This is a genomic window from Nocardioides asiaticus, assembly GCF_040049175.1.
Lineage (GTDB): Bacteria > Actinomycetota > Actinomycetes > Propionibacteriales > Nocardioidaceae > Nocardioides > Nocardioides cheoyonin.
In genome coordinates, this window is record NZ_JBDZDM010000003.1 from 731,752 (window position 1) to 787,072 (window position 55,321).

The 55,321-nt window shown below is 72.0% G+C and carries 52 protein-coding genes and 4 tRNA genes (1 of these 56 cut by a window edge); 28 read left to right on the forward strand and 28 right to left on the reverse strand.

Annotated features, from left to right (window positions below; all coding sequences use genetic code 11):
* The 5 genes in view from phnE to dxs are tightly spaced (at most 48 nt apart) and all read left to right on the forward strand, a layout consistent with a single transcriptional unit that may run on beyond the window.
* On the forward strand, positions 1–226 hold the 3' portion of the coding sequence (gene phnE / locus ABLE53_RS14080; protein ID WP_348859589.1) for a phosphonate ABC transporter, permease protein PhnE. 602 nt of this gene lie to the left of the window's left edge; 226 of the gene's 828 nt are visible here — the last part of the coding sequence; its start codon lies off the left edge, out of view; it ends in the stop codon at positions 224–226.
* Positions 219–1,244, forward strand: a complete 1,026-nt coding sequence (locus ABLE53_RS14085) for a zinc-binding dehydrogenase (RefSeq protein ID WP_348859590.1) — start codon at positions 219–221, stop codon at positions 1,242–1,244. Before phnE ends, ABLE53_RS14085 begins: the two co-directional genes overlap by 8 nt.
* A 31-nt stretch (positions 1,245–1,275) precedes the next feature.
* Positions 1,276–1,644 (forward strand): hypothetical protein, encoded by a 369-nt coding sequence (locus ABLE53_RS14090; RefSeq protein WP_348859591.1) that lies wholly within the window; start codon positions 1,276–1,278, stop codon positions 1,642–1,644.
* Positions 1,645–1,666: 22 nt separating this feature from the next.
* Positions 1,667–2,089, forward strand: a complete 423-nt coding sequence (locus ABLE53_RS14095; protein WP_348859592.1) for an NUDIX domain-containing protein — start codon at positions 1,667–1,669, stop codon at positions 2,087–2,089.
* A 48-nt stretch (positions 2,090–2,137) separates the two neighbouring features.
* Positions 2,138–4,066, forward strand: a complete 1,929-nt coding sequence (gene dxs / locus ABLE53_RS14100) for a 1-deoxy-D-xylulose-5-phosphate synthase (RefSeq protein ID WP_348859593.1) — start codon at positions 2,138–2,140, stop codon at positions 4,064–4,066.
* A gap of 15 nt (positions 4,067–4,081) precedes the next feature.
* On the opposite strand, the gene ABLE53_RS14105 is transcribed toward dxs, so the two are convergent.
* Positions 4,082–4,792, reverse strand: coding sequence for a L,D-transpeptidase family protein (locus tag ABLE53_RS14105; protein ID WP_348859594.1), 711 nt, complete (start codon positions 4,790–4,792; stop codon positions 4,082–4,084).
* Between the two features lie 192 nt (positions 4,793–4,984).
* Here ABLE53_RS14105 and ABLE53_RS14110 point away from each other — a divergent pair, with 192 nt between their 5' ends.
* Both ABLE53_RS14110 and ABLE53_RS14115 read left to right on the forward strand, forming a co-directional pair.
* The gene (locus ABLE53_RS14110) at positions 4,985–5,929 is read left to right on the forward strand and encodes a PAC2 family protein (protein ID WP_348859595.1); all 945 of its coding nucleotides are present in this window, start codon (positions 4,985–4,987) and stop codon (positions 5,927–5,929) included.
* Positions 5,926–6,864, forward strand: a complete 939-nt coding sequence (locus tag ABLE53_RS14115) for an acyl-CoA thioesterase (protein WP_348859596.1) — start codon at positions 5,926–5,928, stop codon at positions 6,862–6,864. Before ABLE53_RS14110 ends, ABLE53_RS14115 begins: the two co-directional genes overlap by 4 nt.
* 61 nt (positions 6,865–6,925) lie before the next feature.
* Here the strand turns inward: ABLE53_RS14115 and ABLE53_RS14120 are convergent, their stop codons facing one another.
* Both ABLE53_RS14120 and ABLE53_RS14125 read right to left on the reverse strand, forming a co-directional pair.
* The gene (locus ABLE53_RS14120) at positions 6,926–7,813 is read right to left on the reverse strand and encodes a MaoC/PaaZ C-terminal domain-containing protein (RefSeq protein ID WP_348859597.1); all 888 of its coding nucleotides are present in this window, start codon (positions 7,811–7,813) and stop codon (positions 6,926–6,928) included.
* Positions 7,813–9,147 carry a 3-oxoacyl-ACP reductase gene (locus ABLE53_RS14125; protein ID WP_348859598.1) on the reverse strand — a complete coding sequence of 445 codons (1,335 nt, stop codon included), beginning with the start codon at positions 9,145–9,147 and terminating at the stop codon, positions 7,813–7,815. Before ABLE53_RS14125 ends, ABLE53_RS14120 begins: the two co-directional genes overlap by 1 nt.
* 168 nt (positions 9,148–9,315) lie before the next feature.
* Between ABLE53_RS14125 and ABLE53_RS14130 the strand changes: the two genes are divergently transcribed.
* A complete protein-coding gene (locus ABLE53_RS14130) occupies positions 9,316–10,596 on the forward strand; it encodes an acetyl-CoA C-acetyltransferase (protein WP_348859599.1) in 1,281 nt (426 codons plus the stop codon).
* 6 nt (positions 10,597–10,602) lie between these two features.
* Here the strand turns inward: ABLE53_RS14130 and ABLE53_RS14135 are convergent, their stop codons facing one another.
* Entirely contained in the window at positions 10,603–11,283 is a 681-nt protein-coding gene (locus tag ABLE53_RS14135; RefSeq protein WP_348859600.1) for a TetR/AcrR family transcriptional regulator, read from the reverse strand.
* Between the two features lie 46 nt (positions 11,284–11,329).
* Positions 11,330–12,847, reverse strand: coding sequence for an ATP-dependent DNA ligase (locus ABLE53_RS14140; protein WP_348859602.1), 1,518 nt, complete (start codon positions 12,845–12,847; stop codon positions 11,330–11,332).
* A gap of 146 nt (positions 12,848–12,993) precedes the next feature.
* Here ABLE53_RS14140 and ABLE53_RS14145 point away from each other — a divergent pair, with 146 nt between their 5' ends.
* The 4 genes from ABLE53_RS14145 to ABLE53_RS14160 all read left to right on the forward strand — a co-directional run bounded on the left by ABLE53_RS14145 (position 12,994) and on the right by ABLE53_RS14160 (position 19,158).
* Positions 12,994–13,965 carry an ABC transporter ATP-binding protein gene (locus ABLE53_RS14145; protein WP_348859603.1) on the forward strand — a complete coding sequence of 324 codons (972 nt, stop codon included), beginning with the start codon at positions 12,994–12,996 and terminating at the stop codon, positions 13,963–13,965.
* Complete coding sequence (locus tag ABLE53_RS14150) at positions 13,962–15,329, forward strand: ABC transporter permease (protein WP_348859604.1); 1,368 nt, start codon at positions 13,962–13,964, stop codon at positions 15,327–15,329. The genes ABLE53_RS14145 and ABLE53_RS14150 overlap by 4 nt, the downstream gene beginning before the upstream one ends.
* 3 nt (positions 15,330–15,332) lie before the next feature.
* On the forward strand, positions 15,333–18,173 hold the full coding sequence (locus ABLE53_RS14155) for a bifunctional YncE/alkaline phosphatase family protein (RefSeq protein ID WP_348859605.1): 2,841 nt from the start codon (positions 15,333–15,335) through the stop codon (positions 18,171–18,173).
* 76 nt (positions 18,174–18,249) lie between these two features.
* On the forward strand, positions 18,250–19,158 hold the full coding sequence (locus ABLE53_RS14160) for a DNA-3-methyladenine glycosylase family protein (protein WP_348859606.1): 909 nt from the start codon (positions 18,250–18,252) through the stop codon (positions 19,156–19,158).
* Positions 19,159–19,160: 2 nt separating this feature from the next.
* Here the strand turns inward: ABLE53_RS14160 and ABLE53_RS14165 are convergent, their stop codons facing one another.
* Together ABLE53_RS14165 and ABLE53_RS14170 are read right to left on the reverse strand one after the other, a co-directional pair.
* Positions 19,161–20,405: a phospholipase D-like domain-containing protein gene (locus ABLE53_RS14165; RefSeq protein WP_348859607.1), complete on the reverse strand. Its 1,245-nt coding sequence runs from the start codon at positions 20,403–20,405 to the stop codon at positions 19,161–19,163.
* Between the two features lie 25 nt (positions 20,406–20,430).
* Positions 20,431–22,104, reverse strand: coding sequence for a glycosyltransferase family 39 protein (locus ABLE53_RS14170; RefSeq protein ID WP_348859608.1), 1,674 nt, complete (start codon positions 22,102–22,104; stop codon positions 20,431–20,433).
* 80 nt (positions 22,105–22,184) lie between these two features.
* Here ABLE53_RS14170 and uvrB point away from each other — a divergent pair, with 80 nt between their 5' ends.
* The 3 genes from uvrB to ABLE53_RS14185 all read left to right on the forward strand — a co-directional run bounded on the left by uvrB (position 22,185) and on the right by ABLE53_RS14185 (position 27,339).
* Positions 22,185–24,326, forward strand: coding sequence for an excinuclease ABC subunit UvrB (gene uvrB, locus ABLE53_RS14175; RefSeq protein WP_348859609.1), 2,142 nt, complete (start codon positions 22,185–22,187; stop codon positions 24,324–24,326).
* A 95-nt stretch (positions 24,327–24,421) separates the two neighbouring features.
* Positions 24,422–26,032 carry a DUF2142 domain-containing protein gene (locus ABLE53_RS14180; RefSeq protein WP_348859610.1) on the forward strand — a complete coding sequence of 537 codons (1,611 nt, stop codon included), beginning with the start codon at positions 24,422–24,424 and terminating at the stop codon, positions 26,030–26,032.
* Complete coding sequence (locus ABLE53_RS14185) at positions 26,029–27,339, forward strand: MFS transporter (protein ID WP_348859611.1); 1,311 nt, start codon at positions 26,029–26,031, stop codon at positions 27,337–27,339. The genes ABLE53_RS14180 and ABLE53_RS14185 overlap by 4 nt, the downstream gene beginning before the upstream one ends.
* On the opposite strand, the gene ABLE53_RS14190 is transcribed toward ABLE53_RS14185, so the two are convergent.
* Positions 27,323–28,369, reverse strand: a complete 1,047-nt coding sequence (locus ABLE53_RS14190) for an AbrB family transcriptional regulator (protein WP_348859612.1) — start codon at positions 28,367–28,369, stop codon at positions 27,323–27,325. The genes ABLE53_RS14185 and ABLE53_RS14190 overlap by 17 nt on opposite strands.
* A 47-nt stretch (positions 28,370–28,416) precedes the next feature.
* Here ABLE53_RS14190 and ABLE53_RS14195 point away from each other — a divergent pair, with 47 nt between their 5' ends.
* The gene (locus tag ABLE53_RS14195) at positions 28,417–28,800 is read left to right on the forward strand and encodes an MmcQ/YjbR family DNA-binding protein (RefSeq protein ID WP_348859613.1); all 384 of its coding nucleotides are present in this window, start codon (positions 28,417–28,419) and stop codon (positions 28,798–28,800) included.
* Here the strand turns inward: ABLE53_RS14195 and ABLE53_RS14200 are convergent.
* Entirely contained in the window at positions 28,781–29,446 is a 666-nt protein-coding gene (locus ABLE53_RS14200) for an ion channel (RefSeq protein WP_348859614.1), read from the reverse strand. The two genes, ABLE53_RS14195 and ABLE53_RS14200, sit on opposite strands and share 20 nt — an antisense overlap.
* Entirely contained in the window at positions 29,443–30,012 is a 570-nt protein-coding gene (locus ABLE53_RS14205; protein WP_348859615.1) for a DUF1707 SHOCT-like domain-containing protein, read from the reverse strand. The genes ABLE53_RS14200 and ABLE53_RS14205 overlap by 4 nt, the downstream gene beginning before the upstream one ends.
* A 71-nt stretch (positions 30,013–30,083) precedes the next feature.
* On the opposite strand from ABLE53_RS14205, the gene ABLE53_RS14210 reads away from it, so the two are divergent.
* The 4 genes from ABLE53_RS14210 to ABLE53_RS14225 are packed head-to-tail and all read left to right on the forward strand — an operon-like array spanning position 30,084 to position 34,204.
* Positions 30,084–31,106, forward strand: coding sequence for an NAD(P)/FAD-dependent oxidoreductase (locus tag ABLE53_RS14210; protein WP_348859616.1), 1,023 nt, complete (start codon positions 30,084–30,086; stop codon positions 31,104–31,106).
* 53 nt (positions 31,107–31,159) lie between these two features.
* Entirely contained in the window at positions 31,160–32,410 is a 1,251-nt protein-coding gene (locus ABLE53_RS14215) for a glycosyltransferase family 4 protein (protein ID WP_348859617.1), read from the forward strand.
* Positions 32,397–33,110: a class I SAM-dependent methyltransferase gene (locus tag ABLE53_RS14220; protein ID WP_348859618.1), complete on the forward strand. Its 714-nt coding sequence runs from the start codon at positions 32,397–32,399 to the stop codon at positions 33,108–33,110. Before ABLE53_RS14215 ends, ABLE53_RS14220 begins: the two co-directional genes overlap by 14 nt.
* Positions 33,107–34,204 (forward strand): prenyltransferase, encoded by a 1,098-nt coding sequence (locus ABLE53_RS14225; RefSeq protein WP_348859619.1) that lies wholly within the window; start codon positions 33,107–33,109, stop codon positions 34,202–34,204. Before ABLE53_RS14220 ends, ABLE53_RS14225 begins: the two co-directional genes overlap by 4 nt.
* Here the strand turns inward: ABLE53_RS14225 and ABLE53_RS14230 are convergent.
* The 8 genes from ABLE53_RS14230 to ABLE53_RS14265 all read right to left on the reverse strand — a co-directional run bounded on the left by ABLE53_RS14230 (position 34,181) and on the right by ABLE53_RS14265 (position 43,161).
* Positions 34,181–34,873 carry a class I SAM-dependent methyltransferase gene (locus tag ABLE53_RS14230; RefSeq protein WP_348859621.1) on the reverse strand — a complete coding sequence of 231 codons (693 nt, stop codon included), beginning with the start codon at positions 34,871–34,873 and terminating at the stop codon, positions 34,181–34,183. The genes ABLE53_RS14225 and ABLE53_RS14230 overlap by 24 nt on opposite strands.
* Positions 34,874–34,894: 21 nt before the next feature.
* Entirely contained in the window at positions 34,895–36,103 is a 1,209-nt protein-coding gene (locus ABLE53_RS14235; protein ID WP_348859622.1) for an acyl-CoA dehydrogenase family protein, read from the reverse strand.
* Positions 36,104–36,149: 46 nt separating this feature from the next.
* Entirely contained in the window at positions 36,150–37,487 is a 1,338-nt protein-coding gene (locus ABLE53_RS14240) for an LLM class flavin-dependent oxidoreductase (protein WP_348859623.1), read from the reverse strand.
* Entirely contained in the window at positions 37,484–39,232 is a 1,749-nt protein-coding gene (locus tag ABLE53_RS14245; protein ID WP_348859624.1) for a dipeptide ABC transporter ATP-binding protein, read from the reverse strand. Before ABLE53_RS14245 ends, ABLE53_RS14240 begins: the two co-directional genes overlap by 4 nt.
* The gene (locus ABLE53_RS14250; protein ID WP_348859625.1) at positions 39,229–40,122 is read right to left on the reverse strand and encodes an ABC transporter permease; all 894 of its coding nucleotides are present in this window, start codon (positions 40,120–40,122) and stop codon (positions 39,229–39,231) included. The genes ABLE53_RS14245 and ABLE53_RS14250 overlap by 4 nt, the downstream gene beginning before the upstream one ends.
* Positions 40,119–41,066 carry an ABC transporter permease gene (locus tag ABLE53_RS14255; protein ID WP_348859626.1) on the reverse strand — a complete coding sequence of 316 codons (948 nt, stop codon included), beginning with the start codon at positions 41,064–41,066 and terminating at the stop codon, positions 40,119–40,121. Before ABLE53_RS14255 ends, ABLE53_RS14250 begins: the two co-directional genes overlap by 4 nt.
* On the reverse strand, positions 41,063–42,715 hold the full coding sequence (locus tag ABLE53_RS14260) for an ABC transporter substrate-binding protein (RefSeq protein WP_348859628.1): 1,653 nt from the start codon (positions 42,713–42,715) through the stop codon (positions 41,063–41,065). The genes ABLE53_RS14255 and ABLE53_RS14260 overlap by 4 nt, the downstream gene beginning before the upstream one ends.
* Before the next feature lie 128 nt (positions 42,716–42,843).
* Positions 42,844–43,161: a DUF4333 domain-containing protein gene (locus tag ABLE53_RS14265; RefSeq protein WP_348859629.1), complete on the reverse strand. Its 318-nt coding sequence runs from the start codon at positions 43,159–43,161 to the stop codon at positions 42,844–42,846.
* Positions 43,162–43,211: 50 nt separating this feature from the next.
* On the opposite strand from ABLE53_RS14265, the gene ABLE53_RS14270 reads away from it, so the two are divergent.
* Positions 43,212–43,784, forward strand: a complete 573-nt coding sequence (locus ABLE53_RS14270; RefSeq protein WP_348859630.1) for a 2'-5' RNA ligase family protein — start codon at positions 43,212–43,214, stop codon at positions 43,782–43,784.
* A complete protein-coding gene (locus ABLE53_RS14275; RefSeq protein ID WP_348859631.1) occupies positions 43,784–44,302 on the forward strand; it encodes a bifunctional adenosylcobinamide kinase/adenosylcobinamide-phosphate guanylyltransferase in 519 nt (172 codons plus the stop codon). Before ABLE53_RS14270 ends, ABLE53_RS14275 begins: the two co-directional genes overlap by 1 nt.
* A gap of 113 nt (positions 44,303–44,415) precedes the next feature.
* Here ABLE53_RS14275 and ABLE53_RS14280 read toward each other — a convergent pair whose 3' ends face one another.
* The 4 genes from ABLE53_RS14280 to ABLE53_RS14295 all read right to left on the reverse strand — a co-directional run bounded on the left by ABLE53_RS14280 (position 44,416) and on the right by ABLE53_RS14295 (position 47,425).
* Entirely contained in the window at positions 44,416–45,177 is a 762-nt protein-coding gene (locus ABLE53_RS14280; protein ID WP_348859632.1) for an adenosylcobinamide-GDP ribazoletransferase, read from the reverse strand.
* A gap of 13 nt (positions 45,178–45,190) precedes the next feature.
* Positions 45,191–46,231, reverse strand: a complete 1,041-nt coding sequence (cobT, locus tag ABLE53_RS14285; protein WP_348859633.1) for a nicotinate-nucleotide--dimethylbenzimidazole phosphoribosyltransferase — start codon at positions 46,229–46,231, stop codon at positions 45,191–45,193.
* A gap of 82 nt (positions 46,232–46,313) precedes the next feature.
* Positions 46,314–46,390 (reverse strand) — tRNA-Gly (locus ABLE53_RS14290).
* A gap of 84 nt (positions 46,391–46,474) precedes the next feature.
* The gene (locus tag ABLE53_RS14295) at positions 46,475–47,425 is read right to left on the reverse strand and encodes a universal stress protein (protein WP_348859634.1); all 951 of its coding nucleotides are present in this window, start codon (positions 47,423–47,425) and stop codon (positions 46,475–46,477) included.
* A gap of 148 nt (positions 47,426–47,573) precedes the next feature.
* Between ABLE53_RS14295 and ABLE53_RS14300 the strand changes: the two genes are divergently transcribed.
* Both ABLE53_RS14300 and ABLE53_RS14305 read left to right on the forward strand, forming a co-directional pair.
* Positions 47,574–48,131 carry a flavodoxin family protein gene (locus ABLE53_RS14300; RefSeq protein WP_348859635.1) on the forward strand — a complete coding sequence of 186 codons (558 nt, stop codon included), beginning with the start codon at positions 47,574–47,576 and terminating at the stop codon, positions 48,129–48,131.
* A 6-nt stretch (positions 48,132–48,137) separates the two neighbouring features.
* The gene (locus tag ABLE53_RS14305; protein ID WP_348859636.1) at positions 48,138–48,836 is read left to right on the forward strand and encodes a DUF4389 domain-containing protein; all 699 of its coding nucleotides are present in this window, start codon (positions 48,138–48,140) and stop codon (positions 48,834–48,836) included.
* A 663-nt stretch (positions 48,837–49,499) separates the two neighbouring features.
* On the opposite strand, the gene ABLE53_RS14310 is transcribed toward ABLE53_RS14305, so the two are convergent.
* From ABLE53_RS14310 to ABLE53_RS14320, 3 genes are all read right to left on the reverse strand, one after another.
* Positions 49,500–49,574: transfer RNA gene (locus tag ABLE53_RS14310), tRNA-Val, on the reverse strand.
* A 24-nt stretch (positions 49,575–49,598) separates the two neighbouring features.
* A tRNA-Cys gene (locus ABLE53_RS14315) sits at positions 49,599–49,669 on the reverse strand.
* Between the two features lie 30 nt (positions 49,670–49,699).
* A tRNA-Gly gene (locus tag ABLE53_RS14320) sits at positions 49,700–49,772 on the reverse strand.
* A 211-nt stretch (positions 49,773–49,983) separates the two neighbouring features.
* On the opposite strand from ABLE53_RS14320, the gene ABLE53_RS14325 reads away from it, so the two are divergent.
* Both ABLE53_RS14325 and ABLE53_RS14330 read left to right on the forward strand, forming a co-directional pair.
* Positions 49,984–50,190, forward strand: coding sequence for a DUF1918 domain-containing protein (locus ABLE53_RS14325; protein WP_348859637.1), 207 nt, complete (start codon positions 49,984–49,986; stop codon positions 50,188–50,190).
* Positions 50,191–50,227: 37 nt separating this feature from the next.
* Positions 50,228–51,052 (forward strand): aminotransferase class IV, encoded by an 825-nt coding sequence (locus ABLE53_RS14330; protein WP_348859638.1) that lies wholly within the window; start codon positions 50,228–50,230, stop codon positions 51,050–51,052.
* A 19-nt stretch (positions 51,053–51,071) separates the two neighbouring features.
* On the opposite strand, the gene ABLE53_RS14335 is transcribed toward ABLE53_RS14330, so the two are convergent.
* Both ABLE53_RS14335 and ABLE53_RS14340 read right to left on the reverse strand, forming a co-directional pair.
* Positions 51,072–51,521 carry an SsgA family sporulation/cell division regulator gene (locus ABLE53_RS14335; protein ID WP_348859639.1) on the reverse strand — a complete coding sequence of 150 codons (450 nt, stop codon included), beginning with the start codon at positions 51,519–51,521 and terminating at the stop codon, positions 51,072–51,074.
* Positions 51,522–51,634: 113 nt separating this feature from the next.
* Positions 51,635–52,540, reverse strand: coding sequence for a 5'-3' exonuclease (locus ABLE53_RS14340; RefSeq protein WP_348859801.1), 906 nt, complete (start codon positions 52,538–52,540; stop codon positions 51,635–51,637).
* A 140-nt stretch (positions 52,541–52,680) separates the two neighbouring features.
* On the opposite strand from ABLE53_RS14340, the gene ABLE53_RS14345 reads away from it, so the two are divergent.
* Together ABLE53_RS14345 and ABLE53_RS14350 are read left to right on the forward strand one after the other, a co-directional pair.
* Entirely contained in the window at positions 52,681–53,139 is a 459-nt protein-coding gene (locus tag ABLE53_RS14345) for an Lrp/AsnC family transcriptional regulator (protein ID WP_425474876.1), read from the forward strand.
* The gene (locus tag ABLE53_RS14350) at positions 53,136–53,924 is read left to right on the forward strand and encodes a sulfite exporter TauE/SafE family protein (protein WP_348859640.1); all 789 of its coding nucleotides are present in this window, start codon (positions 53,136–53,138) and stop codon (positions 53,922–53,924) included. Before ABLE53_RS14345 ends, ABLE53_RS14350 begins: the two co-directional genes overlap by 4 nt.
* 11 nt (positions 53,925–53,935) lie before the next feature.
* Here ABLE53_RS14350 and ABLE53_RS14355 read toward each other — a convergent pair whose 3' ends face one another.
* Positions 53,936–55,318, reverse strand: coding sequence for a KamA family radical SAM protein (locus ABLE53_RS14355; protein WP_348859641.1), 1,383 nt, complete (start codon positions 55,316–55,318; stop codon positions 53,936–53,938).
* Positions 55,319–55,321: the final 3 nt, after the last annotated feature.

The window sequence follows — 55,321 nt, forward strand, 5'->3', positions numbered from 1 at the left end:
GGTGCCGCAGTTCGTGAGCCTGTTCCTCTACCGGATCGACGTCAACGTCCGCGACTCCGTCATGCTCGGGATCGTCGGTGCCGGCGGGATCGGCTTCTACCTCACGCAGGCGATCCAGGAGTTCAACTTCGACGTGATGATGACCTACATCCTGATGGTGCTCGTCATGGTCATCGCCGTCGACCTTCTCAGCGCGGCGCTCCGGCGGCGGCTGGCGGATGCCTGACCTCGCGCGCGTTGCCGTCTGGCGCGGCGGGAGCGAGGTCTGCGTCGAGGAGGTCGCGCTCCCCGAGCCGACGACAGGCGAGGTGCTCGTCCGGGTCGACCTCGCGACCGTGTGCGGCAGCGACCACCACACCGTGTCCGGGCGCCGACCGGCGCCGTGTCCGAGCGTGCTCGGCCACGAGGGGGTCGGGTCGGTCGTCGCATCCGGGCCGGGCGCCGGCGTACGCCCTGGTCAGCGGGTGGTCTGGTCGGTGACCGTCTCCTGCGGGACGTGCGACCGCTGCCGGCGCGGGCTCACCGCCAAGTGCCGGTCGGTGCGCAAGCTCGGCCACGAGGCGTACGACGGTCCGGGCGGGCGCTGGCCGCTCTCGGGGACCTACGGGACCCACGTGCTGCTGCCCGCCGGGACGGCAGTCGTCCCGGTGCCGGTCGGGCTGCCCGACGAGGTCGCGTCGCCGGCCGGCTGCGCCACCGCCACGGTCATGGCGGCGCTCGAGCGGGCCGGCGACCTGGCCGGCAGGCGGGTGCTCGTCACCGGCGCGGGCATGCTCGGGCTCACGGCCACCGCGGCGGCCGTCGATGCCGGCGCGCCCGAGGTCGTCGTGGTCGACGTGGACCCGGCCCGCCTGGAGCTCGCGCTGGGCTTCGGCGCCACCTCCACGGCGGCGGCCGGCGATCGGCTCCCTGCGGTGGACGTGGCCATGGAGCTCTCCGGTGCCGCGGCCGCGGTCGAGAGCTGCCTCGGCGCGCTGGACGTCGGGGGAGTGCTGGTGCTCGTCGGCTCGGTCACGCCGGGGCCGCCGGTCGCCCTCGACCCCGAGGACGTCGTACGCCGGTGGCTGACGCTGACCGGCGTGCACAACTACGAGCCGCGCCACCTCGAGCGGGCGGTCGCCTTCCTCGCCGGCAGCGACCGGCCGTGGGCGGACCTGGTCGGGGAGCCCGTCGGGCTCGACCGGCTCGCCGACGTGCTCTGCGCTCCGATGGAGCGGCCGCGAGCCGGCGTACGCCCGGATTGAATCGAACATGCGTTCGATCTAGCATCGGCGTGTGAGCACGTACGTCCCGCCCGGCTGGCCCGCCGAGGTCAGGCCGCCCGACGCCCCGGACTGGATCGCCACGGCCACCAGCTGGCTTCTCGACCAGTGCCCGCCGGACTACCGCGGCCATCCCGCGCTGCTGCGCCACCCCGTGGTGCTGGCGCGGTTCGCGGCGGTGTTCGTCGGGGCTGCCAAGGAGGCGGCCCGGCGCGGGCTCTCCTCGGTGCGCGCGGACCTGCGCGACCTGGTGGCCGACACCGCGGTCGAGGCGGCCGTGGAGACCTGGCTCGCCGAGGAGGCCCGGCTGGCCGGCGTACGCCGCTCGGTCGACCTCGTCGAGCAGGCGCTCCGGGGTACGCGCTTCCGACCGCGCTTGTGAGGCGTCGATAGCCTTCCGCACCATGACGGTCGAGATCGCCGCGGTGGTGCTGGTCGACAAGCGGGGCTGGCTGCTGCTCCAGGAGCGCGACGAGCACGCGCCGACCGACCCCGACCGCTGGTCGATGGTCGGCGGCCACCTCGAGCCGGGCGAGGACCACCTCACCGGGGCGGTGCGCGAGCTCGAGGAGGAGACCGAGATCCGCGTCGACCCCGACGACCTCACCTACGTCGGCGCCTTCTCCGAGCCGGTGCAGGACGTCACGTTCGACGTCTACGTGGCCGGGGTCGACCTCACCGACGCGGACGTGGTCTGCCACGAGGGCCGGCAGATCGTCTTCGTCGATCCCGCGACCTTCGACGATCTCGACCTGACCGACTCGGCGCGGATGGTCCTGCCCGGACTGATCGGTTCCGCCCTCTACCGCGAGCTGGTCGGCGCGTGACCCACGGGGATCGGCGACATCGACGACGGGATGCGTAAAGTACCCAGCATGGGTCTTCTCGAACGGATCGCCTCGCCCCGCGACCTGCGCAACCTGAGCGACGACGACCTGGGCGCGCTCGCCACGGAGATCCGTGACCTGCTCGTCTCCACCTGCTCGGTCACCGGCGGCCATCTCGGCCCCAACCTCGGCGTCGTCGAGCTCACCCTCGCGATCCACCGGGTCTTCGACAGCCCGAGCGACCGGGTCGTCTTCGACACCGGCCACCAGGCCTACGTCCACAAGATGCTCACCGGCCGGGCCGGCGAGTTCGCCGGACTGCGGCAGGAGGGCGGCCTTTCGGGCTACCCGAGCCAGGCCGAGTCCGAGCACGACCTTGTCGAGAACTCCCACGCCTCCACCTCGCTCAGCTACGCCGACGGGCTCGCCAAGGCGTACGCCATCCGCGGCGAGGACCGCCACGTCGTCGCCGTCATCGGCGACGGCGCGCTCACTGGCGGCATGGCCTGGGAGGCGCTCAACAACATCGCCACCGGTCCCGACCGCAGCCTCGTCGTCGTCGTCAACGACAACGGCCGCTCCTACATGCCGACCGTCGGCGGCCTGTCCGAGCACCTCATCTCGCTGCGCACCAACCCGCGCTACGAGCAGGCGCTCGACCTGGTCAAGCGCCGGCTCAACGCCGTACCGGGGATCGGCGGGGCGGCCTACGACGTGCTGCACGCGATGAAGAAGGGCCTCAAGGACGCGCTGGCGCCGCAGGGGCTCTTCGAGGACCTCGGGCTGAAGTACGTCGGCCCGATCGACGGCCACGACCGGCCGGCGATGGAGCAGGCCCTCGCCCAGGCCAAGCGCTTCGGCGGCCCGGTCATCGTCCACGCGATCACCCGCAAGGGGTTCGGCTACGACCCGGCCGAGCTCAACGAGGTCGACCAGCTGCACCAGACCGACCCGTTCGACATGGAGACCTCGAAGCCGAAGCCCAAGGGCCGGATCTGGACCGACTTCTTCTCCGAGGAGATCGTCGCGCTCGGCGCCGAGCGGCCGGACCTGGTCGCCATCACCGCCGCCATGCTCTACCCGGTCGGCCTGGACGGCTTCGCGGCGGCCTACCCCGAGCGGACCTTCGACGTCGGCATCGCCGAGCAGCACGCCGTCACGAGCGCGGCCGGCCTCGCGATGGGCGGCATGCACCCGGTCGTGGCGATCTACTCGACGTTCCTCAACCGCGCCTTCGACCAGGTGCTCATGGACGTCGCGCTGCACAAGTGCGGCGTGACCTTCGTGCTCGACAGGGCCGGCGTGACCGGCAGCGACGGCGCGTCCCACAACGGCATGTGGGACATGTCGATCCTGCAGGTCGTGCCGGGTCTGCGGCTCGCCGCGCCCCGCGACGGCGCCCGCGTCCAGGAGCTGCTGCGCGAGGCCGTCGCCGTCGACGACGCGCCCACCGTCCTGCGGATCCCGAAGGGCGCGCCGCCCGCCGACGTCCCGGCGGTCGGCAAGGCCGGCCAGGCCGACGTCCTCGTCCGCGACGGTGCCAAGGACGTGCTCGTCGTCGGCATCGGCGCGATGGCCGGCGTCGCCGTCGGCGTCGCGGAGCGGCTGGTCGCCCAGGGGATCGGCGTGACCGTCGTCGACCCGCGCTGGGTCAAGCCCGTCGACCCCGCGATCGTCGAGCTGGCCGGCGAGCACCGCCTCGTCGTCACGGTCGAGGACAGCGGTGAGATCGGCGGCTGCGGGGCCGTGCTCCTCCAGACCCTGGCCGCGGCGGGCATCACCACCCCGACCCGGATCCACGGCATCCCGCAGCAGTTCCTCGCCCACGCGAAGCGCGAGACGATCCTCGAGCGGATCGGGCTCACGCCGCAGGCGATCGCGCTCGACGCCATCGACCACCTCGGCAACCTGGAGGCGGTCCCGGACCTCAGCGAGCCCGCCGAGGTCGACGTACGCGTCGACTCCGAGCAGTCGTGACCCTCGCGCCGCCCCTCAGCGCACGACGACCGTCGTACGCCGCCGTCCGGCGGTGAAGTCCCAGATCCGCGTCGCCAGCCGGTGGCTGACCCGGTTGCAGCCGTGCGAGCTGCGCTGGTCGGTGCCGAGCAGCCAGTCCGCGTGGATCCGGCGCCCGGTCGACTTGCTCAGCGGGATCTGGTGGAAGCCGATCCCGCACGGGGCGAACCGGACGAAGTACGGCAGCCAGAGTCTCCCGGAGACGTCGGTGTTGCGGCGGATCCGGGCCGCGCGGCCGCAGTAGGAGCCGGTGGCGTACGTCCCCTTGTGGAGCACCTTCGGGTTGTCGGTCATCCCGCCCTGCGCGGCGATGCTGCCGTCCGCGCGGACCAGCCAGACCCAGTCCTGCCACTGGCCGACGACGATGCGCCGGCCGTGGCCGCTGCGCGCCGGCACGGGACGCCACGAGCAGCGCGCCGTGCGTACGCCCAGCGCCCTGCGGGTGCGCGTGTCGAAGTGGCCGTTCTTGGTCAGCCCGAAGCGGGTCTGGAACCGCGTCACCGCCGCGCGCACGTGCGCGTCGATCCGCCCGTCCGGCCGGCCCGCGTCGCAGCCGAGGTGGTTGAGCGTGCGCTGGTACGCCGCCACCTGGCGCTTGCCCAGCGCAGCGGCCGCGTCGCCGGGTGTGGCGAGGGTCAGGAGCAGCGCCGCCAGCAGCGGCAGCAGCACCGGGAGCGCGCGACGCATACGACCACCCTGCCGACATCGGGCGCTCGTCACAACCCGGCGCGGCCTCCGGCGGGCGGCAGCCGCCGGGGGAATATCGTGGAGGTGCGGGACGCTGCGCCCCACGCCATGAGGAACCTGTGGAACGCGTGGAAGAGGCGCGACACCCGCAACAGCCGACCGGAACCGACCCGACCGAGGAGTGAGCTCGCCGTGCCGAAGTCACGACTGGTGCACATCGTCGACGAGGTGCCCGCGCTGGAGGAGGCGCAGGGCGGCCTGACGATGGTCCAGGTGCTCGACGGCTTCCTCGACGCCGGCAACGCCGCGGTCCGAGCGGCCCAGCATCTGCTCGCCTCGACCTCCGCGGACGCCCAGGTCGTGGCCGTCTTCGACGCCGACCAGCTCCACGACTACCGGGCCCGGCGTCCGGCGATCTCGTTCGTGCGCGACCACTACGAGGCCTACGACACCCCGAGGCTCGTCGTACGCCTGCTGCGCGACACCGGTGGTACGCCGTACCTCCTCCTGCATGGTCCCGAGCCGGACACGAAGTGGGAGGGCTACGCCCGGGCGGTCCGTGACGTCGTCGAGCAGCTGGGCGTCACCGACGTGATCAGCCTCGGCTCGGTGCCGATGGCGGTGCCCCACACCCGTCCCCTGACGATCACCCACCACGGCAACGAGCCGGCCCGCGAGGCCGGGCGGGTGACCGCGGAGAGCCCGTGGCAGGGCGAGATCCGGGTGCCGTCGTCGGCCCAGGCCCTCGTCGAGGTGCGGCTGGGGGAGTGGGGCCACGCCGCCCAGGGGTTCGTGGCGCACGTGCCGCACTACCTCGCCCAGCTGGACTACCCCGCCGCCGCGGCCGCCCTCCTCGAGCAGGTCGAGCTCGCCGGCCGGCTCACCATCGACCTCTCCGACCTGCACGCCGAGGCGCAGCACCGCGAGGAGGAGATCGCGACCTACCTCGCCGAGCACGACGAGGTCACCGAGGTGGTCAAGGCGCTCGAGCGGCAGTACGACAGCTTCCAGCGCGCCGAGGACTCCGGCCGCAGCCTGCTCGCACCGGACCAGCCGCTGCCGACCGGTGAGGAGCTGGGCCGCGAGTTCGAGCAGTTCCTCGCCGGCCTCGAAGACGGAGGGGACACCCAGGAATGACGACGACCTCCCCGGAGCCGGGAGCCGAGGAGGCCGCTGACGTGGCGGACGAGCCCACCCACAGCGATCTCACACCGCAGGAGGCCGTCGCCTCGCTCGTACGCCTGCTCGACCTCGAGGAGATCGACCAGGACCTGCACCGCGGCCTGCCCGCGCCCGACAACGACCGCGGCCGTGCCTTCGGCGGCCAGGTGGCCGCGCAAGCCCTCATCGCGGCGATCAGGTCCGCCGGCGACGGCTTCCACGTGCACTCGATGCACTCCTACTTCCTGCTCCCGGGCGACCCGCTCTACCCGATCGTGTACGACGTGGAGAGGATCCGCGACGGCCGCAGCTTCCAGACCCGGCGGGTCGCGGCCCGCCAGCACGGGCGGGACATCTACTACCTCACCGTGAACTTCCAGAAGCACGAGGAGGGCTTCGAGCACCAGGACGCCATGCCCTCGGTCCCGCCGCCGGAGAAGTGCCTCGACTGGATCGACCTGATGGCGAAGAGCAGCGACCAGGATGCGCGGTCGCTCGCCCGGGAGTGGGCGGCGGTCGAGGTACGCGTCGTCGGGAACTCCCTGCTCGGGCTCGACCCCGACCCCGCGCGTCCCTCCCAGCAGCGGGTGTGGCTGCGCATCGCCGACCCCCTGCCCGACGACCCCGACATCCAGGCCGGCGCCTTCACCTGGGCCTCCGACATCTCGCTGCTCGGGGCCTCGCTCGCCGCCCACACGCTCGACACCCGCCGCGTCCAGATGGCCTCGCTGGACCACACCATCTGGTTCCACCGGCCCTTCCGCGCCGACGAGTGGTGGCTCTACGACCAGGAGTCGCCGGCGGCCCAGGGCGGCCGCGGCCTCTCCATCGGCCGGGTCTTCACCGCCGACGGCACCCTCGTCGCCACCGTCGCCCAGGAGGGCATCATCCGGCCCCCGCGCGAGGGTTGAGTCGCCACTTCTGCCCCGTCGAGTCGCCAGTTCTGCCCTGTCGAGTCGGCAGTTCCGGTGGTCAGAGCGCCGTCGTACGCCCCAGGAGATGGAGGGTGTCGCTGCCGCGCTTGTGGAGGGAGAAGGCGTAGCCGCCCTCGACCTTCGTGGAGCCGAACGCCACCGAGCCCGGCAGGAAGACCGGCTTCTTGAACGCAGCGTCCACGCGGCAGGCGTCGGGCAGGCGGTTCTCCAGCGCCGCGATGCACCGGGCCAACGTCTGCATCCCGTGGGCGATGTGGCGCCGGAAGCCGAGCGCCTTCGCGGTGATCGGCGTGAGGTGGATCGGGTTGTAGTCGCCCGACACCGCGGCGTAGCGACGGCCTAGGTCGGCCTTGAGCGGGAACACCGGGCCGCTCGGCGGCACGTCCTGCAGCTCCGAGGGCCAGACGGCGTCGGGGTCACGCCGACCGCGGCGGAGGTACGTCGAGGTCGACTCCCACACGACAGGCTCGTCGACGTCGCCCGAGGTGACCGTCGTGGTGAAGCGGTACGCCGTGCCGGCCGGGTGCGGCAGCGGCGCACCCACCGAGGCGGCCACGCCGAGCGTCTCGCCGATGGCGATCGGGCGGTGGCCGGTGATCGAGTTCTCGATGTGGACCATCCCCATCGCCGGCACCGGGAACCGCCGGTCGCTCATCAGCGCCATGTGGAGCGGGAACCCGAACAGGTGCGGATAGGGGAGCGGGACGGTGTCCTTGAGCGGGAAGCCGCACACGCCGGCGTACGCCTCGACGCGCTCGCGCTCGACCGTGACGGGCTCGCGCACGACCGAGAGCCCCTCGAAGGGCTGCGTCGACTTGCGTACGCCGGGCAGCGCGCTCAGCCCCGGGACGGCCGGCAGCGCGGCGCGCAGCAGCATCCCCGGGCCGCCGTTGCCGGAGACCACCTTCGGCGCAGGTGCCGGCATCAGGCCCCCAGCATCATCTGGCCGCAGACCCGGACCACGTTGCCGTTGACTGCGGTGGAGGCCGAGCTGGCGTACCATGCGATCGCCTCGGCGACGTCGACCGGCAGACCGCCCTGCGCCATCGAGTTGAGCCGCTGGCCGACCTCGCGACTGGCGAGCGGCATCGCCGCGGTCATCTGCGTGATGATGAACCCGGGCGCGACGGCGTTGACGGTGATGCCGTCGGTGAGCTCGTCGGCCAGGCTGTCGACGAACCCGATCACACCGGCCTTCGACGCCGCGTAGTTGGTCTGCCCGACGTTGCCGGCGATGCCGGCCATCGACGAGACGCCGATGATCCGGCCGTTCGCCCGGATCGCCTTCTGGTCGAGCAGCTCGGCCGTGATGCGCTCGGGCGCGGTCAGGTTGACCGAGACGACCGACGCGAACCTGTCCTCGGCCATGTTCGCGAGCTTCTTGTCGCGGGTGATGCCGGCGTTGTGCACGACGACGTCGACGCCGCCGTGCTTCTCCTGGAGGTGGGCGGCGATCCGCTGCGGGGCGTCCTTGGCGGTGATGTCGAGGGTCAGCCAGTCGCCCTCGAGCTCCTTCATGACCGTCACCAGCGCGTCGGCCGCCTGCGGCACGTCGACGCCGACGACGGTGGCACCGTCGCGGTGGAGGACGCGGGCGATCTGCTCGCCGATGCCGCGGCTGGCGCCGGTCACGAGCGCCACCTTGCCGGCCAGCGGCTGCTGCCAGTCGACCACGCCCTCGGCGGTCGAGGCGCCGTGGGTGCCGATCCGGACCACCTGGCCGGAGACGTACGCCGACTTGGGGCTCAGCAGGAAGCCGAGTGTCGAGAGGACCGACTGCTCGAAGCCCTCCGCGACGTACACGAGCTGCACGGTGCCGCCGCGCCCGATCTCCTTGCCGAGGCTGCGGGTGAAGCCCTCGAGCGCGCGCTGGGCGACCCGCTCCGACCCCTTCACCGTCTCGGGCGGCGTGCCGATCACGACCACGCGGGGGCAGGTCTCGAGGCTGCGCAGCACCGGCGTGAAGAACTCCTGCAGCGCGATCAGGTCCTCGCTGGACGTGAGTCCGGACGCGTCGAAGACGAGGCCCTTGAACCGCTGGCCCTCGCCCGCGGTGCCGGTCGTGGCGATGCCGAGCGTGTCGAGCAGACCGGGCAGGGACTCAGCCAGACGGCCGCGGCCACCGACGAGGACCGTGCCCTTCACGAGCGGGTCGCCGGCGGCGTACCGCTCCAGCGGGGTCGGGTTGGGAAGGCCGAGGTTCTTGACCAGGAGCTTGCCGATCGGGGTCTGGGTGAAGCTCTGGTACCTGTCGCTCATCTCGTCGTCCTCTGCAATCTGTGGGCCAGTCTCGGGCAGGCACGGTGCGAGGGAGTGCGGGTCCCACCCGGTCCGTCATGTAACTATGGTTGTAACTCAGTGTCCACATTTCGTGACCTCTCCGACATACCCTTCACGCATGAGGTCGCGCGAGACAAGGATGTCCCTATGACCAGCACTCGACGAGTCGCCATCGTCGGCGGCAACCGCATCCCCTTCGCCCGCTCCAACGGCGCGTACGCCACGGCGTCCAACCAGGACATGCTCACCGCCACGCTCGACGGCCTGGTCACCCGCTACGGCCTCGAGGGGGAGCGGATCGGCGAGGTCGCCGCCGGCGCCGTGCTCAAGCACAGCCGGGACTTCAACCTGACCCGCGAGTCGGTGCTCGGGTCGAAGCTCGCCCCCGAGACCGCCGCGGTCGACCTGCAGCAGGCCTGCGGCACCGGGCTGCAGGCGATCAACTACATCGCCAACAAGATCGCCCTCGGCCAGCTCGAGTCCGGCATCGGCGGTGGCACGGACACCACCTCCGACGCGCCGATCGCGCTCGGCGAGAGGCTGCGCAAGATCCTGCTCGAGGCCAACCGCGCGAAGGACCTCCAGGGCCGGCTCAAGGCGTTCGCCAAGCTGCGGCCCACCGACATCATCCCCACCATCCCGGCCAACGTGGAGCCGCGCACCCGGCTCTCCATGGGCGAGCACGCCGCCCTGACCGCCCTTGAGTGGCAGATCGGCCGCCAGGAGCAGGACGAGCTGGCCGCGGCGTCGCACCAGAAGCTGGCGGCCGCCTACGACCGCGGGTTCCTCGACGACATGCTCACGCCGTTCCGCGGGCTGGAGAAGGACAACAACCTCCGCCCCGACTCCTCGGTCGAGAAGCTGGCGAAGCTCAAGCCGGTCTTCGGCAAGGGCGAGGCGGCGACGATGACGGCCGGCAACTCGACGCCGCTCACCGACGGCGCCTCCGCCGTGCTCCTCGCCTCCGAGGAGTGGGCCGGCGCCCACGGGCTCGAGCCGCTGGCGTACTTCGTCGACGCCGAGGTCGCCGCGGTCGACTACGTCCACGGCGGCGAGGGCCTGCTGATGGCGCCGGCGTACGCCATGCCGCGGATGCTCGCCCGCAACGGCCTCACCTTCGACGACTTCGACTTCATCGAGATCCACGAGGCGTTCGCCTCGCAGGTGCTCTCGACCCTCAAGGCGTGGGAGGACCCGATCTACTGCAAGGAGCGGCTCGGCCTCGACGCCCCGCTCGGCTCGATCCCGCGCGAGAAGCTCAACGTCAACGGCTCCTCGCTGGCGGCCGGGCACCCGTTCGCCGCGACCGGCGGCCGGATCGTCCACACCCTCGCCAAGCTGCTCGCGGAGAAGGGGTCCGGCCGTGGCCTGATCTCCGTCTGCGCCGCGGGCGGCCAGGGTGTCACCGCCATCCTCGAACGTCCCTGACTCGCACTAACGGGAGGCGAGGGCGAGGGCCGCGGTGACCAGGTAGTCGCGGACCTGGTCCGGGGAGACCCGTCCGACGGTGGGTACGCCGGGGGCCGACTCGGTCACCAGGATCCCGACCCGGGCGAGCTGCAGCGCGCCGAGACCGGTGGCGTAGAGCGTGTTGGCCAGGAGCCCGGGCTCGGCGACCGCGAACTCGCCGCTCTTCGTGCCGTCCTCGAAGATCCCGATGAGCAGGTTGAGGCAGCCGGTGATGGCGCGGCCGAGACGGAACAGCGCGCCCTCGGAGATCTCGTCGAGCAGCTCGGGGCCCGTACGCCGCATCAGCGCCTGGGCGCAGTCGACGAAGGCCGGGTGGTCGACGCCGTACTCGACGAAGGCGCCCACCGCTGCAGCGAGCCGCTCGCTCGGCGTCTTGTCGACGTCGGTCGCCTTCAGTAGCTCCTCCCGCAGCTCGTCGAGGTAGCCGACCAGCGTGAGCGCGAAGATCTCCTCCTTGCCCGTGAAGTGGCGGTAGACGATCGCGCGGTTGATGCCGACCGCGCGGGCGATGTCCTCGATCTGCGCGTCGCGCATCCCGCGCTCCTCGAGCAGCTCACGGGTCGCCGCCACGATCTCGGCCTCACGCGCACGGCGCCGGGCAGCCGCCGCCGACCGGCGGCCGTCGGTCGCGGGAACACGGCTCATGGACCAAGCGTACGACGTGTGACACTCGCAGTTGCAGCATCCGCTGCTACGCGTGCGCGAACGATCTCACCGTCTCGATCGTGTCGGCCTCGTCGGCGGTCTTGTCGTCGCGGTAGCGGACGACCCGCGCGAAGCGGAGCGCGACGCCGCCGGGGTAGGTCGTCGAGCGCTGCACCCCGTCGAAGGCGATCTCGACGACCTGGACCGGCTGGAGCGGGACGACCCAGTCGGCGCTCGGGTCCGCGACGGTCGCGAGCTCGGTGAACCGCTCGGTCTGCCACTGCAGCATCTGATCGGTCATCCCCTTGAAGGTCTTCCCGAGCATCACGAACCCGCCGGACTCGGGATCACGGGCCCCGAGGTGGATGTTGGAGAGCCAGCCCTTGCGACGTCCCGAGCCCCACTCGACGGCGAGGACGACGAGGTCGAGCGTGTGGACCGGCTTGACCTTGATCCAGCCCGAGCCGCGCCGACCGGCCTCCCACGGCACCGAGAGGCCCTTGACGACGACGCCCTCGTGGCCCGCCTTCAGCACGTCGGCGGCGAACCTCTCCGCCTCGTCCGCGTCGCCGGTCATCAGCCGCGTCGCGCGGTGCTCCTCCGGCACGAGCCGGTCCAGCTCTGAGAGCCGGTCGGCGAGCGGCAGGTCGAGGAGGTCGCGGCCGTCGAGGTGGAGCAGGTCGAAGAAGTACGGCGCTACGTGGACCTCGGACACGCCGCGGGTCGCGGTCCGCGAGGCGGTCTCCTGGAACGGCCGCGGACGGCCGTCGGGCCCGACGGTCATCGCCTCGCCGTCGAGCACCAGGGCGGTGGCCGGCAGCCGGCGTACGACCTCGATGACCTCGGGCAGCCGGGCGGTGATGTCCTCCAGGGTCCGGGTCGCGACGACGACCACGTCGCCGTCGCGGTGGACCTGGATGCGGATGCCGTCGAGCTTGGTGTCGACAGCGGCCTCTCCACCCACCTTGGCGAAGGCCTCGGCCACGGTGCCCGCGCTCGAGGCGAGCATCGGCAGGACCGGCCGCCCGACGACGAGGCCCACCTCCGCCAGCGCCTCCTCGCCCGCGAACGCCCGGGCGGCGATGGCCACGGTCGAGCCGGACAGCATGGCCGCACGGCGCACCGCGGGCAGTGGCACCTCCGCTGCGACGGCGAGCGCCTCCTGGACGAGGGAGTCCAGCGCCCCCTGCCGGACCTCGCCGGTCACCACGCCGCGGAGCCAGAGCTGCTCCTCGGGCGTCGCCCGCCCGAACAGCTCCTCCACGGCCGCCGCGCGGGCGCCCTGGGAGCCCGGCCCGGCGAGCGCGGCGATCGCGTCGAACGCGGCATGGACGTCGAGGACCGTCAGCGTCGGCTCGGCGGCCGGCGGCGGGAGCGAGGTCAGCGACCGCCAGCCGAGGCCGGTGCGGCGCTGGCGGAGCGCGCCCCCGAGATAGGAGGTGACGACCTCCAGCTCCTCGGGGGCGGCCTTCTCGAGGCACGCGGCCAGGGCGGTCACCTTCGCCTTGCGCGACCGGGTGGCCGCGACCGTGGCGGAGGTGGCGACGAGGTCGGCGAGCAGCATGCAGCCAGTCAACACCAGGCCGCCGACAGAGACGTCGTGGTCCGTTCGCCCAACGTTTTACTTTGCACTACTGCCGCCGTCCGCCGCACTCAATAGTTTTCATCTGTTTCGACCACTTGGGGGACGAACGAAGGGGACTGAACCGAATGGACACCAGGCCCGCAGTCCGGGCTCGCGGGATCACGAAGGACTTCGGCGACGTCGTCGCCCTGGACGAGGTCGACCTCGACGTCGACCCGGGCGAGATCCACGGACTGGTCGGGCCGAACGGCGCCGGCAAGACCACCCTCCTCGGACTCCTCCTCGGACTGGCGCTCCCCGACGACGGGACGCTGGAGATCCTCGGGCAGCCGGTCGGCCGGGTGCTGTCGGTGCCCGAGGGCGTCGCGGGGTTCGTCGACGGGCCGGGTCTCTACCCGGCGCTCACCGGCCGGCAGAACCTGCTCGCCCTCGCGTCCCTGCGCGGCTACGGCCCGGAGCGCACCCAGGAGGTCGACGCCGCCCTCGAGGAGGTAGGCCTGTCCGGCGTCGCGGACGGCCGGATGCGGGGCTTCTCCCTCGGGATGCGGCAGCGGCTCGGGCTCGCGGCGGCCCTCCTCACCCACCCACGGCTCCTCGTCCTCGACGAGCCGTCCAACGGCCTCGACCTCGCCGGCAAGCGACACGTCCACCGCGTGCTCCAGAGGCTCGCCGATGAAGGTACGGCGGTCGTCATGTCGAGCCACCGGATGGACGACCTCGCGGCGCTCTGCACGCAGGTAACGATCCTCTCCGTCGGCCGGACCGTCTTCTCGGGCCCGGTCGACAAGCTCGCCGCCGAGAGCGGCGACCTCGACTACCGGATCCAGGTCTCCGACCATGAGTCGGCGTCCGCGATCGCGGCCGGGTCGCCAGGGATCCAGCTGGTCCCGCCGAGCAGCGGGTCGCTGCGCCCGCAGGCGGACGCCGTCGTCGTACACGGACCGGTGCCCGCCCTGGACGAGCTCGTGTCCCGTCTGGTCGGGGGCGGTGTCGCCGTACGCGAGCTGGCACCGGTGGTGCCGCCGCTCGAGGCGGCGTTCCTCGCGCTGACCGGTCTCGACGGCTCCGCCGCCCAGGACGAGGAGGGGGCCCGATGACCGCCGCCGTCTCCACGCGCGCGCCCGAGCAGGTCGCGGTCGCGCGACCGGTGTCGGTCCGGGCCGGCTACCGCTTCGAGCTGGTCAAGCAGCTCTCGCAGTGGCGGGTGCGGCTGGTGCTGCTCGCCTGCTGGCTGGCACCCGGTCTCTTCGTCGCCGTCGTGAGCCAGCAGACGTCCCTGCCCACCGATACCGTGTTCGGGCGCTGGATGCTCGCCACCGGGTGGGCCGGGTCGCTCGTCGTCCTCGCCTTCTGCTGCAGCTGGGCGCTTCCCCTGCTCACCTCGCTGGTCGCGGGCGACGTGTTCGCCGCCGAGGACCGGCTCGGGACCTGGCGGCACCTCCTCATCGCCGTCCGCTCGCCGCGCCGGATCTTCGCGGCCAAGGCGCTGGCGACCTTCACGGTCATCCTGCTCATGGTGGTCGGACTCGCCGTCTCGGGCATGGTGGGCGGCATCGCCGCGGTCGGGAGCCACCAGCTGGCGGGGCTCGACGGTCACCTGCTGACGCCCGGCGAGGCCGGCCGCACGGTGCTGGTCGCCTGGGTCTGCGTGCTCGCGCCGACCTTCGCCTTCGCCGGGGTGGGGCTGCTCGGCTCGGTCGTGCTCGGCCGCTCGCCGATGGGGCTGCTGGTCCCGGCGGTGCTCGCGATCGTGCTCGATCTCGCCGAGATGCTGCCGCTGCCCGCCGTCGTACGGTTCGCGCTGCCGACCAATGCGTTCCTGGCCTGGCGCGGGCTGTTCACCGACCCCGCCCAGGTGGGCCCGCTGGTGATCGGGATCGTGGTGAGCCTGGTGTGGGCGGTCGCCTCCACCGCGCTCGCGTACGTCCTCTTCATGCGGCGCGACTTCACCGACCTCGCGAACGACGGCGCCGGGCGGCGGGCACTCGTGGGCGGCGTGCTGCCGCTGGTCGCGCTCACCGGCGCGACGGTGCTCGTCGTGTCGGTCGCGACGAGCGCGAGCGGCACCGGTGTCGAGCGGCCGAAGCTGGAGCAGTCGCTCGCGACGTCGTACGCGCATCTCTACCGGCTCCAGTCCGGCGAGCTGAACCGTCCCGACGTCACCGAGGCCCACCTGCGGGCCACCGCGTCCTGCGACAAGGGCGGCTCGCTGGTCGAGGACCACGGTCCGGGCAACGACTGGCGCTGTGTCGTGAGGTGGCACCTGCCGGACTCGACCGCGACCGGCACGGCCATCTACCAGCTCGACGTGACCGCCGACGGGCGGTACGTCGCCGACGGAGACGGACCGAAGGAGGTGAACGGCTACTTCCAGGTGCACACCCCGCAAGGGGACGCACCGAACCCTCTGTGGCAGTTCGACGGCAACATCGATCTGCTCACATCCACTGAGAAGGGATGATCCATGCATGCAGTGCAACAGCGGCGGCGCCCACCGAAGCCCCGTCTCGGGCTGTCGAATCACCGCAGCCGTCGCTTCAAGGTCGTCATAGCCGGCTCATCGGCGCTCGCCGTCGCCGCCGGTGGCGGGATGGCCTATGGCTCGACCGTGGTCTTCGGCCACAACCAGGTCGGCACGGAGTACGCCGACGGGATCCAGGTCTCCAGCGACCAGATCGTCAAGCCGATCGGTGACCGCCTGCTCACCGAGTACGGCAAGTTCATGGGCACGACCGTCAGCCCCGACGGCCGCTACCTGGCCGCCACCAGCACCGACAGGTCGATCGACGTCCAGATCTTCGACCTGTCGACCTACAAGCTCATCTGGACGGTCGGCACCGGCGGGAGCCCGGACCAGAAGATCTCCGACAGCACCGTCGGCCAGGAAGGGCCGACGTACTCCCCGGACGGGAAGTACCTCTGGGTCTCCAACCTCAACGGCCTGAGCCGCTACCCGGTCGCCAGCGACGGCACCCTCGGCACGCCGACCGTCATCTCGCTCCCGACCGTCACGATGACGAACACGCGGGGCCAGTCCGGCTCCGTGTCCGCCATGCCCGGCAAGCCGGCGTACTCCGCCGACGGCTCGACGCTGTACGTCCCCGTGAACGGGCAGAACACCGTGGTGGCGATGGACCCCGACACCGGCACCGTCGAGAAGACCTGGAACGTGGGCATCGCGCCGCGCCAGGTCGCGGTCGTCGACGACAAGCTCTACGTCAGCAACGAGGGCGGCCGGCGCGCGAAGTCCGGCGACACGGTGATCAACTCCTACTACACCGACGTGCCCTCCAACTCGAAGGGCACCTCGACGAACGGCACGGTGAGCGTCATCGACACCGCCGACGCCTCGTCCGCGGTGAAGACCATCCCGGTCGGCCTTCACCCGACCGCGCTCTACACGGCCGACGGCGCCGTGTTCGTCGCGAACACCTTCGACGACACCGTCTCGGTGATCGACAGCTCGAAGGACAAGGTCGTCCAGACCATCGCCACCAAGCCGTGGCCCAGCTCTGACGTGGGCTACGAGCCGGACGACATGACCCTGACCAAGGACGGCCACCTGCTGGTCACCCTCGGCCGGGCGAACGCCGTCGCAGTCTACAAGTACCACGGCAACCCACAGCAGCCGGTCAGCTACCTCGGCCTGCTGCCCACCGACTACTACCCGTCCGACATCGCGACGGTCGGCGACCAGGTCGTCGTCAGCAACCGCCGCGGGATCGACGCGCGCGGTCCCGACCTCAGCTTCAACAAGGGCACCGGCACCACGACGGTGTCCGGCCACGGCACGCACAGCACCACGGCGTCGCTGACCCGGTTCACCCTGCCGAGCGACCAGCAGCTCGCGAAGTACACCTCGACGGTCTTCAAGCAGAACGGCTGGACCAGCACCGACGTACAGAAGGCGAAGGGCAAGAAGGCGAAGGCGGTGCCGGTCCCGAAGCGGCTCGGCGACCCCTCGACGATCAAGCACGTCTTCCTGCTGGTCAAGGAGAACCGCACCTACGATCAGGTGTACGGCGACATGTCCGAGGGCAACGGCGACGCGTCGCTGGCGCAGTTCGGCGAGACCGTGACCCCGAACCAGCACGCGCTGGCGAAGCAGTTCGGTCTGTACGACAACACCTACGACGTCGGCACGAACTCCGCCGAGGGCCACAACTGGCTCATGCAGGGCGACAACCCGGAGTACACCGAGTCCGACGCGGGCGAGTACACCCGCAGCTACGACACCGAGGACGACGTCCTCGGCCACCAGCGCTCGGGCTTCCTGTGGAACGCCGTCCAGGCGGCCGGCGGCACCGTCCGTGACTTCGGCGAGTTCGGGTACTTCGAGAACAAGCCGGCCGGCGCCACGTGGCAGCAGTACTACTGCGCCACCAAGAGCGTCGAGGCGGGCGGCGACCCGGCCCAGCTGACCGACCCGTCGATCCGGGTCAACCAGCAGTCGGCGATCCCGTCGCTGAACGCGATCTCGAACCACGACGCACCGATGTTCGACACCGCCATCCCGGACATCTACCGCTACGAGATCTGGAAGCAGGAGTTCGAGAAGAAGGGGCCGGCGAACCTCAACATGTTCTGGCTGTCCAGCGACCACACCGGTGGTACGGCGGACCCGCGGGCGCAGGTCGCCGACGGCGACCTCGCGGTCGGCCAGATCGTCGACGAGATCTCCCACAGCAAGTACTGGAAGAGCTCGGCGATCTTCGTGGTCGAGGACGACAGCCAGGACGGTGCCGACCACGTCGACGGGCACCGCGCGCCGGTCCAGATCATCAGCCCCTGGGCCCAGCACGGCACTGTCGACAGCACCTACTACTCGCAGATCACCATGGTGCGCACGATCGAGCAGATCCTCGGCGCCCAGCCGCTGAACCAGAAGCTCGCCGCCGCGACGCCGATGTACGGCGCGTTCCGGTCCAAGCCGGACTACACGCCGTTCAACGCGGTGCCGAACCAGATCCCGCTCACCGAGGGCGTCGTGACGCCGCCGGCGTGCGGCCTCGACACGCTCGGGAAGACCGGCGCGGCCGCCGCGAAGGTCAAGAAGGCACAGGCGAAGGCGCTGGAGATCCCGGCCGGCAAGGAGGACGTCGCGAAGGCGTGGGAGAAGTGGAGCAACCACCAGCACTTCACGGGCAACGGCGCCGTCCCCGACTACGCGAACCCAGAGCAGATGAACCGCTACACCTGGTACCAGACGCACGACTGGAAGGTCCCCTACCCGGGTGACACGAAGGTCTACACACCGTCGCAGGTGCCTGCCGGCTACCTGCCGTCGTCCGACCACGACGGCTGATCCGGCACCTGCCACACGCACGACACGACGGCCCGCCGACACCATCGGCGGGCCGTCGCTGCGTTACGGTCGGCCCATGACCGGCCGCACCCGACTCTGGCAGCCGGCGTACGCCGTCCACCTCGGCGGCATGCTCCACCCCCTGCGCCGGGGCAGCGGCGACCCGACGTACCGCCTCGCCGGCGGACGGCACTGGCGCGGCGTACGCACGCCCGACGGGCCGGTGACCCTCGCCCTCGCGCAGACCGCCGCGGGCATCGAGGCCGAGGCGTGGGGTCCGGGTGCCGACTGGGCGCTCGAGCACGTGCCCGCCCTTCTCGGCGCGTACGACGACGAGGCGGGCTTCGCTCCGGCAGACCCGGTCCTCGCGGCGGCCGTGGGCCGCTTCGGCGTGCCCCGGTTCGGCCGCACCGGACTGGTCATGGAGGCGCTGGTGCCCGCCGTCCTGGAGCAGCGCGTGACCGGCCAGGAGGCATGGCTCGGCTTCCGCCGCCTCGTCCACCGCTTCGGCGAGCGTGCACCCGGGCCCGCTGCCGACCTGCGGCTGTGGGTGCAGCCGACGGCGGAGACGCTGCGCCGCATCCCGAGCTGGGACTGGATCCGCATGCACGTCGACCCGGCCCGCTCCAAGCCGGTCGTCCTCGCCGCCCGGGTCGCCGGGAGCCTCGAGCGATGCGCCGGCCTTCCCGGCGACGAGGTCGAGCGCCGGCTCACCACCATCGCCGGCGTGGGGGAGTGGACCGCAGCCGAGGTCAGGCAGCGTGCCCTCGGCGACCCGGACGCGGTGTCCTTCGGCGATTACCACGTCGCCAAGGACGTCGGCTGGGGCCTCACCGGCGAGGGGTGGGACGACGACCGGCTGCGGGAGTACCTCGAGCCGTTCCGCCCGCACCGCCAGCGGGTCGTCGCGCTCGTCTACGCGCTGCGCGGCACCCGGCCCCGCCGCGGGCCGCGGATGGCGCCGCGCACCCACCTGCCGGCGTAGTCCTACAGCAGCGGCCGCAGCGGGGTGAGGACCATCTCGGTGAACTTGCGGTGCACGTCGCGGGCGTCCCACTCGGCCCGGGTGAGCTCGAGGCAGTTGGTCTCGTCGCGCTGGAAGATCTCCTCCATCTGCTCCGCGACCGCCTCGTCGATGACCTCGAGGTTGATCTCGTAGTTGCCGGTGAGGCTGAGCCGGTCGATGTTCGCGGTGCCGACGGTGCTCCAGGTGCCGTCGACGGTGGCGGTCTTGGCGTGGACCATCGCGTCGCGGTAGCGCAGGATGCGTACGCCGGCGTCGAGCAGCTGGGCGAAGTAGCCCCGCGAGATCCAGTCGGCGACGATGTGGTTGGACTTGAGCGGCAGCAGCAGGCGTACGTCGACGCCGCGCCGGGCTGCGTCCTTGAGCGCGTCGACGAAGTCCTGGTCGGGCAGGAAGTAGGCCTGGGTGAGCCAGATGTTCCTGGCGGCCCGGTTGATGGCCTCGATGTACATCGACCGGATCGGGAACATCCACAGCCGCGGCACGTTGCGGTGGAACCGCACCTTCGGCTCCCACACCGACGAGGTCTCGATGAGCAGCGGCCGCTGGGAGGTGCCGAGCCGGCGGCGCCGGTTCAGGTTCCAGAAGTCGGCGAACGCGCGGCGGAGGTCCCACACCCCGGGACCGGTGATGCGGACGTGCGTGTCGCGCCACTCGTCGGCGTACGCACTGCCGATGTTGTAGCCGCCGACGAACCCGACCTCCTCGTCGACGACGAGGATCTTGCGGTGGTCCCGGCCGTAGCGGGAGAGGTCGAAGAACCGCCAGCCGGCGGGATAGACCGGGTAGCGCAGTACCTTCATCCCGGCCGGGAACCGCTTGAACCTCGGCGGCACGACCAGGTTGGCGAAGCTGTCGTAGATGCAGTAGACCTCGACGCCGCGGGCCACCGCGTCGGAGAGCGCCTGCTTGAACCGCTGGCCGACCTCGTCGCCCTTCCAGATGTAGGTCTCGAAGAGGATCTGCCGGCGCGCGCCCTCGATCGCCTTGAGCATGTCCTGGAAGAGGTCGTCGCCGAAGGTGTACGTCGTCAGGGACCCGCCTCCGACCGGGACGCTGCGCGGCGGGGTGACCGGGAACGGCTGCGACTTCTTCCCGCGGCGGCGGTAGGAGTCCACCAGGCTCAGCCCGACGGCGACGAGGACCGGCACCCCGAAGAAGACCGCCAGGGCACGTCGGAGCAGTCTCAGCAGGGAGCCCTTCGTCACAGGGCCAATGTAGTGGCTCGTCCGCTCACCGGGACGGGCACCCGCGGAGGCGGACGAGCTCGACGTACGGGCCCGGCCGGTCGTACGCCGGCGGGTACCAGTCGAAGCTCCAGTCGTAGGAGAACCGCGGAGCCGAGGCGCCGGGCCGGTACGGCGAGAAGACCACCCGCTGCACCGTCTCGCGCTCCAGCCGCGCGTAGTAGGCGCGGGCGCCGGGCAGCCCGGCGACCAGGCCGCGGTCGCGCTGCAGGCTGTTGACCATCACCCAGCAGTAGCCGTCGCGGCGGTAGCCGTCGACCGCCTCCGGGCGCAGCCGCGTCTCGTAGTCCTGGTAGGGCCGCTCGACCGGCAGCGCCGTGAGGCCGGTGCCCTCCAGGTAGTCGGCCGGCACTGCCGGCTCGACGACGACCCGGCGGTCGCCGCGGACGTGGTCGCGCAGCCAGGCGAGGGCCTGGCTTCGGGTGTCCTCGCGGGCGAGGACGCGGTCGCTGCGCACCGAGTCGGCCAGCGGCTGGGCCAGCGCCAGGACCGCGAGCACCGGGAGGACGAGCGCGCGGAGCGCCGTCGGCGACCGGGCCGGCAGGCGCCGTCGTACGAACCCGGCGGTGCGTACGACGCCGAGCCCGGCCAGGATCGCGAGGGCGGGGTACGCCGGCAGCAGCCAGCGCGCGAAGAACCTGCCCTGGCCGCCGAGGTAGAGGTAGAGCAGCACCGGGACGACCACCAGCAGGAGCGTGCGGGCGCGGTCGCGCCGGAGGCCCGCAGCGGCCCCCACGACCGCGAGCGCCGTCGGCACGACGCCGAGCCCCCACAGCAGCGACCGCGGGTAGTAGGTCCAGCCCGTGCCGGTCTGACCGAGCTTCCCCGTGTCCGCCAGGTCCGACTGGTGCGTGATGGCACGGAGTGCGGTGCCCGCGTCGAGCAGCAGGTAGGGGTTGAGGGCGAGGAGCGCCACGGCGGACGTCACCCCGGCGACCACCAGGAGACCCAGCACCCGGGCCGCCCGGTCCCGCCCCCGGAGCACCCTCAGCAGCGCCGCGAGCGCGACCGCGACGGCCCACGCGCCCGCCTGGTACTTGAACGCCGCGGCCACCCCGACGGCGGCGCCGGCGAGGACGTACGACCGCAGGTCGCCGCGCTCCAGTACGGCGAGCGCCCCGGTGAGCGCGGCCGTGACGGCGAGCATCGTCGGCACGTCGTTGAGCGCCTGGTGGCTGTAGAAGACCGGGAGGAACGGGGTCCCGACGAGGGCGGCCGACACCAGGGCTGCCACCCGGCCGGCGTACCGGCGCGCGGCGTGGTGCACGAGCAGCACGAGGAGCGTCCCGAGGAGGGCGACGACGACGCGCGCGACGGTGAGGACGAGGGCCGGGTGGTCGTCGAGCAGCGCGGTGACGTCCCGGCCGAGGAAGACCAGCCGGAACACCGCCGCGAGGAGGTAGGTCAGGCCGGCCGGGTTGTCGAAGTAGTGCGGGTCGAGCCGGCCGTCGGCGGCCGCCGCTGCCTGCGGGACGAAGTGCAGCTCCTCGTCGGGGTTGTAGGCGAACGGCAGCCCGTGCCGGATCCCGACCAGACGGAGCGCGAGCGACCCCGCCAGCACCGCCCCGAGCAGCACCGTCGGGACACCGGGCCGCCGGCGTACGGCGTCGCCGGCAGTCGCCACCGCGGCGTCGGGGCCGAGGTCGGTCTCGGTCTGCACGCAGGCGTTTCTACCGGGCCGGTGGCACCGGCTCGGCGACGCCGGGATGAACTGTCGGTGGCCCGACGTAGGCTCGTCGCATGCGACCAGTGACCGATCTCGAGCGCCGCGTGGCGCCGTTCCAGGTCGTCTCCGACTTCCAGCCCTCGGGCGACCAGCCCACCGCCATCGCCGAGATCTCCAAGCGGATCGAGGCCGGGGAGAAGGACGTGGTCCTCCTCGGCGCGACCGGCACCGGCAAGACCGCGACGGTGGCGTGGGTCGCCGAGCAGGTCCAGCGGCCGATCCTGGTGATGCAGCCCAACAAGACGCTCGCCGCGCAGTTCGCCAACGAGCTGCGGCAGCTCTTCCCCGACAACGCGGTGGAGTACTTCGTCTCCTACTACGACTACTACCAGCCCGAGGCCTACGTCCCGCAGACGGACACCTACATCGAGAAGGACTCCTCGATCAACGACGAGGTCGAGCGGCTCCGGCACAGCGCGACCAACTCCCTGCTCACCAGGCGCGATGTCATCGTGGTGGCGACCGTGTCCTGCATCTACGGCCTGGGCACCCCGCAGGAGTACGTCGACCGCATGCTCCGTCTCAAGGTGGGGGAGGAGCACGACCGCGACTCCGTGCTGCGCCGCCTCGTCGAGATCCAGTACACCCGCAACGACATGTCCTTCACCCGCGGCACGTTCCGCGTCCGCGGGGACACCCTCGAGATCTTCCCGATGTACGAGGAGCACGCCGTCCGGGTCGAGTTCTTCGGCGATGAGATCGAGCGGCTGATGACCCTCCATGCGGTCACCGGCGAGGTCCTCACCGAGGACGAGGAGCTCTACGTCTTCCCGGCGACCCACTACGTCGCCGGCCCGGAGCGGATGGAGCGGGCGATCGCCGGCATCGAGGCCGAGCTCGACGAGCAGCTCGCGGCGTTCGAGAGGCAGGGCAAGCTGCTCGAGGCACAGCGGCTGCGGATGCGGACGACGTACGACATCGAGATGATGCGCCAGGTCGGCAGCTGCTCCGGGATCGAGAACTACTCGATGCACATCGACGGCCGCAGCCGCGGCTCGGCGCCGAACTGCCTGCTCGACTACTTCCCGGAGGACTTCGTCCTCGTCATCGACGAGTCCCACGTCGCCGTGCCGCAGATCGGCGGGATGTACGAAGGCGACATGTCCCGCAAGCGCAACCTGGTCGAGCACGGCTTCCGGCTGCCGAGCGCCATGGACAACCGGCCGCTGCGGTGGGAGGAGTTCCTCGACCGGATCGGCCAGACCATCTACCTCTCGGCGACCCCCGGCGACTACGAGCTCGACAAGGTCACCGGCCCCGACGGCAGGCCGGACGTCGTCGAGCAGATCATCCGCCCGACCGGGCTGGTCGACCCGCAGGTCGTCATCAAGCCGACCAAGGGCCAGATCGACGACCTCATCCACGAGATCAACCAGCGCGTGGAGAAGAACGAGCGCGTCCTCGTCACCACCCTGACGAAGAAGATGTCGGAGGACCTCACCGACTACCTCCTCGACGCCGGCATCCGCACGCGCTACCTCCACTCCGAGATCGACACGCTCAAGCGGGTCGAGCTGCTGCGCGACCTGCGCCTCGGCGAGTTCGACGTCCTCGTCGGCATCAACCTGCTGCGCGAGGGCCTCGACCTGCCCGAGGTGTCGCTGGTGAGCATCCTCGACGCCGACAAGGAGGGCTTCCTGCGCTCCGACAAGTCGCTGATCCAGACGATCGGCCGCGCAGCCCGCAACGTGTCCGGCCAGGTCCACATGTACGCCGACAAGATCACCCCCTCGATGGAGGCGGCGATCGAGGAGACCAACCGCCGCCGAGCGATCCAGATCGCCTACAACGAGGCCAACGGCATCGACCCGCAGCCGCTGCGGAAGAAGATCGCCGACATCACCGAGATGCTCGCCCGCGAGGACGAGAGCACCCAGGCGCTGCTGGAGACCTGGGCCGGGACCGAGGCGAAGGGCCGCGCCGGGAAGGTGAAGGGCAAGCAGCCGACGCCGGTGCTCGGAGACGCGGCCAAGGAGGCCCGCGACCACGGTCTCGTCGGCCTGCCGAGCGCCGACCTCGCCCAGCTGATCCAGGACCTCACCGAGCAGATGAAGGGCGCCGCAGCCGAGCTCCAGTTCGAGGTCGCCGCCCGGCTGCGCGACGAGATCTCCGACCTCAAGAGGGAGCTCCGGCAGATGTTGGAAGCGACGAAGTAGGCGACAAAGCGCCCGACGAAGTAGTCACCGACCGTTCAGCGACTCTTCGCCCCCGGACCCACGGTCGCGGTCCGGACCGCTCCTAGTGTCGTGGTGTGGTCGACGGTCGGGGGGCGTACGTGCGCTCGGCACTCGTCCCGTGTCTGCTGCTCGCGGCGCTCGGCTTCGTGATGAGCCTCCAGGTGGCGGTGGCGATGGCGCCGCTGCGGCAGGCCGACGAGCGGGCCCACGCGGGCTACGCGATCGTCCTCGCCGAGGGTCACCTGCCGACGATCGACTCGCGGATCCCGTACGACCCCGGTCGCTACCCGGGCCTGAGCGACAGCATGTTCGGCAAGGACCTGGCCCACCGCGACATCTGGACGGCCAACCACCCGCCGCTCTACTACGCGCTCTCGGTGCCGCTCGTCTACCTCGGCGACGCGATCGGCCATCCGGGCGCGACCCTGCTCGGGATGCGCGCGCTCAACGGGTTCGGCTTCGCCGCCACGGTCCTCCTGGTGGGTCTGCTCGCCCGGGAGCTGCTGCCCAGACGTCCCGCCGTGGCCGTCGTGTCCTCGGCGGTGGCCCTCTCCGCCGGCTCGATGACGTTCCTGGGCGGCGCGATCTACAACGACGGCCTCGCCAACGCGGCCGCGTTCCTGACGCTGCTCGCCGGGCTCCGGATGGTGCGCGGCGGCATCTCCCGGCCCTGGCTCGTCACCGCTGTCGCGTCCGGCGTCGCCGCGGCGGCGCTGCGGTCGACCGGCCTCGTCGCGGTCGCCGTCACCTGCGCGGCGGTCCTCGTCGCGGCGTACCTCCGCGACCGGAGCCGCCGCGGGCTGCTCCGCGGGCTCGTCCTCGGTGCCGGTCCGGGGGTCGCGGCGGCCGTGGCGATCGGCTGGTTCTACGTCCGCAACCTGCGGCTGTACGGCGACCTGACCGCCTCCGACGCACTGTTCGCGAAGTTCCAGCGCACCCCCAACGGCTCGACCCTCCACGTCCTGACCGACCCGAGCTTCTACCGCCTCCAGATCGGCTCGCTGTGGACCGACGACGACATCCCCAACCACTGGGGCGTCCTCGGGGCTCTGCTCATGGGGCTCACCGCCGTCGGGCTGGTCGTGCTCGCCCGCCGGCGTGACCTCGGCGTCCCCGCCGGGGCCGGTTCCGATCCGGAGCGGCTGCGGAGCCGAGCGGCCTGGGTGCTGGTGGGCGTCCACAGCGCGATCGTCCTAGTCAGCGTCGCCGGCTTCATCGCGGGCGGCGGCTGGATCCACGCGCGGTACGCCGTACCTCTTCTCCCGCTGCTGTGCCCCGCGACGTCGCTCGCCCTGCTCACCCTCGGACGCCTCGTCCTCGCCCGGCTCCGGCGCCTCGACCACGGGCCGGTGACCGTCCGCGGCGTCGCGCTCACCGACCTGCGGATCGCGCTGCCCGCGACCATCGCGCTCCTCGGACTGGGGCTGCTCTGCCACTTCGACACCGAGCGGACCGTCGACGGCCCGGTCCACTCCGTGGCCGGCGCGGGGGTCATCGTGGTGGCCGACCTGTGTGTCGCGGCCGTCGCCGTGCTCGTCGTACGCGCCCTGGGCCGCCGGATGCGGCCGGACCCGGCCCTCGTGGACGACTGGCTCCCGGCCAGGACGCCGCTCGGGACGCCGTCCGCCCTGCCCGTGGACAGCCAGGCCGGGCACCCCCTCCGAAGCCGTAAAATCGGCTCGTGAACCGACCCGCCCCCGCCCCCTCCGGCCGTGCCTGGCTCGTGTGGGGGGTGGGACTGGCGGTCTACGTGCTGGCGGTGTTCCACCGCAGCAGCCTCGCGGTCGCCGGGCTCGCCGCGAGCGAGCGCTTCGACATCAGCGCCAGCCAGCTGGCCACGTTCGCGATGCTCCAGCTGCTGGTCTACGCCGGCATGCAGATCCCCGTCGGCCTGCTGGTCGACCGGTTCGGCTCGCGGACCGTCCTCACCTGCGGAACGGTGCTGCTCAGCCTGTCGCAGGCCGGGTTCGCGCTGGCGTCGTCGTACCCCGCCGCCCTGGTCGCGCGGGTCTTCGTCGGGATGGGCGACGCGATGACGTTCATCTGCGTGCTGCGCCTCGTCAGCAGCTGGTTCCCGGGTCGTCGCGTGCCGCTGGTCAGCCAGCTCACCGGCAACATCGGCCAGCTCGGCGCGCTCGGCGCCGCGGTGCCGATGACCTGGGCGCTCGGCCACCTCGGCTGGACGACCGCCTACCTCTCGGCCGCCGTCCTCGGGCCGGTCCTCCTCGTCGTGCTCCGCCTCGTGCTGCACGACCACCCGGAGCAGCGCCACGTCAGGGGCACGCCGCTCAACGGCCAGGCACTCCTGGCGAGCCTGCGGGCGTCGTGGGCGCAACCCGGCACGCGACTCGGCTTCTGGGTCCACTTCACCACGCCGTTCAGCGCAACCATGCTGGCGCTGCTGTGGGGCTACCCGTTCTTCGTCAAGGGCGAGGGCGTCAGCCCCACGACCGCCGGCACCCTGCTGAGCCTGATCGTCGTCGCCAACATCGTCGGCGGGCCGGCGATGGGCTGGGCCGCCGGGCGGCATCCCTGGCACCGGTCGACCACCGCGCTGGCCGTCGTGGGCGCGATCGTGGTGGTCTGGACGGTCACCCTCGCGTGGCCCGGACAGGCGCCGGTGTGGCTGCTGGCGGTGCTCGCGTTCGTGGCCGGCGTCGGCGGTCCGGCCTCGATGATCGCCTTCGACGTCGGACGCACCAGCAATCCGGCGACCCGGCTCGCGAGCGCGAGCGGCATCATCAACCAGGGCGGCTTCGTGGCCGCGCTCCTGGTCGTCCTGGCCGTCGGCTGGCTGCTCGACTGGCGTACGCCGGGCGGCGGCGTCGACTACCCGCCCTCCGCGTTCCACTGGGCGCTCACCGTGCAGTACCTCTTCTGGGGCCTCGGCGCGATCCAGATCTGGCGCTATCGCCGGCGCGTACGCCGCTCCGCGGGGCGGGCCCGGATCGACGCGGGCTCGACGGTCGTGGAGATCACGCGCGCCGCCTGAGCCACCGGGCAAGCAACGGCGTGCACAGCAGGATGACGAGCAGCCTCACAAGCTGGACGGCCATCACGTAGGTCACGTCGCTGCCGCTGTCGGCCGCCGTCGCGAGGACGGCGAAGAGGCCGCCCGGCGTGGTGGCGAGGTACGCCGTCAGCCCGTCGACCGGCGTCACGACGGCGAGGACGGCTCCCATCGCGGCGGTCGCCGCCACCATCGCGACCATGATGCCGAGCACCGCCGGCAGCATCCGGGCGATCGCCGCCAGGCTCTCCCGGGTGAACCGCAGCCCGACCTGGACGCCGATGAGGCCGTACGCGAGCCACTGGAGCGGGGCGGGCACGCCGACGGGACCGAGCCAGCCGGCGGAGGCGACCACGGCGGCGACGAGCAGCGGCCCGAGCAGCGACGCGGTCGCCACCGGCACCACGGCAGCGACGAGCAGGCCGACCCCGAGCGAGACCACGACGTACGCGAGCGAGGGCAGCAGCGCCGTGTCCCGGGTCGACAGCGAGCCCTGCCCCCGCTCGGGCCGGAAGACCACCGCTGTCACGACGGGCATGATGAGCAGGACGACGAAGACCCGGAGGTACTGCACCACCGTGACCACGCGGTCGTCGGCGCCGAGGTCGCGGGCCACGGCGACGACTCCCGAGGCCCCGCCGACGATCATCGCGAACGCCCCGGTCATCTGGCTGACGTCCTCCCGGAGCGCGAGCAGACGGCCGGCGACCAGGCTCACGACCACGGTCCCGAGGGTGACCGCGATGATCGTGGGGGAGTCCGAGCCCATCGAGGCGAGCGCGGAGAAGCTGATCATCGTGCCGATCGTGACCCCGACCAGCCCCTGCCCGAGGCGCGCGACCGGATGCGGGAGCTCGAGCCGGACCGGCGAGGTCAGCGCCTGCGCCATGCCGCCGCCGAGGGCACCGAAGAGCACCGGCGAGGGCACGTGCAGGAGCCCGAGCAGCACGCTCACGACGACGGTGACCACGAGGACCAGCACGGCTGCCTGGAGGCGGGTACGGGTCCTCATCGATCGCTCAGCCTAGGCGACGACGGCGGGTGGCTAGAGTGCGGACCATGGACGTGGAGGCGCTCACGGCGTACTGCCTCGGGAAGCCGGGCGCATGGCTCGACAACCCGTTCCACGAGGACCACCCGCTGGTGAAGGTCGCGCCGGGGGAGCGGGGCAAGATCTTCGCGTTCCTCGGCACCGAGACGGTCGGCGTCAAGTGCGGCGCGAGCCGGGAGGTCGCCGACGAGTGGCTGCTGCGCTACCCGGACGACGCGTCGGTGATGGCCTACATCGGCCGGTCGGGATGGAACAGCCTCCGCCACGACGGCGCGATCCCCGAGGACGAGGTGCTCGAGGCCATCGACGAGTCCTACCGGCTGGTGGTCGAGAAGCTCCCCAAGCGGCTGCGCCCCGAGGGCTGGGCGGACGCTATCGGCGCCGGCGGGTGATCGCGAGCCCGACCAGCCGGGAGACCACGAGCGCCACGTAGAAGACCCCGGCGACCTCCTCCAGCACGACGAACGAGCGGGCGTGCTCCTGCACCGGCCCGAAGTCGCCGAGCCCGACGCTCGTGAGCGTGGTGAAGGAGAGATAGAGCAGGTCGTACCACGGTCGCTCGGACCCGAACGAGCCGGCCCACAGCACCTGGACGGCGGCGTACACGTACGCGAACGCCCACGCCACCACCGTGAACGCCGCGCCGGTGGCGAACAGCTCGTCGCGGGTGACCTCGTCGTCGTGGAAGAGGTACCGGATCAGGCCGTACGAGACGAACAGGTAGAAGGGGACGTGCAGGCACGCCGACGCCAGCACCACCCAGTCGACGTGCGGCGACACAGACTCCCACACCGCGAAGACCATCGCGGGCACACCGAAGAGCACGGCGAACCACGTCACCACCGGCGTACGCCGGACCACCCGGAGCGCGCTGAACACGGCGAACAGCTGGATCACGCCGATGACCGCGCGGCCGGCGGTCGAGCCGTCGAGGAACGGGTAGCCGACCAGCACGACGAGCTGGGTGGCGAGCAGCACGGCGTTGGGGTGCGCGAGTACGGCGTGGACAGCGGCCGCGGAGTCTCGCCGGGGGCTCACCGCTCGTCCCGCTCGTCGTCGGGCGAGCCGTCGCCGTCGTCGGGCGAGGCGCCGTCGTGCCGGCCCGGCTCGAGCTCGCGGGCCGCCTTCTTCTCGAGCCTGCGCACCTCGCGCTCGATGATCGCCTCCCGGTTGACGGCGGTCTTGACCAGGTTCCCCCCGGTGACGACGACCGGGAACACCGGCCAGAAGAAGTGGTGGACGCCCCCGGTGACGAGCCAGATGACGATGCAGACGAGGCTGACGAACGCGAAGCCGCCGAAGGCCTCGGCGACCTCGGTGCGGTACTTCGCGACCCCGCGCTCGCGCAGCTCGGTCCGGGGCGGCACGGCGGGGACCGGGTCGGCGGCGACGAGGTCGGAGACCAGTCCGGGCAGCTCGCCGAGCGTGCGGCTCCCGAGCAGTGCGGCCGTGCGCTCGTCGTACTCCTCCCGGGAGAGCCGCCCGTCCGCGTACGCCTCGCCGAGCAGGCCGCGCACGATCTCGCGGTCGGCGTCCGACGCACGCATCGACGCGTTCCGGGGCAGACGCGGGTCGAGCCGGAACGACTCCCAGAAGGGCTCCACGGCCCCACATTAGGGTGCGCAGCAGCCGCTCTCACTGGCGGACACGGCTGCATCACGGCAGGATCGAGGACGTGAGCACCGACGCCACGGATCCCGTCGCCACCGGCCCGGCCACCGGCGCCGCCGGCGACACGAGCGTCGACCTGGTCGTCATCGGCGCCGGGCCGACCGGGCTGTTCGCGACCTACTACGCGGGCTTCCGCGGGCTCTCGGTCGCCGTGGTCGACTCGCTGCCCGAGCTGGGCGGCCAGGTGACCGCGATGTATCCCGAGAAGCAGATCCTCGACGTCGCCGGCTTCCCGAGCGTCAAGGGTCGCGACCTGGTCGAGGGGCTGGTCGAGCAGGCGGCGACCGCCGAGCCGGCGTACCTCCTCGGGCGTACGGCGGTCGGCCTCGCTTCGACCGACGACGGCGTGGAGCTCAGCCTCGACGACGGCTCCCGCGTGCGCGCGCTCGCGGTCCTGATCACGGCAGGGATCGGCACGTTCTCGCCTCGCCCGCTCCCGGCGGGCGACGGCTGGGAGGGCAGGGGGCTGGACTTCTTCGTGCCGAGCTTCGCGCCGTACGCCGGCAAGGACGTCGTCGTGGTCGGCGGCGGGGACTCGGCGCTGGACTGGGCGATCCACCTCGAGCCGGTCGCGCGGTCGGTGACGCTCGTGCACCGGCGCGCGCAGTTCCGCGCCCACGAGAAGAGCGTCGAGCGGCTCCGGGACTCCTCGGCCCGGATCATCACCGACGCCGAGGTCACCGACCTGCGCGGCGACCCGTGGCTCGAGGAGGTCGACGTCGCCCACGAGGGGACGACCGAGACGGTCAAGGCCCAGCAGCTCGTGGCGGCGCTCGGCTTCATCGCCGACCTCGGCCCGATCCAGCAGTGGGGGATCGAGACCCAGAAGCGCCACATCGTCGTCGACCAGACGATGGCGACCAGCCTGCCGCGGGTGTTCGCGGCAGGCGACGTCACGGAGTACCCCGGCAAGGTCAAGCTCATCGCCGTCGGCTTCGGCGAGGCGGCGACCGCCGTCAACAACCTCGTCCCCGTCGTCCACCCCGGCGCGCACATCTTCCCCGGGCACTCCAGCGAGGGAACCTGAGACCGATGCCCTAAGGTTACTCGCGGGTCACCCCGCGAGAGAGAGGGCGTCGGATGCGGATCGCGCTGCTGTCGTATCGCAGCAAGCCCCATGTGGGCGGCCAGGGCGTCTATGTCCGCCACCTCAGCCGCGAGCTGGTGGGACTGGGCCACACCGTCGAGGTGTTCTCCGGGCAGCCGTACCCGGAGCTCGACGACGGCGTACGCCTGACGAAGGTGCCGAGCCTCGACCTGTACGCCGAGCCGAACCCCTTTCGCAACCCACGGCCCTCGGAGCTACGCGACCTGGTCGACGTGGAGGAGTGGCTGCGGATGCGCACCGGCGCCTTCCCCGAGCCGCTCACCTTCGCCAGGCGGGTGATGAGGCTGCTCGCCGAGCGGGCGGGGGACTTCGACGTCGTCCACGACAACCAGACCCTCGCCACGCCGCTGCTGGGCGTCGAGGAGCTCGGGCTGCCGCTGATCACGACCATCCACCACCCGATCTCCTTCGACCGCCGGATCGAGCTGCGGACCGCGCCCGGCCTGCGGAAGAGGTTCGGCGTCTGGCGGTGGTACTCCTTCGTGCGGATGCAGGCCCGGGTCGCCCGCCGGCTGCGCCGGGTCATCACCGTGTCCGAGACGTCGCGCCGCGACATCATCACCGAGTTCGGCGTCCACCCGGACCGTGTGCGCGCCATCCTGCTCGGCGTGCCCGACCGGTTCGTGCCGCCCACCGCGCCACGCGTCCCCGGTCGGATCCTCGCGATGGCGAGTGCCGACGCGCCGCTCAAGGGCGTCGCCACGCTGCTCGAGGCGTTCGCCAAGCTGCGCACCGAGCGCGACGTCGAGCTCGTGCTCGTGAGCCGACCGAAGCCCGGCGGTCCGACCGAGCGGCTCGTCGACCGGCTCGCCATCCGGGACTCCGTGCGGTTCGTCCACGGGATCTCCGACGACGACCTCGTCGCGCTGATGGGCTCGGCCGAGATCGCCTGCGTCCCCTCGCTCTACGAGGGCTTCTCGCTGCCCACCGCCGAGCTGATGGCGTGCGGCACGCCGCTGGTGGTCTCGCGCGCGGGCGCGATCCCCGAGGTCGTCGGTCCCGACGGTCTCTGCGCCGACCTCGTCACCCCCGGCGACGTCGGCGAGCTCGAGCAGGCACTGGAGGCACTGCTCGACGACCCGGCCCGCCGGGCGGCGTACGGCGCCGCCGGCCGCGCCCGGGTCGAGGAGCTGTTCAGCTGGCACGCCGTCGCCGAGCAGGTCGTGGCGGCGTACGAGGAGATCATCCGGGACTTCAAGAAGGAGAGCGATGCTGACCGTTGACTTCGACCGGCTCGGGCTGCAGCCCGGGGAGCGGGTGCTCGACATGGGCTGCGGCGGCGGTCGGCACGCCTTCGAGATGTACCGCCGCGGCGCCGACGTGGTCGCCTTCGACCAGGACGCCGACGAGCTCGCAGGAGTCAACGAGTGGTTCTGGGCGATGAAGGAGTCCGGCGAGGTCCCGGAGGGCGCCAGCGCCGAGACCAAGGAGGGCGACGCGCTCGCGCTGCCGTTCGCCGACGGCGAGTTCGACCGGATCGTCGCCGCCGAGGTGCTCGAGCACATCCCCGCCGACATCCAGGCCATCGAGGAGCTCTCGCGAGTGCTGCGACCGGGCGGCACCCTGGCCGTGACCGTCCCGCGGTGGTTCCCGGAGATCGTCAACTGGAAGCTCTCCGCCGACTACCACAACGTCGAGGGCGGCCACATCCGGATCTACACCGAGGAGGAGCTCGCCGACAAGGTCACCAAGCGCGGGCTCCTCCTCGTCGGCAGGGACCACGTCCACGGCCTGCACTCGCCGTACTGGTGGCTCAAGTGCGCCGTCGGCGTCGACAACGACCGGCACCCGCTCCCGCGGGCCTACCACCGGCTCCTCGTCTGGGAGATCGTCAAGCAGCCGCGCGTGCTGCGCTGGGCCGGCAAGGTGCTCGACCCGGTCATCGGGAAGTCGCTGGTGCTGTACTTCCGGAAGCCGGCGTGACCGTCCCGTACGTCGACGGGGTGCTGACTCCCGACCAGGTCCGCGCCACGGCCGCCTCGATCGCCCGCCAGCAGGAGCCGTCCGGGGCGATCCCGTGGGTGACCGGCCAGCATGCCGACGTCTGGAACCACGTCGAGGCGGCGATGGGGCTGCTCGTCGGCGGGCACGTCGAGGAGGCCGAGGCGGCGCTGCTGTGGGTGCCGACCCACCAGCGCGCCGACGGGTCCTGGCCGATGCGGATCGTGTCGGAGTCGGTCGAGGACGACCGCGGGGAGACGAACATGTCGGCCTATCTCGCCGTCGGGCTCTGGCACCACTGGCTCGTCCGCCGCGACCGCTCCTTCGTCGAGCGGCTGTGGCCGAGCGTCCTGTCGGGCCTGGACTGGGTGGTCGGCCTGCAGCGGGAGTTCGGCGGGATCGCCTGGACCCCCGTCGACGACCTGTGCCTGCTCGCCGGCGGCTCCTCGATCTACCAGTCGCTGCGTGCCGGGGTGGCGCTCGCCGACCTGCTCGACCACCCGCAGCCGGAGTGGGAGCTGGCCGGGGGCCGGCTCGGCCATGCCCTGCGGCAGCACCGCGACCTGTTCGCCGACAAGTCGACGTACTCCATGGACTGGTACTACCCGGTCCTCGGCGGCGCCGTCCGCGGTGAGCCCGGTCGCGCGCTCGTCGCGTCCCGCTGGGACGACTTCGTCGTGCCGGGGCTCGGGGCGCGCTGCGTCGACACCAACCCGTGGGTCACCGCCGCCGAGACGTGCGAGCTGGCGATGGCGCTCGACGCGCTGGGTGACCACGGGCGCGCCCTCCGGCTGCTGGCGCAGGTCCAGCACCTGCGCCACGAGGACGGCGGCTACTGGACCGGGTGGGTGTACGACGACCCGGCCTACCCGAACGACAACCCGAACGCGTTCTGGCCCGAGGAGCACACCACCTGGACCGCGGCAGCGGTGATCCTCGCCGTCGACGCGCTGGGGGAGAGGTACGGCGCCGCCACGCCCGGCTCGGGCATCATGCGCGGCACCTCGCTCGCCCCGCCCTTCGACGAGCTCGCGCTCGAGTGCGGCTGCCCGTCAGGCGACCCCGTCGCGCGCTGACCCGGTCACCGGGTCGCCCGCCGACCCCGCGGCCCGACGCAGGACCCGCATCGACCCGAGCGCCTCGACCTCCTCGAAGGCCCCCGAGGCGAGGGCGGGCAGGTAGATCTCGTCGTACGGCGGTCGCCCGCCCTCGGCCGGGTCCGGGAAGACGTCGTGGATCACGAGCAGCCCGTCCCGCATCACCCACGGCGCCCAGCCGCGGAAGTCGTCCCTCGCAGGATCGACGCCGTGGCCGCCGTCGACGAACAGCAGCGACAGGGGCGTGCGCCAGTGCCGGCTCACCGTCGTGCTGCGGCCGACGACCGCGACGACGACGTCCTCGAGGCCGGCCGCCTCGATCGTCCGCCGGAAGAACGGCAGCGTGTCCATCCGGCCCGTCGCCGGGTCGACCAGCGTCTCGTCGTGGTGCTCCCAGCCGGCCTGGTTCTCCTCCGAGCCGTGGTGGTGGTCGACCGTGAACACGGTGGCCTCGCCGCCGACGGCCCGCGCCGCGGCGCCGAGGTAGACCGCCGACTTGCCGCAGTAGGTCCCCACCTCGAGCACCGGGCCGTGCGGCAGCCGTCCGACGGCGTACCTGAAGAGCAGCTCGCCCTCCTCGGGGGGCATGAACCCCTTCGCGTCGAGCGCGTGCTTCAGCAGGTCGGCGGGGACGGTGTGGTCGGGCACGCCCGTCACCCTAGACGTGCCTCACTCCAGCCGCGTGCCCGGCTTCCAGCGGAAGATCAGTCCCTCGCCGTTGATCGCGTGGTCGCCGACGGCGCGGGACTTGTAGATGACGGGATTGTGCACCGACAGCGTCCGCGCGTTGCGCCAGTGCCGGTCGAGGTCGAGGCCGTCGGAGACGATCGACGCACCGCCGACGTCGAAGAGCCTCGTGATCGCGGTGAGCACGCCGTCGACGATGACGACGTGGGCGCGGCTCATGTCGAGCTCCGCCTGCTCGAGGAGGGCGTCGGCCGAGACGTCCTGCGCCGCGATGGCCGGGAGCGCCCTCTGGAGCGACCCGACCGCCGCGAAGAGGGCCGACTCCGCCGCGAAGAGGGTGCTCAGCGCGTCACCGACGAGCGCCTTGACCTGGGGGTCGTCCTTCGGGAGGGCGGTGTTGGCGTGGCTGAAGGAGCGCTTCCGCTTCCGGACGTAGTCGACGACGTCGGCCGCCGCGCCCCGGCCCGCTCCCACCATCGCCGTGAGGATCACGAGCTGGGCGATGGGGGAGTGGATCACCCGTCCCTCCGGCGCGGGTTCGATCCCGTCACGGTCGACGTCGGCATCGGTGAAGACGATGGTGCCGCTGCCGGTGGTGCGCTGCCCGAAACCGTCCCAGTCGTCGCGCTGGTCGACACCGGCGGCGGTGACGGGGACGCGGGCCTGGTACGGCTTGTCCTCGTAGGTCGCCTGGACGTTGATCCAGTCCGAGAAGAGGCTGCCGGTGGTGTAGTACTTCGTGCCGTTGAGGACGAGGCGGCCGTCCTTCTCGGTCAGCGTGGTGTCCGATCTGCCCTGCAGGTTGCTCCGCTCGCTCGTCGCATTGCCGAAGATCGCGCCCTCGCCGACGAGCCGCAGCCACCGGTCGCGGGTCTCGCTCGGCGGCTGGAGCATCTGCTGCTCGACGAACAGGTAGTGGGCGCGCAGGATCTGCGGGCAGTTCGAGTCGGCCTCGCCGAGCTCGAGCAGCAGCCGGAACAGGTCGGTGAGGGTGAGCCCGACGCCGCCGTACTCCTCGGGGAGGCGGAGCCGGCCGATGCCGAGCCGCTTGAGCTCGGCGATCTCGTCGTACGGGAGCCGGCGATCCTGGTCCCGGGCGGCAGAGCTCTCGGCGATGCGTCGGAACACCGGCCGGAACGGCTCGGCGACCGCCTCGTAGTCGTACGTCGGGGTCGCGGTCTGCGTGGTCATGTGTGGTGCTCCTCGTGGATGCTGGTGGGGGCGCGTCGGGGCAGGGTCAGAGGGCGCCGACGACGTCCCGGGTCGCGTAGCGGCTGGCGGGTCGGGGAAGGCCGAGGTGGTCGCGGAGCGTCTGGCCGGCGTACTCGTGCCGGAAGAGGCCACGCTGTCGCAACAGCGGGACGACCTCGTCGACGAACGTCGTCAACCCGGCCGGCAGCACGTCGGGCATCAGGTTGAAGCCGTCGGCGGCGCCCTCGCGGAACCAGTGCTCGATGGTGTCGGCGATCTGCTCCGGCGTACCGATCGCCCAGCGGTGCATGCCGGCACCGAGCAGGGCGATCTCGCGGGCTGTGTGGCCCTCGCGGGCGAGGCTGGTGATCGCCTCGACGAAGCCCCGCGAACCTCCGCCCTTCTCGAGGCTCACCAGCAGCGACTCGGGAAGCCGTTCGTCGAGGTCGATCTCGTCGGGACCGACGCCGAGCTGGGTCAGCATCCTGGCGACCGCCCACTCGGTGCCGGCGATCTCGTCGAGCTCGGTCTTGCGTGCCCTCGCCTCTTCCTCCGTGGACCCGATGACGGTGCACAGGCCCGGCATGATGTTGATCGTCTGCGGGTCCCTGCCGTACGCCGCCGTCCTGCGCTTCATCTCGGCATAGAACCGCTGGGCCTCCGGGAGGGTGGTCTGCGCGGCGAAGACGAGCTCAGCCCAGCGGGCGGCGAGGTCCTTGCCCTGCTCGGAGCCGCCCGCCTGGACGAGCACCGGCCGTCCCTGGGGGCTCCGTCCGAGCGGGAGCGGGCCGCGCACGGTGAAGTGCTCGCCGCGGTGGTCGATCGGGTGGATGCGGCCGGACTCGACCAGCTTCTCGCCGAGCTCGGCGACGTAGGCGTCGTCCTCCCAGGCATCCCAGAGCTTCGTCGCGACCTCGATGAACTCGTCCGCGCGGGCGTACCGGTCGTCGTGCTCCGGCAGCTCCGGCAGACCGAAGTTGGCCGCGGCGGCCGGCGCGTAGGTCGTCACGGCGTTCCACGCCGCCCGACCGCCACTGACGTGGTCCAGCGTCGAGAACCGCCGAGCGAGGTTGTAGGGATCGTTGAACGTCGTCGAGAGGGTCCCGACGAGCCCGACCCGCTCGGTCACGGCGGCGAGGCCACCGAGCACGACGGTCGGCTCGAGGCTCGGATTGGCGCGGCCCGTCTGGTCCTCGCCCCAGGCCGGGACGTCGGCCATGAACACGACGTCGAACGTCCCGCGCTCGGCCTCGCGCGCGACCTCCGCGTAGTGCTTCAGGGTGAGGTGCGCTAGCGGGTCCTCGAGCGTCCGCCACGCGGCCGCGTGGATGCCGTCGGCGTAGATGTTGACGCCGAGGTGCAGCTGCCGGTCGGGGCTGGTCATGGGTGGCTCCTCCGGGTCGATTCCTGGGTCGATTCCTGGGTCGGCATGGTCGGTACGGCGGCGACGAGCCGCCGCGTGTAGTCGTGCTGGGGGTTCAGGAAGACGTCGTCGACGTCGCCCTGCTCGACCACCGAGCCGCGGTGGAAGACCAGCACGCGGTCGGCGACGTGGTGCACCACGCCGAGGTCGTGGGAGATGAACACCAGCGCGGTGCCGTGGGCCTCACGCAGGTCGCCCAGCAGATCGAGGACCTGCGCCTGGACGTTGACGTCCAGCGCCGAGACGGCCTCGTCGCAGACCAGCACCCGCGGGTTCGGCGCGAGGGCGCGGGCGATCGCGACCCGCTGGCGCTGGCCGCCCGACAGCGTCCGCGGGTGGCGGTCGAGGAACCGCTCGTCGAGTCCCACCTGGCGCAGCAGGTCGACACTGCGGTCGGCGACCGCGGTCTTGCCGAGCCGCAGCGGGCGGAGGTTCTCACCGATCACCTTCCGGACGGTGTAGCGGGGGTCGAAGGAGCTCAGCGGATCCTGGGGCACGAGCTGCAGCTCGTGCCGAAGGGGCCGACGTTCCCTCTCCGTCGCGGTCGCCCACGGGCTGCCGTCGAGGAGGACCTCGCCGGCCTCCGGCCTGGTCAGCCCGAGGAGTACGCCGGCGCACGTGCTCTTGCCCGAGCCGGACTCACCCACGATGCCGAGCACCTCGCCACGCCCGACGCTGAACGAGACGTCGTCGAGGGCTGTCGTCACGGAGCCGGAGCGCCGCGACCCCAGTCGGTACGTCTTGCGAAGGCCGGACGCCTCGACGACAGGCCGCTCGACATCCACGCCGGCGGCGCTCGCCACCGGTCGGTCCGTGACCTGAGCGACCGGACCGGTGCCGCCGTCGTCCGTGCTGTCGTCGACGCCGACCTCGGAGAGCCGACGCCCGCGGGATCCGGCCGACGGGATCGCCGCGAGGAGTCGACGCGTGTAGGCAGCCTGCGGTCGTCCGAGGATCTCCGCGGTCGTGCCGGTCTCGACCACCTCGCCGTCGCGGAGCACGACGATGCGGTGGGCGATCTGGCTGACGACCGCGAGGTCGTGGCTGATGAGAAGCATCCCGGTCCCGGCCGCCACCTGCTCGGCCAGCAGGTCGAGGATGACCTTCTGGACGGTCACGTCGAGCGCGGTGGTCGGCTCGTCGGCGATGATCAGGGCGGGGTCGGCCGCGATCGCCGTCGCGATCAGGGCACGCTGCCGGAGCCCGCCGGAGAGCTCATGGGCGTACTGGCCAGCGCGGAGGCCCGGGTCGGGCATCCCGACCGAGGCGAGCACGTCGAGGGCCCGCTGCGCTACCTCCGCCCTGGGTACGACGGCGTGCCGGCGCAGCACCTGCTCGACGGCGCTGCCGACGGTCTGGAGCGGGTCCAGCGACACGAGCGCGTCCTGCATCACGAGCCCGGCGAACCGGCCGCGTACGCCACGCCAGTCGCGCTCGCGGAACCCGAGCGCGTCGCGGCCGTCGACCCGCAGCGTCGCGGCGCGGATCTCGGCGCCGGGGCCGGAGAGCCCGACCAGGCTGCGGGCGGTGATGCTCTTGCCGGACCCGGACTCTCCGACGAGCGCGACGCACTCACCGGCCCGCACCTCGAAGGAGACTCCCGCGACCGCCGTGGCGCCGTGAAAACCGATGCTGAGGTCGGCGACCTCCACCAGCGGCTCCGCGACCTCGGTGCCCGGCTGGATCGGAATGACCGTGGTGCTCATGCGAACCGCCCTTCGAAGCGACGCTGCCAGTACCTGCCGACGACGGTGAACGCGATGACCGTGACCGCGATCGCGAGGCCGGGGAACACGCCGGGCCACCACGCGATCCGGAGCCCGTCGCGGGCCTCGGAGAGCATCAGGCCCCACTCGGGCAGCGGGGGCTGGGGGCCGAGCCCGAGGAAGCTCAGCGCCGAGACCGCCATGAGCGTGGTGCCGATGTCGATGGTCGCGAGGACCGGGATCGAGGTCAGCACGTTCGGGAGCAGGTGGCGGACGAACGTCCGGCCACGGGTCGCGCCGTACAGCACGCCCTGACGGACATAGTCCGCGTTGCGGACCAGCCGGGTCTCGGCCCGGACGACCCGTGCGAACTTCGGTACGCCGGCGATGCCGATCGCGATCGAGATGTTGAGGGTCCCGGAGCCGGCGAGCGCCACGACGAGCAGGGCCAGCAGGACCGCCGGGAACGCCGAGACGAGGTCGAAGACCCGGGAGAGGAGCTCGTCGACGACCTTGCCGAGGGTGCCGGCGAGCACACCGAGCAGCGTTCCGACGACTGCGCTGATCACGACGGCGCAGAGCGCGATGAGCAGTGAGTAGCGGGCTCCGTGAATGACGCGGGTGAGCACGTCACGGCCGAGCCGGTCGGTGCCCAGCCAGTGGTGAGCGCTCGGAGGCTGCAGCACGGAGGTCAGGTCGGCCATCCGAGGGTCGCCGTGCGCGAACACGCCGGGGGCGATCGCCCATGCGACCAGCAGCAGGACGACGAGGCTGGCCAGGATCACGCCGACGGGCGGGATGGCCCCGCGCGTCCGACGACCGGTGCCGGCGGCGGCTCGCGGTTCGGGCAGCCCGAGGTCGGGATCGGTGGTGACGGTGGAGGTGGTCATGCGGTACGCAGCCTCGGGTCGATGGACAGGTGGAGGACGTCGACGAGGGTGGACACGACGACGTAGACGAACGCAGCGATCAGGACGACGGCGAGGACGACCGGCATGTCCTTCGTCGTCACGGCGTTGAGGGTGACCGAGCCCAGCCCGGGCCGACTGAAGACCGACTCGGTGATCACGGCCCCGCCGAGGAGCGAGCCGACCAGCCAGCCGGCGAGGGAGAGGACGGGCAGGAGGGCGTGCTTCAGCGCGTGCCGGACCCGCATGGTCGCCTCACTGACGCCGCGGGCGCGGACCGTCGTCACGAACGGCTGGTCGAGCGTCCTCTCCATCGCGTCGCGCAGCACCTGGCTGAGGACGCCGGCCGTCGGCAGGGCGAGGGTGATCGCCGGGAGGACGAGCGCCGCGACGCTCCCCGCCCCCGCCACCGGGAAGAGCTTCAGCTTGAACGAGAAGATCATCAGCAGGACGATCCCCACCCAGAACACCGGGACCGAGCTGCCGACCAGCTCGACGGTGGAGGAGAACGCCCGCAGCCGGGGCCGGCCGGCGGTGAGGACGGCCGCCAGGACGCTCGCGACGACGGCGAGTACGCCGGCGGCGACCGCCAGCTCGACCGTCGGCATGACCTGCGGGCCGATGACGGAGGTGACCGGCTGCCGCATGGTGTACGACGTCCCGAGGTCGCCGTGGGCGAGCCGGCCGAGGAACTCGGCGTACTGGACGAGGATCGGCTTGTCGAGGCCCCACTGCCGCTCGAGGCTCTCGCGCAGGCCGGGGTAGGTGTTGTCGCCGGCGAGGATGTCGGCGACGTTCCCGGGCATGGCGTGCAGGGCGAGGAAGGCGGCCGTCGCGGCCGCCCAGAGGACGGCGATGCCGGCGACGACTCGGGTGGCGAGGCGCCGGAGCAGCGGGCCGTGCTGCTGGATGGCGGCGATGGTCATGACCGCTCCTTCCAGAAGTCGTAGGCGGAGGCCGGGGTGTCGAGGTTGGGGTCGAACCCGAGGCCGTGGACGAGCGTCGTCGCGGCCAGCTGCGACGTCGGTGCGTAGAGCGGCACGATGTAGGCGCGGTCGACGGCGCGCTGCTGGATCTGGTCGACCAGCCGCTCCCGCTCGGCGCGGTCCTTCGTCTGCAGTGAGCGCGCCATCCAGGAGTAGAGGGTCTGGTCGTTGCCCTTCTTGATCGCCTGGTAGAGGAACCCGGTCGGCCCGATCAGCTGTGTCTCCATGAGCGCGGTGTCGCCCGGGTTCATCGTGTTGGGATAGATCGACCAGGTGCCGTTGGTCTCCTGCGAGGTGAACTCGCCGATCGTGATGATCTTCAGGTCCAGGTCGATGCCGACGTTCTTCTTCAGCTCTGCCTGGATGCCTTGGATGAGCACGTCGCGGTGGTCGCGGACGTAGTCCTCCGGGTAGCCGACCTCGACCCGCAGCCGCTTGCCGTCCTTGGTCCGGTAGCCGTCGGAGTCCCGGCCGGTCCAGCCGGCCGCGTCCAGCTCGGCGTTCGCCTTGGCGACGTCGTCACCCCAGGCACCCACCAGCTCCTTGTCGGACTCGGCGTCGTCGGGCCCGATGTTGGACCAGGCGCGGTCGTAATGGCCGAGGTAGAGGCTCTTGACCGCGGTGTCGAGGTCGAAGCCGTCGCGGATGGCGCGACGTACCCGGATGTCCTTGAGGACGCCGCGGGTGTAGTTCAGGTTCAGGGTGAACGCCGTGTTGCTCGACGGGCCGTCGAGGAACTGGAAGCCGGGCTGGCCCTTGAAGGCGCTCACGTCGGTCGACTGGACGCCCTCGATGACGTCGACCTGGCCGGAGCTCAACGCGCCGCTGCGGACCACGTCCTCGGGGAGGAAGCGGATCGTGACCGAGTCGAGGTAGGCCGGTCCCTGGTGCTGCGCCCAGGTCGGCGCCCAGTCGTAGTCAGGGTTGCGGACGAGCGTGACCGACTGGCCCCGCTGGTAGGACCCGAACTCGAAGGGCCCGGTGCCGCTGAGGGACTTGCCGCCGCCGCAGAGCGCGTCTCCGAGCTTCAGCGACTTCGGCGAGAGCATCCCCAACTGCACGCTCGAGAGCGACTCCAGGAAGGACGAGTCGGGATGCTTGAGCCGCACCCGGACGGTGTCGGGGGAGACGACCGACGCGCCGGCGTACGACTGCAGGTAGGTGGCGGAGTTCTCGGCGTTCTTCGGGGCCACGACGTCGTCGAGGTTCGCCTTCACCGCGGCGGCGTCGAACTTCGTGCCGTCGGTGAAGGCGACGTCGTCGCGGAGACGGAAGGTGTAGACGGTCCCGTCCGCGGAGACGGTCCAGCTCTTGGCGAGCCACGGCCCGAAGCCGCCATCCGGCTCCTTGGAGACGAGCGAGTCGATGTAGTTCCGCTCGAGCATGTAGCCGTTGGTCTGTGTCGTACGACGGGGATCGAAGCAGGTGGGCTCGGTCGTGACGCCCCAGGTCAGATGACCGCCGTGCACCGGCGTCGCGGTGTCGTCGACGGTCGCTGGCGCGTCGATCTGGGCGCAGCCGGCGAGCCCGGCCGCCAGGACGGCGGCGGACAGCGCCCTGGCGGCGCGACCGAAGGCGAAGGTGACCACGGGTGAGGCCTCTCGATGTGGGGGACGAGGGGGTGGGGCCCCTCAAGGCCGCTTTACCTTGGCACACCGATCTTAAATTGAGCGACTTTGTTGACTATCGGGAATCTCACATGGCCGTCCGCCCCCGGCTACGACATCGGCTTGTCGTCGACCCTGATGTCGAGGTGGTACTTCGTGCCGTCGACCCGGTCCACCGTCACCGTGACGCCGATCCTGTCGCCGCCGGCGGTGAGCACGCACCGGGTCTTCGCGTGGAGCTTCGCGTCGAGGTCGCCGGGACAGCTGATGTCGTCGGGCCGCTGGCCGACCGACTTGGTGAGGCCGTCGGAGACCTTCTTCTCGAGGTCGGCCTTCTTGATCTCCGGCGTGCCGATCGAGGCGCTGGCGCCGCAGCCGGCGACCAGGAGCGCTGACAGGATGACGGCGGCGACGGTCGTGCTCCTCATGTCCGGAGACTGCCCTAGGCTGACCGGCGCAAACGTCCGAGGAGGTCCCCGTGCCCGAACGCCCCAGCAGCCGCTCGCCGGGTCGCTCGCCGGGTCGTTCGCCGGGTCACTCGGTGCTCGCGGTCCCGGTGTTCGAGCTGGAGGAGTTCGTGAGGGGGCGTACGGCGTACTACGACGACTCGTTCCTCTCTGCGGACCCCGCCTTCGCCCACGCCCACATCACCCTGCTCGGCCCCTGGCTCACCGAGCCGACCGAGCGCGACGTGGCGGCCGTGCACGACGTGCTCAGCGACGCGGAGCCTTTCGAGACCGTCCTGGCCTGCGTCGAGGAGTTCCCCGACGGCTTGATCCATCTGCGGCCCCGGCCGGAGGAGCCGCTCCGTGCGCTGACAGCCGCGTTCGTGGAGCGGTTCCCCGGGTGCCCGCCGTACGCCGGACGCTTCGAGGACCCGGTTCCGCATCTCACCCTCGACCGCCGATCGGACGGGGTCGACGTCGCACGAGTGGCAGCCGCGCTCGACGGGATGCTGCCGGTCCGGTTCCGCGTCGACCGGGTGGACCTGCAGTGGTGGGCCAACCACGACTGCCACGTGCGCCACAGTTGGAAGCTGGGGACCGCCTGATGCGCGTGCTCGTCACGGGCGGCGTACGGTCGGGCAAGTCCCGGCACGCCGAGGAGCTGCTGGCCGGCCGGCCGGAGGTGGTGTACGTCGCCGCCGGGCCGTCCCGGGACGACGACCCGGACTGGGCGGACCGGATCGCCGCCCACCGCGCCCGACGTCCGGCGACCTGGTCGACGCTGGAGTCCAGCGACCTCCCCGCAGCGCTGCGGGGACCGGAGCCCGTGCTCGTCGACTGCCTCGGGACCTGGCTCAACGCCGTCGTCGACGAGCGCGGGCTGTGGGACGCGCCCTCCGCCGCCGTCACCCGGATCGTCGACGGCCTCCTCGACGACCTGGTCGCCGCCCTGGAGCAGCGCGACGACGTCGTCCTCGTCACCAACGAGGTCGGCCTCGGCGTCATCCCGGAGCACCGCTCCGGCCGGCTCTTCCGCGACCTGCTCGGCCACGTCAACCAGCGGGTCGCCGCCGCCTGCGACGAGGTCCACCTCGTCGTCGCCGGGCGCGTGCTGATCCTCTAGCGGCGACACCGACCCGGCTGCTCATCAAGGTATGCAGACGAACGCGCACTTCCCGCGTGGAGCTCCGCGGGGGAAGTGGCTGCCGGGCTGCATCCCTTGACGAACGGCCGGCGCTACGCGACCGCCACCAGGAGTGCGGCCAGGGACAGCTCGACGGCCGCACCGAGCACGTCCCCGGTGACGCCGCCGAACCGGGCTGTCACCCGACGCAGCAGCGCCGCCACGACGAGTGCTCCGACGGCCACTGCCACCACGCCGCGCCACCACTCGAGCCCCGCCCACCAGCAGGCCGCGCCCATCGCGCCGGCCGCAACGACCCATCCGGCGACGACGGCCGATCCCGGGAGGGTGCCGGCGAACGTGGCGCCGAGCCCGTCCGGCCGGGCGGCGGGTACGCCGCGGGCGCAGCACGTCGCCGGCGCCCACCGGGAGACGACCACGGCCACGCCGGCGAGGACGGCCCCGCCCCACGAGCCCGGCAGGCCGCCGAGAGCAGCGGCCTGCAGGGCGAGCACGACAACCACGGCTACCGTGCCCGCCGGGCCCGAGGTGCCGGTCTTCATCACCTCGAGCGACCGCTCGGCGTCGTACGACGCCGTGAGCCCGTCCGCCACGTCGGAGAGTCCGTCCCAGTGCATCACCCTCGTACCGACGGCGAGGACGGCGACGGCGAGTACGCCGCCGAGCAGGGCTGGGAGACCCAGTTCCTGGCACGCAGCGACCACGCCCGCGACGGCCGCTCCGAGCGGGAGCACCGCCGCGGGCGCGAGGAGCATCGCGGCGGCGGCCGTACGCCCGTCGACCCGGCCCGGCGGAGCGACCGGAAGCGCCGTGAGCGTCCCGACCGAGAGCCGCCAGCCGTCACGGAGGCTCATCCGGGTCGACCCGTCATCCGGGAAGCAGGTCGCTCAGCAGCGCGACGTCGCGCAGGAGGGCGACGGCGCTGCGCAGCACCGGCACGGCCGCGACCGCGCCGGAGCCCTCGCCGAGGCGCAGCCCGAGGTCGAGCACCGGCTCGAGGCCCAGCTTGCTCAGCGCCAGCGACTGGGCGGGCTCGGTCGAGCGGTGGCCGGCGGCGAACCACGCCGCCGCGCCGGGCGCGAGCCGGTCGGCGGTGAGGGCGCACGCGACGCTCATGAGGCCGTCGAGCAGGACGGGTACGCCGTGCTCGGCGGCCGTCACCAGGTAGCCGGTCGTCGCCGCAAGGTCCGCGCTGCCGAGAGCCCGCAGACACGCCATCGGGTCGTCCACCTCGTCCCGGACCCGGTCGAGCGCGGCGTCGACGACGGCGATCTTGCGGGCCCAGCCGGTGTCGTCGATGCCGGTGCCGCGGCCCGTGACCTCGGCGGCGGGCAGCCCGAGCGCGGCGGCGACGAGCGCGGCGGCGGGCGTGGTGTTGCCGATGCCCATGTCGCCGCTGAGCAGCAGCTGCGCGCCGGTGGCGATCTCCTCGCGGGCGATCGCGGCGCCCGCGTCGAGGGCCGCCCGGGTCTCGTCGGCCGTCAGCGCGTCCTCGAGGTGGATGGCGCCGCTCGACCGGCGGACCTTGTGGGCGAGCAGCGGGCGGCGTACGTCCTCGGGGAGGTCGGCGAAGTCGTCGTCGACGCCGAGGTCGACCACCCGCACCGCGACCCGGTGCTCCCGCGCGAGCGCCGTCACCCCGGCCCGACCGGCGAGGAAGGTGCGCACCATCGCCCCGGTGATCGACGACGGGAACGCCGAGACGCCGTGGGCGGCGACGCCGTGGTCGCCGGCGAAGATCACGAGGCGTACGTCGTCGAGCGGCGATGGTGGCACCTCGCCCTGCGTCGCGGCCACCCACACCGCGAGCTCGCCGAGCCGGCCCAGCGCGCCGGGCGGGGTCGCGAGTGCGGCGAGCCGCTCCGCGGCGGCACGGCGTACGTCGGGGGAGGGCGGCGGCACTGACACGGTCTCTCCTCGGGTTCGGACGGGCCCGGCCACGATAGCGGGAAGATGGCGAAGGGCCGCCCGAGCGGGCGGCCCTTCGCAGTGGAGCGGATGACGAGGCTCGAACTCGCGACCTCAACCTTGGCAAGGTTGCGCTCTAGCCAACTGAGCTACATCCGCAACGGCGCTGGGGACGATAGCCCGCCCCGGCGCCGGAGCACAAACCGGCTCGCCCGGAACCGAGCGGGCGTCCTCGGCCGACACTCACCCGCCGACCCTCCGCTGCCGGCTCCCGGCCGGCGCCGTCGCGAACGGCTCGGGCCGCGGCGGCACGATGAGCACGGGGCAGGTCGCCTTGCGCAGCACGTACGCCGCCACCGACCCGAGCCGCGAGCCGACGGGCAGCAGCGCGTCGTGCCGACCGACGACCATCAGCGAGCTGCCCGACGCGGCCGACTGGAGGGCCGCCGTGACGACCGCGGGAACAGCCTCGGTGGTCCATACGACGTCGGGGAAGTCGGCCGCGACGTCACGTACGACGGCGTCCAGCTCGTCCACGAGACCGCGGTCGGTGCTCGGCATCCAGGGATCGCCCGCGAGGCCCCCGAGGGCGGCCTCCTCGGCCAGCCGCGGCGGCCGCCAGACGTGCAGCACCCGCAGGTCTGCGCCGAGCTCGTCCGCGGCGCGGAACGCCTCGCGCAGGAGGGGCCGGCTGCGCGACGGCACGTCGACCCCGACGGTCACAGGCTTCGGCTTGTCACCGGGCCCCGGCGCCACCCACCCTGCGGGTACGGCGAGGACCGGCGCGTGGGAGCGGCCGGCAACCCGTCCGCACAGCGACGGAGACAGCGCGTGCGCGGCGAGCGACCGCGACCGATGGCCCATCACGACCAGGCCGGCGCCATGGCTCGCCTCGACCAGCGCCCTGCTCGTCGGCCCGCGCAGCAGCCGCCCACCGACGGGGACGTCACCGGCGCACGCGTCGGTGGCGTGCTCCACGCTCCCGGCCAGGGTCTCGGTCGCGATCGTCGACGGCTCGGTGAACGTCAGCAGCACCGTCTCCGGCCCGCCGTGCTGCGGGTGCCAGACGTGCACGACCTGGAGCGGGCAGCCGCGTGAGACGGCGACCCTGACGGCGTACTCCAGCGCCGCCTTGCTCTCTTCTCCCGGACAGACCGCGGCGATGACCGGTTGCCTGGATTGCGTCCCGTTCATGGCCCCTCCTCCATCTCCTTCCACGCTCGTCCCGACCGGTCCCGCACCACAGGGCCCAAGGTCCCCGTGGCGGCGGTCCGTGGGCCCTGACCGGTCGCCGACGCGCGCGGGAGCGTGGTCGTAGGAGAGACAGAAGGAGTGAGAGGTCATGAGGGCAGCGGTGATCTACGAGTCGATGTTCGGCAACACCGAGCTCATCGCCCGTGCTATCGGGAAGGGGATCGGCGCCGAGGGGGCCGAGGTCCATCTCGTCGACGTGCGCGAGCACGAGGCGTACGAGCTCACGACGTACGACGTCGTGGTGGTCGGCGCCCCGACCCACGCGCTGACGCTCAGCCGGCCGTCGTCGCGCCGGAAGGCGGTCGAGGACGGTGCCGACCCGAGCCACGTCCAGTGGGGAGTGCGGGAGTGGCTGGCGACCCTGCGGCCCGGTGCCCGGCTGCCGAAGGTCGCCGTCTTCGACACCAAGGTCCGCAGCATGCGGTTGCTCCCGGGATCGGCGGCCAAGGCAGCGGCACGCCTGCTCGAGCAGACCGGCCACGAGGTCGTCGGCCGACCGACCAGCTTCTACGTCACGGCGGCCAAGGGGCCGCTCGCGGACGGCGAGGAGGACCGCGCCCGCGAGTGGGGAGCAGCCATCGCCAGCGAGCTGGCGCACGAGCGTCTCACCGAGCACCAGGCCCGGCCCGAGCAGGCCCAGGGCTGACGGCCCGTGAGCCCCGTCGTCGTCGACGCCGAGCTCGACCCCGGCGTCAGCCGGGCGCTGTGGCTGGTGAAGTGGCTGCTGGCGATCCCGCACTACGTCGTCCTCGTCGTGCTCTGGATCTGCTTCGTCGTCCTCAGCCTGATCGCGCTGGTGGCCATCGTCGTCACCGGGCGCTACCCGCGGGGACTCTTCGACTTCAACGTCGGGGTGCTGCGGTGGAGCTGGCGGGTCGGCTTCTACACCTACGGCGTGCTCGGCACCGACCGCTACCCGCCGTTCACGCTCGCCGACGTGCCGGACTACCCGGCCAGGCTCGAGATCGTCTATCCCGAGCGGCTCTCCCGCGGGCTGGCGCTGGTGAAGTGGTGGCTGCTGGCTATCCCGCACTACCTCGTCGTCTCGGTCTTCCTCAACGGCGGCTGGGTCGCCCGGGGGTCGGGCTCCGACAGCACGACGACGTTCGGGCTCGTCTCGGTGCTCGTCCTGATCGCTGTGGTCGCGCTGCTGTTCACCGGGCGCTATCCGGCCACGATCTTCGACCTCGTCGTCGGGCTTCACCGCTGGGCCCTCCGGGTCGCCGCGTACGCCGGCCTGATGACCGATGTCTACCCGCCGTTCCGGCTCGACCAGGGCGGTCCCGACCCCGTCCGTGGCGCCGGGCAGGCGGGCCCGGACCATGGCGAGGGCACGTACGCCGGGCCCTGAGGGAGCCATGGGACGGCAGAGCCCCCGGTCCGCAGCGGCGCGGACCGGGGGCTCTGGCTGTCCCGCGATCCCAGGATCAACTACGCGAGGTCGCCCGGGAAGGCGACAGGATCGTCGTCTCACCGGGCGTCTTCCCGGGCGGGATCACGATCACCTCATCCGTGACGCTCGTGGGCGCCGGCGGGGGCAGGACCGTGACCATCAAGGGCGTGACCGTCACCGGCGGTCACGCAGTGACCCATCCGGCCAACGAGTACGAGGCCGCGGGGGCGCGGATCTACGTCGCGCCGGACGTGCAGGAGAGGCGGCGGCACGCTGACCGTGGCCGACAGCCGCATCACCGCGAACGTGACCGCGCCGGCCAGGCACTACGTCCGCGGGTCCGTCCCCCGACGATCCCGACCTGGTCGACGAGCGGCCGATCTGCCCCGGCCACCAGTACTGCACGTGCGCCGGATCGTACGGCGCAGGCGTGTTCACCACCGGTGAGCTGACCCTGCTGCGGACGGCGGTCTCGGGCAACGTGGTGATCGCACGGGTGCGTCTCAGCGACGACTGCACGGTGCGCTCGGCGGCGCGCTGCAGTGTGAGCGTGCTAGGTCCGGGAAACTGCAAGAGGCCGGCTTCCTACGAAGGGAACCGGCCTCTCACCTGCATAAACGCTGGTGGGCGATACTGGGTTTGAACCAGTGACCTCTTCCGTGTCAAGGAAGCGCGCTACCGCTGCGCCAATCGCCCTAGATCTTTGGTTGTGTGGTGTCGAGGTGGGGACGGGATTTGAACCCGCGTACACGGATTTGCAGTCCGTTGCCTCGCCTCTCGGCCACCCCACCCTGGAGGCTTGCCAAGGAGGAACCTCTCCGAGCGGACGACGAGGCTCGAACTCGCGACCTCAACCTTGGCAAGGTTGCGCTCTACCAACTGAGCTACGTCCGCCTGACGCTCTCGCCCCGGTTGCCCGGGCCTCAGCGACGCAGAGAACAGTAGCCGAGCCGCCACCTGGCGCCAAATCGCGGGTCACCGCCGTGTCATTCGTGTCGGACAAGGACCAACGCATCTTGTGCGGGGCCCTGCACGGGTGTGTGCTGGACCGTACGGACAGCTCGTTCAAGGCACCCGAACACAGCTCAGACCGGAGGGGATGACGATGGCGTCGACGTTGACCGCCCGACCCGGGGAGCGCCTTGTCGTGCGCGGACAGCACGTGGGCGACCCCGACCGACAGGGAGAGATCGTCGAGGTGCGACACGCGGACGGGAGCCCGCCGTACCTCGTGCGGTGGGACGACACCGGTCACGAGGGACTCTTCTTCCCCGGGCCGGACGCCTTCGTGGTGCACGACGGCGGGGAGTAGGCCCGGCGCCGGGGGAGCGGCCCCCTAGAGTGTGCCCATGCACGCCTGGATCGACGGCCGGCTCCTCCCCGACGCCGCCACCGCAGCCCTGCCGGTGACCGACCACGGGGTTACCGTGGGCGACGGGGTCTTCGAGACGATGAAGGTCGTCGAGGGGGAGCCGTTCGCGCTCGGCCCCCACCTCGCGCGGCTGCAGCGCTCGGCGGCCGGGATCGGCCTGGAGGGCGTCGACGAGGCCGTCGTACGCCAGGGGATCAAGGAGGTCCTCGCGGCCGAGCACCTCGTGCGCGGCCGGCTGCGGGTGACCGTCACCGGAGGACCGGGGCCGATGGGTTCGGGCAGGGGCGACGCCACGCCGACGGTCATCGTCGTCGCCGACCCGGTGACGGCCAGCCCGGAGGAGACCGCGATCGTCACCGTCCCGTGGGTGCGCAACGAGCGCGGGGCGCTGACCGGCCTGAAGACGACGTCGTACGCCGAGAACGTCGTCGCCCTCGCCGAGGCGAGGCGCCACGGGGCGACGGAGGCGATCTTCGCCAACACCGTCGGCGACCTGTGCGAGGGCACGGGGAGCAACATCTTCTACGTGCTCGACGGGGAGCTGCGTACGCCGACCCTGGCGAGCGGCTGCCTCGCGGGCGTGTCCCGCGGCCTGGTGCTGGAGTGGTACGCCGCCCGCGAGGTCGACGAGCCGCTGGAGCTGGTTCAGCAGCAGGCGAGCGAGGTCTTCCTCGTCTCGACCATGCGCGACGTCCAGGCCGTCACCCGCTGGGACGCGCGAGACCTCCCGCACGGGCCGGTGACCCAGGAGGCGCGGGAGGTCTGGCGACGCCGCGAGCCGGAGCTCGTCGGGGAGATCTGAGGGATACCGCCGGCCCGGGTCAGGCCGCGGCCGCGCCGCCGGCGTCGTACCCGAGCAGGGCGGCGATCAGGCCGTCGAGGTCGAGGTGCTTGCTCTCCGCGCCGACCGGCACGGCGGCGAAGGTCTTCGCCAGGAAGCCCTGGATCTCGCGGGAGTTCGCCTCGGCGACCAGCCGGCCGTCCGGGGAGCTGAAGTCGAGCATCGTCACCGCGCGGGCGCGCTCGTCGATGCTGGGGTAGACCTTCACGTCGCCCTCGCCGGCCGGGGCGGCGAGGCCCTGCAGCAGCAGCGTGCGCGACACGACCCACTCGACGTCGCCGGAGTGGGAGTGGAAGGTCAGCGAGATCGCGTAGGGGTCGTGCTCGGAGTACCCCATCGTGGTCGGGACGTCCACGGTCCGTCCCCAGGGGTCCACGCAGGACAGGGTGATGTCGTGGTGAAGGGACGGGTGGTGGGTCGGGTGGGTCATCGGCGGTCTCGCGCTCCCTCAGTAGTGGTTCACTGCTGAGACGTGACCCGTCAGTAGCCATGACGCCGTTTTCCTACACCCGCGGGTGGGATGCGTCACATTCAATGACCGCGTCAGCGGGACGCGAGGGCGGCCTTCAGCCGGGCCACCGGAGAGGCCAGGTTGTAGCGCTCGGCGAGCGCGTCGAGGGTCTCCGGGTCGGCGGGCGCCGAAGGCAGCGCGGAGCCGTCACGGTCCAGCGGCAGGTCGCGGACGACGGCCACCACCTTGGGGGCGACGGCGAGGTAGTCGGCGGCGGCCAGCAGCTTGGCCCGCACCGCGGCGCTGATCCCGGTCGACGGGTCGAGCGCCGCCGCCTCGACCCCGGCGAGGTCGCCGTACTCAGCGAGCAGCTTCGCCGCCGTCTTCTCGCCGACGCCCTTGACCCCGGGGAGCCCGTCGGAGGTGTCGCCCCGCATCGTGGCGAAGTCGGCGTACTGGGCGGGCTCGATGCCGTACTTCTCCCGCACCCACGCCGAGTCGACCCGGTCGTGGTTGCCGACGCCACGGGCGGTGTAGAGGACGCGTACGTCGGCCTCGTCGTCGACGAGCTGGAAGAGGTCGCGGTCGCCGGTGACGACCTCGACTGGCATGCCTGCGCCGGTGGCGAGGGTGCCGATCACGTCGTCGGCCTCGTAGCCGTCGGCGCCGATCACCGCGAGCCCGGCCGCGGCGAGGACCTCGAGGATCAGCGGCACCTGAACCTGTAGCGGGTCCGGCACCTCCTCGACGTCGGGGCCGGCCTCGACCTCCTCCTCGACCCGGTGCGCCTTGTATGTGGACAGCAGGTCGACGCGCCACTGCGGGCGCCAGTCGTTGTCCCAGCAGCAGACCAGGTCGGTGGGCGAGTAGTCCTCGACCAGACGGGAGATGAAGTCCAGCAGCCCGCGTACGGCGTTGACCGGCGTGCCGTCCGGCGCGGTGATCTCCGGCACGCCGAAGAAGGCCCTGAAATAGAGGGACGCGGTGTCGAGAAGCATCAGCCGGGGCTCGGGCACGTCCGGCAGCCTAGGCCATGTGCCGCGGTCCCCGGCCGGGCTCTCGGCCGATCCGGACGTCGCGTCCCGCTCCGCAGACAGCCCGCGGCGCGGGCGTCGTCGACGTGGCTAATCTGTGCCGGGTGAGCACTTCCGAGATAGAGGCGACAGATCGCAAGATCCTGAACCTGCTCGCCGGGGACGGCAGGATGTCCTACACCGATCTCGGGAAGGCGACGGGACTGTCCACGTCCGCGGTGCACCAGCGGGTCAAGCGGCTGGAGCAGCGCGGGCTGATCCAGGGGTACGGCGCGGCGATCAACCACGCCGAGCTCGGCCTTCCGCTCACCGCGTTCGTCGCGATCCGCCCGATCGACCCCTCCCAGCCCGACGACTGCCCGGAGCGGGTCAAGGGGTTCACCGAGATCGAGGCCTGCTGGTCGGTGGCGGGCGACGAGTCGTACCTCCTCAAGGTCCGTACGGCGACGCCGCACGCCCTCGAGGAGCTCCTCGCCCGGATCCGCTCGGCCGCCAACGTCTCGACCCGGACGACGATCGCCTTGTCGACGTACTACGAGAACCGCCCGGTCACCGACGGGTGACCTGGACCGAGGTTCTCGCGCTCCTCGCCGCCGGCGTCGGCGCGGGCATCTGCGGCAGCGTCGCGGGGCTCGCGTCCCTGGTGTCGTATCCCGCGATGCTCGCCATCGGCCTCGCGCCGGTCGCGGCCAACGTCACCAACACCGTCGGCCTCATCGGCAGCTCGCTCGGGTCGGTCGTCGGCTCGCGTCCCGAGCTCCGCGGACCCGTCCAGCGCCACCGGCTCCTCGAGCTCACGCCGATCGCGCTCGTCGGCGGCGCCTCGGGCGCGGCGCTGCTCCTGCTGACCCCGGCGGGCGGCTTCCAGAAGGTGGTGCCGTTCCTCATCGCAGGCTCGGCGGTCCTGATCCTCGTCAGCCCGCGTTTGCGGCGCGCGCTGGACGCCCGCCGCCGACGGATGCCCCGCGGCGCGGAGGAGCGGGACGCGCGCACGCACCTGTCCGCGAGGGTCGGGATGTTCGCCGTCGGCGTGTACGGCGGCTACTTCGGTGCCGGCGCCGGCGTCATGATGCTCGCCCTCCTCGCGCTGGCCACCGGCGATCTCCTGATCCGGGCCAACGCGCTGAAGAACGTGCTGCTCGGCGTCGCGAACTCCGTCGCCGCCGTCGGGTTCGCGGTCTTCGGCCCGGTGCACTGGCTCCCCGCCGTGCTCCTCGGGGTGGGCTGCGTCGCCGGGGGGTACGCCGGCCCGGCGATCGCGCGGGGGGTGCCGCCGGCCGTGCTGCGGACCGTCATCGCGCTGGCCGGCTTCTACCTCGCCGTCGACCTGTTCCTCGACGCCTATTGAGGACCCGCGGACTACTGCACTGGCGCAAGCTGGGCGCGGCGCCACCAGTCCTGCCCGGACCGGGGCAGGGTGTGGATCGGGTCGTAGTACTCATAGGTCCGCGACAGCGCGTCGTCGGCCTCGATCGAGGTCAGGTAGTTCTTCGTCCAATGCGAGATGCCGCGCTCCCGGTCGTAGTGGGAGAGCTGGTGGACCCAGCGCTTCCCGACGTACGGCACGTCGCACACGATCCGCGGTGTCGCGAAGCCGGGCAGGTAGCCCATGATGTCGTGCTGCAGCGCCTGCGCCTCGGCGACCGAGACCCGCCAGTGCTCGGAGAACGGGATCATGTCGCACATGTAGAAGTAGTACGGCATCACCTGGGCCCCGTCGAGCAGCCGGAAGCACAGGTCGAGGAGCGACCCGGAGTCGGCGTTGACCCCGGCGAGGAGCACGCCCTGGTTGCGCACGTCGCGTACGCCGGCGTCCAGCATCGCCTTGGATGCGTCGGCGACGATCGGGGTGATCGAGTGGGCGTGGTTGGCGTGGGTGTGGATCGCGAGTGAGACCCCGCGGGAGCGCGCGGTGCGCGCGACCCGCTCCATCCCGGCGCGGACCTCGTCCTGGAGCCAGTGCTGGGGGAGCCCGATCAGCGCCTTGCTGGCGAGCCGGATGTCGCGGACGTTGTCGATCTCGAGCAGCGCCGCCAGGAACGCCTCGAGCCGCGGCCACGGCAGGTTGGCGACGTCGCCGCCGGAGACGACGACGTCGCGCACCTGCGGCGTTCGACGCAGGTAGTCGAGCATGGCCCCGTGACGGTCGACGGGCTTGCCGGCGAGCTTGAGCTTCTGGACGCTCGCGGTGGAGTTGCCGACCAGGTCCATCCGCGTGCAGTGACCGCAGTACTGCGGGCAGGTGGGCAGCAGCTCGGCGAGCACCTTCGTCGGGTAGCGGTGGGTCAGCCCCTCGGCAACCCACATGTCGTGCTCGTGGAGGGAGTCGCGGGCGGCGTACGGGTGGCTCGGCCAGTCGGTGCGCCGGTCGGAGAAGACCGGGATCATGTAGCGGCGGACCGGGTCGGCGTAGAACGACTCCGTGTCCGGCACCCGGTCGGGCACCATCGTGTTGAGCATCTGCGGCGGGACCAGCATCGACATCGTGGCGCGCTCGGCCTGGTCGCGCTCGAGGTCGGCGTAGAACCGCTGGTCGAGCAGGCCGCCCATCAGCTCGCGCAGCTGCCGGACGTTCTTGACGCAGTGGCTGCGCTGCCACTGGACGTCTGCCCACTCCGCGGCGGTGACCTCGGCCCAGCCGGGGAACCGTGTCCAGTCGGGCTCGACGAGCGGCTCGCGCCGATAGGCGTACGGCTGTCCGTGGCCGCCCGGCACGGCTGCCGACTCGATGGTTGCCGTCATGTG

Excerpts from the sequence above, each read along its gene's own strand:
- ABLE53_RS14085 (WP_348859590.1), top strand. The coding sequence starts at position 219 with ATGCCTGACCTCGCGCGCGTTGCCGTCTGGCGCGGCGGGAGCGAGGTC.
- ABLE53_RS14095 (WP_348859592.1), top strand. The coding sequence starts at position 1,667 with ATGACGGTCGAGATCGCCGCGGTGGTGCTGGTCGACAAGCGGGGCTGG.
- dxs (WP_348859593.1), top strand. The coding sequence starts at position 2,138 with ATGGGTCTTCTCGAACGGATCGCCTCGCCCCGCGACCTGCGCAACCTG.
- ABLE53_RS14105 (WP_348859594.1), bottom strand. The coding sequence starts at position 4,792 with ATGCGTCGCGCGCTCCCGGTGCTGCTGCCGCTGCTGGCGGCGCTGCTC.
- ABLE53_RS14115 (WP_348859596.1), top strand. The coding sequence starts at position 5,926 with ATGACGACGACCTCCCCGGAGCCGGGAGCCGAGGAGGCCGCTGACGTG.
- ABLE53_RS14120 (WP_348859597.1), bottom strand. The coding sequence starts at position 7,813 with ATGCCGGCACCTGCGCCGAAGGTGGTCTCCGGCAACGGCGGCCCGGGG.
- ABLE53_RS14125 (WP_348859598.1), bottom strand. The coding sequence starts at position 9,147 with ATGAGCGACAGGTACCAGAGCTTCACCCAGACCCCGATCGGCAAGCTC.
- ABLE53_RS14130 (WP_348859599.1), top strand. The coding sequence starts at position 9,316 with ATGACCAGCACTCGACGAGTCGCCATCGTCGGCGGCAACCGCATCCCC.
- ABLE53_RS14135 (WP_348859600.1), bottom strand. The coding sequence starts at position 11,283 with ATGAGCCGTGTTCCCGCGACCGACGGCCGCCGGTCGGCGGCGGCTGCC.
- ABLE53_RS14140 (WP_348859602.1), bottom strand. The coding sequence starts at position 12,847 with ATGCTGCTCGCCGACCTCGTCGCCACCTCCGCCACGGTCGCGGCCACC.
- ABLE53_RS14145 (WP_348859603.1), top strand. The coding sequence starts at position 12,994 with ATGGACACCAGGCCCGCAGTCCGGGCTCGCGGGATCACGAAGGACTTC.
- ABLE53_RS14150 (WP_348859604.1), top strand. The coding sequence starts at position 13,962 with ATGACCGCCGCCGTCTCCACGCGCGCGCCCGAGCAGGTCGCGGTCGCG.
- ABLE53_RS14155 (WP_348859605.1), top strand. The coding sequence starts at position 15,333 with ATGCATGCAGTGCAACAGCGGCGGCGCCCACCGAAGCCCCGTCTCGGG.
- ABLE53_RS14160 (WP_348859606.1), top strand. The coding sequence starts at position 18,250 with ATGACCGGCCGCACCCGACTCTGGCAGCCGGCGTACGCCGTCCACCTC.
- uvrB (WP_348859609.1), top strand. The coding sequence starts at position 22,185 with ATGCGACCAGTGACCGATCTCGAGCGCCGCGTGGCGCCGTTCCAGGTC.
- ABLE53_RS14190 (WP_348859612.1), bottom strand. The coding sequence starts at position 28,369 with ATGAGGACCCGTACCCGCCTCCAGGCAGCCGTGCTGGTCCTCGTGGTC.
- ABLE53_RS14195 (WP_348859613.1), top strand. The coding sequence starts at position 28,417 with ATGGACGTGGAGGCGCTCACGGCGTACTGCCTCGGGAAGCCGGGCGCA.
- ABLE53_RS14215 (WP_348859617.1), top strand. The coding sequence starts at position 31,160 with ATGCGGATCGCGCTGCTGTCGTATCGCAGCAAGCCCCATGTGGGCGGC.
- ABLE53_RS14220 (WP_348859618.1), top strand. The coding sequence starts at position 32,397 with ATGCTGACCGTTGACTTCGACCGGCTCGGGCTGCAGCCCGGGGAGCGG.
- ABLE53_RS14235 (WP_348859622.1), bottom strand. The coding sequence starts at position 36,103 with ATGACCACGCAGACCGCGACCCCGACGTACGACTACGAGGCGGTCGCC.
- ABLE53_RS14240 (WP_348859623.1), bottom strand. The coding sequence starts at position 37,487 with ATGACCAGCCCCGACCGGCAGCTGCACCTCGGCGTCAACATCTACGCC.
- ABLE53_RS14245 (WP_348859624.1), bottom strand. The coding sequence starts at position 39,232 with ATGAGCACCACGGTCATTCCGATCCAGCCGGGCACCGAGGTCGCGGAG.
- ABLE53_RS14250 (WP_348859625.1), bottom strand. The coding sequence starts at position 40,122 with ATGACCACCTCCACCGTCACCACCGATCCCGACCTCGGGCTGCCCGAA.
- ABLE53_RS14255 (WP_348859626.1), bottom strand. The coding sequence starts at position 41,066 with ATGACCATCGCCGCCATCCAGCAGCACGGCCCGCTGCTCCGGCGCCTC.
- ABLE53_RS14265 (WP_348859629.1), bottom strand. The coding sequence starts at position 43,161 with ATGAGGAGCACGACCGTCGCCGCCGTCATCCTGTCAGCGCTCCTGGTC.
- ABLE53_RS14275 (WP_348859631.1), top strand. The coding sequence starts at position 43,784 with ATGCGCGTGCTCGTCACGGGCGGCGTACGGTCGGGCAAGTCCCGGCAC.
- ABLE53_RS14280 (WP_348859632.1), bottom strand. The coding sequence starts at position 45,177 with ATGAGCCTCCGTGACGGCTGGCGGCTCTCGGTCGGGACGCTCACGGCG.
- ABLE53_RS14295 (WP_348859634.1), bottom strand. The coding sequence starts at position 47,425 with ATGAACGGGACGCAATCCAGGCAACCGGTCATCGCCGCGGTCTGTCCG.
- ABLE53_RS14300 (WP_348859635.1), top strand. The coding sequence starts at position 47,574 with ATGAGGGCAGCGGTGATCTACGAGTCGATGTTCGGCAACACCGAGCTC.
- ABLE53_RS14325 (WP_348859637.1), top strand. The coding sequence starts at position 49,984 with ATGGCGTCGACGTTGACCGCCCGACCCGGGGAGCGCCTTGTCGTGCGC.
- ABLE53_RS14330 (WP_348859638.1), top strand. The coding sequence starts at position 50,228 with ATGCACGCCTGGATCGACGGCCGGCTCCTCCCCGACGCCGCCACCGCA.
- ABLE53_RS14335 (WP_348859639.1), bottom strand. The coding sequence starts at position 51,521 with ATGACCCACCCGACCCACCACCCGTCCCTTCACCACGACATCACCCTG.
- ABLE53_RS14340 (WP_348859801.1), bottom strand. The coding sequence starts at position 52,540 with ATGCTTCTCGACACCGCGTCCCTCTATTTCAGGGCCTTCTTCGGCGTG.
- ABLE53_RS14355 (WP_348859641.1), bottom strand. The coding sequence starts at position 55,318 with ATGACGGCAACCATCGAGTCGGCAGCCGTGCCGGGCGGCCACGGACAG.